The sequence below is a fragment of the Pseudomonas sp. H3_E04 genome, from assembly GCF_054668915.1.
This window is the reverse complement of the sequence record NZ_CP162797.1, coordinates 343,532-399,320: the sequence shown is the minus strand read 5'-3', so window position 1 is coordinate 399,320 and position 55,789 is coordinate 343,532. Positions and strand designations below refer to the sequence as shown.

General features: G+C 58.9%; 57 protein-coding genes, 1 tRNA gene and 2 pseudogenes (2 of these 60 cut by a window edge). 30 read left to right on the top strand and 30 right to left on the bottom strand.

The window, feature by feature from the left end:
* Nucleotides 1–246, top strand: a pseudogene (locus tag AB4N53_RS01895) (site-specific integrase); its annotated part reaches 192 nt to the left of the window's first position; the annotation flags it as partial.
* Here the strand turns inward: AB4N53_RS01895 and AB4N53_RS01890 are convergent.
* From AB4N53_RS01890 to AB4N53_RS01860, 7 genes are all read right to left on the bottom strand, one after another.
* Nucleotides 230–478, bottom strand: a complete 249-nt coding sequence (locus AB4N53_RS01890) for a hypothetical protein (RefSeq protein ID WP_350483614.1) — start codon at nucleotides 476–478, stop codon at nucleotides 230–232. The pseudogene AB4N53_RS01895 and the gene AB4N53_RS01890 overlap by 17 nt on opposite strands.
* Entirely contained in the window at nucleotides 475–834 is a 360-nt protein-coding gene (locus AB4N53_RS01885) for a hypothetical protein (RefSeq protein WP_460117709.1), read from the bottom strand. The genes AB4N53_RS01890 and AB4N53_RS01885 overlap by 4 nt, the downstream gene beginning before the upstream one ends.
* A gap of 275 nt (nucleotides 835–1,109) precedes the next feature.
* Nucleotides 1,110–1,472 carry a hypothetical protein gene (locus AB4N53_RS01880; RefSeq protein WP_141129236.1) on the bottom strand — a complete coding sequence of 121 codons (363 nt, stop codon included), beginning with the start codon at nucleotides 1,470–1,472 and terminating at the stop codon, nucleotides 1,110–1,112.
* A gap of 138 nt (nucleotides 1,473–1,610) precedes the next feature.
* A complete protein-coding gene (locus AB4N53_RS01875; protein ID WP_325720219.1) occupies nucleotides 1,611–1,829 on the bottom strand; it encodes a hypothetical protein in 219 nt (72 codons plus the stop codon).
* 159 nt (nucleotides 1,830–1,988) lie between these two features.
* Complete coding sequence (locus AB4N53_RS01870) at nucleotides 1,989–2,300, bottom strand: hypothetical protein (RefSeq protein ID WP_460117707.1); 312 nt, start codon at nucleotides 2,298–2,300, stop codon at nucleotides 1,989–1,991.
* A 232-nt stretch (nucleotides 2,301–2,532) separates the two neighbouring features.
* Complete coding sequence (locus AB4N53_RS01865) at nucleotides 2,533–2,751, bottom strand: hypothetical protein (protein WP_414916953.1); 219 nt, start codon at nucleotides 2,749–2,751, stop codon at nucleotides 2,533–2,535.
* A 202-nt stretch (nucleotides 2,752–2,953) separates the two neighbouring features.
* Nucleotides 2,954–3,043, bottom strand: a tRNA-Ser gene (locus AB4N53_RS01860).
* A 296-nt stretch (nucleotides 3,044–3,339) separates the two neighbouring features.
* Between AB4N53_RS01860 and AB4N53_RS01855 the strand changes: the two genes are divergently transcribed.
* The 3 genes from AB4N53_RS01855 to AB4N53_RS01845 all read left to right on the top strand — a co-directional run bounded on the left by AB4N53_RS01855 (nucleotide 3,340) and on the right by AB4N53_RS01845 (nucleotide 6,077).
* Nucleotides 3,340–4,029: a crotonase/enoyl-CoA hydratase family protein gene (locus AB4N53_RS01855; RefSeq protein ID WP_076566844.1), complete on the top strand. Its 690-nt coding sequence runs from the start codon at nucleotides 3,340–3,342 to the stop codon at nucleotides 4,027–4,029.
* A gap of 220 nt (nucleotides 4,030–4,249) precedes the next feature.
* Nucleotides 4,250–4,972 (top strand): lysophospholipid acyltransferase family protein, encoded by a 723-nt coding sequence (locus AB4N53_RS01850; protein WP_460117704.1) that lies wholly within the window; start codon nucleotides 4,250–4,252, stop codon nucleotides 4,970–4,972.
* A 133-nt stretch (nucleotides 4,973–5,105) separates the two neighbouring features.
* Nucleotides 5,106–6,077, top strand: a complete 972-nt coding sequence (locus tag AB4N53_RS01845) for a magnesium and cobalt transport protein CorA (RefSeq protein ID WP_071171539.1) — start codon at nucleotides 5,106–5,108, stop codon at nucleotides 6,075–6,077.
* 69 nt (nucleotides 6,078–6,146) lie between these two features.
* On the opposite strand, the gene AB4N53_RS01840 is transcribed toward AB4N53_RS01845, so the two are convergent.
* The 3 genes and pseudogenes from AB4N53_RS01840 to AB4N53_RS01830 form a co-directional block, all read right to left on the bottom strand.
* Entirely contained in the window at nucleotides 6,147–6,875 is a 729-nt protein-coding gene (locus tag AB4N53_RS01840; protein ID WP_460117702.1) for an amidotransferase, read from the bottom strand.
* A gap of 92 nt (nucleotides 6,876–6,967) precedes the next feature.
* Nucleotides 6,968–9,111: pseudogene (locus AB4N53_RS01835) on the bottom strand (3-hydroxyacyl-CoA dehydrogenase NAD-binding domain-containing protein).
* A 24-nt stretch (nucleotides 9,112–9,135) separates the two neighbouring features.
* Complete coding sequence (locus tag AB4N53_RS01830) at nucleotides 9,136–10,341, bottom strand: acetyl-CoA C-acetyltransferase (protein WP_460117700.1); 1,206 nt, start codon at nucleotides 10,339–10,341, stop codon at nucleotides 9,136–9,138.
* A gap of 577 nt (nucleotides 10,342–10,918) precedes the next feature.
* Here AB4N53_RS01830 and AB4N53_RS01825 point away from each other — a divergent pair.
* Entirely contained in the window at nucleotides 10,919–11,740 is an 822-nt protein-coding gene (locus AB4N53_RS01825) for a c-type cytochrome (RefSeq protein ID WP_460125279.1), read from the top strand.
* A 119-nt stretch (nucleotides 11,741–11,859) separates the two neighbouring features.
* Here the strand turns inward: AB4N53_RS01825 and AB4N53_RS01820 are convergent, their stop codons facing one another.
* The 10 genes from AB4N53_RS01820 to AB4N53_RS01775 all read right to left on the bottom strand — a co-directional run bounded on the left by AB4N53_RS01820 (nucleotide 11,860) and on the right by AB4N53_RS01775 (nucleotide 21,001).
* Nucleotides 11,860–12,663: a transglutaminase family protein gene (locus tag AB4N53_RS01820; protein WP_073472583.1), complete on the bottom strand. Its 804-nt coding sequence runs from the start codon at nucleotides 12,661–12,663 to the stop codon at nucleotides 11,860–11,862.
* Entirely contained in the window at nucleotides 12,660–13,610 is a 951-nt protein-coding gene (locus AB4N53_RS01815; protein WP_016773788.1) for an alpha-E domain-containing protein, read from the bottom strand. Before AB4N53_RS01815 ends, AB4N53_RS01820 begins: the two co-directional genes overlap by 4 nt.
* A gap of 12 nt (nucleotides 13,611–13,622) precedes the next feature.
* A complete protein-coding gene (locus AB4N53_RS01810) occupies nucleotides 13,623–15,032 on the bottom strand; it encodes a circularly permuted type 2 ATP-grasp protein (RefSeq protein ID WP_460117697.1) in 1,410 nt (469 codons plus the stop codon).
* A gap of 476 nt (nucleotides 15,033–15,508) precedes the next feature.
* The gene (locus AB4N53_RS01805) at nucleotides 15,509–15,856 is read right to left on the bottom strand and encodes a ribonuclease E inhibitor RraB (protein WP_003223226.1); all 348 of its coding nucleotides are present in this window, start codon (nucleotides 15,854–15,856) and stop codon (nucleotides 15,509–15,511) included.
* 209 nt (nucleotides 15,857–16,065) lie between these two features.
* Complete coding sequence (locus AB4N53_RS01800; RefSeq protein ID WP_186622600.1) at nucleotides 16,066–16,299, bottom strand: hypothetical protein; 234 nt, start codon at nucleotides 16,297–16,299, stop codon at nucleotides 16,066–16,068.
* Between the two features lie 222 nt (nucleotides 16,300–16,521).
* Entirely contained in the window at nucleotides 16,522–17,397 is an 876-nt protein-coding gene (gene speE, locus AB4N53_RS01795) for a polyamine aminopropyltransferase (RefSeq protein WP_460117695.1), read from the bottom strand.
* A 224-nt stretch (nucleotides 17,398–17,621) separates the two neighbouring features.
* On the bottom strand, nucleotides 17,622–17,813 hold the full coding sequence (locus AB4N53_RS01790; RefSeq protein ID WP_039763840.1) for a PLDc N-terminal domain-containing protein: 192 nt from the start codon (nucleotides 17,811–17,813) through the stop codon (nucleotides 17,622–17,624).
* A gap of 71 nt (nucleotides 17,814–17,884) precedes the next feature.
* Nucleotides 17,885–18,415 (bottom strand): hypothetical protein, encoded by a 531-nt coding sequence (locus tag AB4N53_RS01785; RefSeq protein ID WP_460117692.1) that lies wholly within the window; start codon nucleotides 18,413–18,415, stop codon nucleotides 17,885–17,887.
* A gap of 133 nt (nucleotides 18,416–18,548) precedes the next feature.
* A complete protein-coding gene (locus AB4N53_RS01780; RefSeq protein ID WP_039763836.1) occupies nucleotides 18,549–19,067 on the bottom strand; it encodes an ankyrin repeat domain-containing protein in 519 nt (172 codons plus the stop codon).
* Between the two features lie 95 nt (nucleotides 19,068–19,162).
* The gene (locus AB4N53_RS01775; protein WP_460117690.1) at nucleotides 19,163–21,001 is read right to left on the bottom strand and encodes a long-chain-acyl-CoA synthetase; all 1,839 of its coding nucleotides are present in this window, start codon (nucleotides 20,999–21,001) and stop codon (nucleotides 19,163–19,165) included.
* A 385-nt stretch (nucleotides 21,002–21,386) separates the two neighbouring features.
* Here AB4N53_RS01775 and AB4N53_RS01770 point away from each other — a divergent pair, with 385 nt between their 5' ends.
* Nucleotides 21,387–21,665 carry a DUF3509 domain-containing protein gene (locus AB4N53_RS01770; protein ID WP_016773780.1) on the top strand — a complete coding sequence of 93 codons (279 nt, stop codon included), beginning with the start codon at nucleotides 21,387–21,389 and terminating at the stop codon, nucleotides 21,663–21,665.
* Between the two features lie 175 nt (nucleotides 21,666–21,840).
* On the opposite strand, the gene mtnC is transcribed toward AB4N53_RS01770, so the two are convergent.
* From mtnC to aroC, 5 genes are all read right to left on the bottom strand, one after another.
* Nucleotides 21,841–22,524, bottom strand: a complete 684-nt coding sequence (gene mtnC, locus AB4N53_RS01765; protein WP_460117688.1) for an acireductone synthase — start codon at nucleotides 22,522–22,524, stop codon at nucleotides 21,841–21,843.
* 4 nt (nucleotides 22,525–22,528) lie between these two features.
* Nucleotides 22,529–23,074, bottom strand: coding sequence for a 1,2-dihydroxy-3-keto-5-methylthiopentene dioxygenase (locus AB4N53_RS01760; RefSeq protein WP_038861971.1), 546 nt, complete (start codon nucleotides 23,072–23,074; stop codon nucleotides 22,529–22,531).
* 92 nt (nucleotides 23,075–23,166) lie between these two features.
* Entirely contained in the window at nucleotides 23,167–23,793 is a 627-nt protein-coding gene (locus AB4N53_RS01755) for a methylthioribulose 1-phosphate dehydratase (protein WP_460117686.1), read from the bottom strand.
* Nucleotides 23,790–24,935, bottom strand: a complete 1,146-nt coding sequence (locus AB4N53_RS01750) for an MFS transporter (protein WP_024012224.1) — start codon at nucleotides 24,933–24,935, stop codon at nucleotides 23,790–23,792. Before AB4N53_RS01750 ends, AB4N53_RS01755 begins: the two co-directional genes overlap by 4 nt.
* 34 nt (nucleotides 24,936–24,969) lie before the next feature.
* Nucleotides 24,970–26,061: a chorismate synthase gene (aroC, locus tag AB4N53_RS01745; protein WP_460117684.1), complete on the bottom strand. Its 1,092-nt coding sequence runs from the start codon at nucleotides 26,059–26,061 to the stop codon at nucleotides 24,970–24,972.
* A 130-nt stretch (nucleotides 26,062–26,191) separates the two neighbouring features.
* Between aroC and AB4N53_RS01740 the strand changes: the two genes are divergently transcribed.
* Together AB4N53_RS01740 and AB4N53_RS01735 are read left to right on the top strand one after the other, a co-directional pair.
* Nucleotides 26,192–27,145, top strand: coding sequence for an alpha/beta hydrolase (locus AB4N53_RS01740; RefSeq protein WP_460117682.1), 954 nt, complete (start codon nucleotides 26,192–26,194; stop codon nucleotides 27,143–27,145).
* Between the two features lie 99 nt (nucleotides 27,146–27,244).
* Nucleotides 27,245–28,036, top strand: coding sequence for a hypothetical protein (locus AB4N53_RS01735; RefSeq protein WP_460117680.1), 792 nt, complete (start codon nucleotides 27,245–27,247; stop codon nucleotides 28,034–28,036).
* Nucleotides 28,037–28,173: 137 nt separating this feature from the next.
* Here AB4N53_RS01735 and prmB read toward each other — a convergent pair whose 3' ends face one another.
* Entirely contained in the window at nucleotides 28,174–29,082 is a 909-nt protein-coding gene (prmB, locus tag AB4N53_RS01730; RefSeq protein ID WP_434768252.1) for a 50S ribosomal protein L3 N(5)-glutamine methyltransferase, read from the bottom strand.
* Nucleotides 29,083–29,321: 239 nt separating this feature from the next.
* Here prmB and AB4N53_RS01725 point away from each other — a divergent pair, with 239 nt between their 5' ends.
* The 5 genes from AB4N53_RS01725 to AB4N53_RS01705 all read left to right on the top strand — a co-directional run bounded on the left by AB4N53_RS01725 (nucleotide 29,322) and on the right by AB4N53_RS01705 (nucleotide 32,094).
* Complete coding sequence (locus tag AB4N53_RS01725; protein ID WP_016773772.1) at nucleotides 29,322–29,912, top strand: cysteine hydrolase family protein; 591 nt, start codon at nucleotides 29,322–29,324, stop codon at nucleotides 29,910–29,912.
* A gap of 131 nt (nucleotides 29,913–30,043) precedes the next feature.
* Entirely contained in the window at nucleotides 30,044–30,364 is a 321-nt protein-coding gene (locus AB4N53_RS01720) for a hypothetical protein (RefSeq protein WP_016773771.1), read from the top strand.
* 74 nt (nucleotides 30,365–30,438) lie between these two features.
* Nucleotides 30,439–30,996, top strand: coding sequence for a Smr/MutS family protein (locus AB4N53_RS01715; RefSeq protein WP_460117677.1), 558 nt, complete (start codon nucleotides 30,439–30,441; stop codon nucleotides 30,994–30,996).
* Between the two features lie 77 nt (nucleotides 30,997–31,073).
* Entirely contained in the window at nucleotides 31,074–31,619 is a 546-nt protein-coding gene (gene folE, locus AB4N53_RS01710; protein ID WP_016773769.1) for a GTP cyclohydrolase I FolE, read from the top strand.
* A gap of 103 nt (nucleotides 31,620–31,722) precedes the next feature.
* Nucleotides 31,723–32,094 carry a glutathione S-transferase N-terminal domain-containing protein gene (locus AB4N53_RS01705; RefSeq protein ID WP_071171524.1) on the top strand — a complete coding sequence of 124 codons (372 nt, stop codon included), beginning with the start codon at nucleotides 31,723–31,725 and terminating at the stop codon, nucleotides 32,092–32,094.
* A gap of 160 nt (nucleotides 32,095–32,254) precedes the next feature.
* Here the strand turns inward: AB4N53_RS01705 and AB4N53_RS01700 are convergent, their stop codons facing one another.
* A complete protein-coding gene (locus AB4N53_RS01700) occupies nucleotides 32,255–33,421 on the bottom strand; it encodes an aminotransferase-like domain-containing protein (RefSeq protein WP_460117674.1) in 1,167 nt (388 codons plus the stop codon).
* An 81-nt stretch (nucleotides 33,422–33,502) separates the two neighbouring features.
* Here AB4N53_RS01700 and AB4N53_RS01695 point away from each other — a divergent pair, with 81 nt between their 5' ends.
* The 5 genes from AB4N53_RS01695 (at nucleotide 33,503) to AB4N53_RS01675 (ending at nucleotide 41,965) form a co-directional block, all read left to right on the top strand.
* On the top strand, nucleotides 33,503–33,949 hold the full coding sequence (locus AB4N53_RS01695; protein WP_434768249.1) for a MarR family winged helix-turn-helix transcriptional regulator: 447 nt from the start codon (nucleotides 33,503–33,505) through the stop codon (nucleotides 33,947–33,949).
* Between the two features lie 288 nt (nucleotides 33,950–34,237).
* Nucleotides 34,238–35,587, top strand: coding sequence for an NCS2 family permease (locus AB4N53_RS01690; RefSeq protein WP_039763812.1), 1,350 nt, complete (start codon nucleotides 34,238–34,240; stop codon nucleotides 35,585–35,587).
* Between the two features lie 85 nt (nucleotides 35,588–35,672).
* A complete protein-coding gene (locus AB4N53_RS01685) occupies nucleotides 35,673–36,302 on the top strand; it encodes a LysE family translocator (RefSeq protein ID WP_460117671.1) in 630 nt (209 codons plus the stop codon).
* A 194-nt stretch (nucleotides 36,303–36,496) separates the two neighbouring features.
* Nucleotides 36,497–40,021, top strand: a complete 3,525-nt coding sequence (locus AB4N53_RS01680) for a calcium-binding protein (RefSeq protein WP_460117669.1) — start codon at nucleotides 36,497–36,499, stop codon at nucleotides 40,019–40,021.
* A 93-nt stretch (nucleotides 40,022–40,114) separates the two neighbouring features.
* Nucleotides 40,115–41,965 carry a hypothetical protein gene (locus tag AB4N53_RS01675; protein WP_460117667.1) on the top strand — a complete coding sequence of 617 codons (1,851 nt, stop codon included), beginning with the start codon at nucleotides 40,115–40,117 and terminating at the stop codon, nucleotides 41,963–41,965.
* 126 nt (nucleotides 41,966–42,091) lie between these two features.
* Here the strand turns inward: AB4N53_RS01675 and uraH are convergent, their stop codons facing one another.
* On the bottom strand, nucleotides 42,092–42,445 hold the full coding sequence (gene uraH / locus AB4N53_RS01670; protein WP_460117665.1) for a hydroxyisourate hydrolase: 354 nt from the start codon (nucleotides 42,443–42,445) through the stop codon (nucleotides 42,092–42,094).
* 420 nt (nucleotides 42,446–42,865) lie between these two features.
* Here uraH and puuE point away from each other — a divergent pair, with 420 nt between their 5' ends.
* The 8 genes from puuE (at nucleotide 42,866) to AB4N53_RS01630 (ending at nucleotide 50,995) form a co-directional block, all read left to right on the top strand.
* Nucleotides 42,866–43,792 (top strand): allantoinase PuuE, encoded by a 927-nt coding sequence (gene puuE, locus AB4N53_RS01665; RefSeq protein WP_042608504.1) that lies wholly within the window; start codon nucleotides 42,866–42,868, stop codon nucleotides 43,790–43,792.
* Nucleotides 43,789–44,304, top strand: coding sequence for a 2-oxo-4-hydroxy-4-carboxy-5-ureidoimidazoline decarboxylase (gene uraD / locus AB4N53_RS01660; RefSeq protein WP_016773760.1), 516 nt, complete (start codon nucleotides 43,789–43,791; stop codon nucleotides 44,302–44,304). The genes puuE and uraD overlap by 4 nt, the downstream gene beginning before the upstream one ends.
* An 87-nt stretch (nucleotides 44,305–44,391) precedes the next feature.
* Nucleotides 44,392–45,387 carry an allantoicase gene (gene alc, locus AB4N53_RS01655; RefSeq protein WP_071171520.1) on the top strand — a complete coding sequence of 332 codons (996 nt, stop codon included), beginning with the start codon at nucleotides 44,392–44,394 and terminating at the stop codon, nucleotides 45,385–45,387.
* A 119-nt stretch (nucleotides 45,388–45,506) separates the two neighbouring features.
* Nucleotides 45,507–46,010 carry an ureidoglycolate lyase gene (locus AB4N53_RS01650; protein ID WP_460117662.1) on the top strand — a complete coding sequence of 168 codons (504 nt, stop codon included), beginning with the start codon at nucleotides 45,507–45,509 and terminating at the stop codon, nucleotides 46,008–46,010.
* Between the two features lie 51 nt (nucleotides 46,011–46,061).
* Complete coding sequence (locus AB4N53_RS01645; RefSeq protein ID WP_076566791.1) at nucleotides 46,062–47,375, top strand: urate hydroxylase PuuD; 1,314 nt, start codon at nucleotides 46,062–46,064, stop codon at nucleotides 47,373–47,375.
* 161 nt (nucleotides 47,376–47,536) lie between these two features.
* Entirely contained in the window at nucleotides 47,537–48,889 is a 1,353-nt protein-coding gene (locus tag AB4N53_RS01640) for a nucleobase:cation symporter-2 family protein (RefSeq protein WP_137216195.1), read from the top strand.
* A 163-nt stretch (nucleotides 48,890–49,052) separates the two neighbouring features.
* Nucleotides 49,053–49,838, top strand: a complete 786-nt coding sequence (locus AB4N53_RS01635) for an outer membrane protein OmpK (protein WP_125918590.1) — start codon at nucleotides 49,053–49,055, stop codon at nucleotides 49,836–49,838.
* A gap of 371 nt (nucleotides 49,839–50,209) precedes the next feature.
* Nucleotides 50,210–50,995: an outer membrane protein OmpK gene (locus AB4N53_RS01630; RefSeq protein ID WP_056784020.1), complete on the top strand. Its 786-nt coding sequence runs from the start codon at nucleotides 50,210–50,212 to the stop codon at nucleotides 50,993–50,995.
* Nucleotides 50,996–51,086: 91 nt separating this feature from the next.
* On the opposite strand, the gene AB4N53_RS01625 is transcribed toward AB4N53_RS01630, so the two are convergent.
* Both AB4N53_RS01625 and AB4N53_RS01620 read right to left on the bottom strand, forming a co-directional pair.
* Nucleotides 51,087–52,259, bottom strand: coding sequence for a patatin-like phospholipase family protein (locus tag AB4N53_RS01625; RefSeq protein ID WP_460117659.1), 1,173 nt, complete (start codon nucleotides 52,257–52,259; stop codon nucleotides 51,087–51,089).
* A gap of 34 nt (nucleotides 52,260–52,293) precedes the next feature.
* A complete protein-coding gene (locus AB4N53_RS01620; protein WP_041479319.1) occupies nucleotides 52,294–53,226 on the bottom strand; it encodes a lipid A biosynthesis lauroyl acyltransferase in 933 nt (310 codons plus the stop codon).
* A gap of 117 nt (nucleotides 53,227–53,343) precedes the next feature.
* Here AB4N53_RS01620 and minC point away from each other — a divergent pair, with 117 nt between their 5' ends.
* The 4 genes from minC to AB4N53_RS01600 all read left to right on the top strand — a co-directional run.
* The gene (minC, locus tag AB4N53_RS01615; protein WP_041479318.1) at nucleotides 53,344–54,081 is read left to right on the top strand and encodes a septum site-determining protein MinC; all 738 of its coding nucleotides are present in this window, start codon (nucleotides 53,344–53,346) and stop codon (nucleotides 54,079–54,081) included.
* A gap of 169 nt (nucleotides 54,082–54,250) precedes the next feature.
* A complete protein-coding gene (minD, locus tag AB4N53_RS01610) occupies nucleotides 54,251–55,063 on the top strand; it encodes a septum site-determining protein MinD (RefSeq protein ID WP_007913953.1) in 813 nt (270 codons plus the stop codon).
* A complete protein-coding gene (gene minE, locus AB4N53_RS01605; protein WP_460117657.1) occupies nucleotides 55,063–55,317 on the top strand; it encodes a cell division topological specificity factor MinE in 255 nt (84 codons plus the stop codon). Before minD ends, minE begins: the two co-directional genes overlap by 1 nt.
* A gap of 169 nt (nucleotides 55,318–55,486) precedes the next feature.
* Nucleotides 55,487–55,789 carry the 5' portion of an RluA family pseudouridine synthase gene (locus AB4N53_RS01600; protein WP_208938147.1) on the top strand. Its footprint extends 333 nt past the window's final position, so only the first 303 of its 636 coding nucleotides appear in the window; its start codon is at nucleotides 55,487–55,489; its stop codon lies off the right edge, out of view.

Here is a 55,789-nt window from a genome sequence, read left to right as displayed (position 1 = left end):
TTCAAGGCGCACTTGCTGGCGGCTGGTGTTCGTTACCGGGGCCCTGGTCAATGCAGGCACACGTACGCCAGTCAGCTGCTCACCACTGGCGTGGCGTCGATCGACTGGATTGCGGAACAGATGGGGCACACCAACGGCAACATGATCCGTCAGCATTACGGGACGTGGATCAATGAAGACGGGCCGGACGTAGTGGGCATGTTGCAAATGGCGCTGAAGCTGTCGCCGGTCACAGCTCCACACTGAATCCCCGAATACCGATGTTTTCGGCAAAGCGCCCCACCGCGGTCAAGCTGGCCCAAGTGCGCAGTCGCTCACGCCGCGAGCGCACCGGCACCCAGCGTGCGCCACTGCCGCCTAAACGAATCGACAAGCCCCAGTCGGGGCCGCCTTCGATCTTGGCGACCAGGCATTCGCGCACCGCGTGTTGTTCCACCAGGGCGCGCAGCACCTCCTCGTGAATGCCTTCGCCGATCATTCGTCGAGCGCCGCCTGACGCGCTTGTGACGCATCATCGAATACCAGATACAGGGTTTCAATCGCTCCAGGGTTTAGCGCATTTACCGTCTCGATGCCGAGCACGAAGCCCTCGGCCCGGTCGGCGGCGTGCAGCGTATCGGCCACGGTGGTGGCCTGGGCAATATTGCTCAGCAGTTTGACGGCGCGGTAATGAACCGCCTCCGGCAGGTTCAAAGCGGTAAATGGATCATGCAGGGCAGGTTCGTCGTATCCGCTCATGAACGTTTCCTGGCCTCGCGCCGTCAAGGCGGCAACCTGCACTGGGCTCAAGTCGCCCGGTTTCATGGCTTCAGGGTTGATGTTGTCGCGGTTCATGTCGTCCATTCCATAGTAAGCGTGACGGCAGAGCCAGTCTGCCGGTGTCTGGTCGTCCAGTGTAGGTAGGACTGGTCGACGGCCCCAAACAAAAAGGCCCCCACGCCGACGCACGGTGTGGGGGCCAATTGAACATAGGCTGGAATTCAACGTATCAGTCCTCAAAGGCTGCTATCGGCCAGAAGCTGACGTGCGGGAATAACCGCTTTCGACTCAAGCAGACATATTTAATGACCACAATTCGCCGTGTTCAACCACCGGACAGGTGTGCATATTCAAGGCGCTGCTGGATAGAACTCACCATCATCACCCTGAACTCTCGCGTTCAAACTGCGAGCCATCTCTTCGAGTTTGGAGATCGCCTTGTCAGTCGGATTTTTTGTATACAGTTCACCAAGATCTGAGCGATACCAGAGCGGAAATGACTCTCCAGGTATGGAGACCATAAAGTCTTGTGGGCTATTGGCAACATCCCTGATGACCTCTGGGTCGGTTTTCAAATGTTCTTGCCATTCGTCGAAGGTGATTTTGGGACCGAAGTCGTCAGCCCAAAAATCCTTGCGACTGATATGTAGATCGTAACCGGCGACCGCAAAGGTGCTAACACCCATAAGAAGCACTGAAAGGAAATTACGCATATGTCCCTATTTGAGGATGTCTGTGGGATTTATGCTGACGTCCTGAGACTTTCCTTACAAGGGGAACCTGCTACAAAAGTCCGCTCTTGGCCGATTTCTGCCTGTCACGACTCACCGACATCGCCCCAAAGGTACCGGTCAGTGAAAATGAAAAAGGCGCAAAATTAACCTCGAAGCTTTTTTACCTTCAGCCTCGTAGATTTTGCGCAATGAATCTTGATCGTGGAGTTTGTGTAGATTGAAGTGATTATAGAAGGCTTGCCCCAACCGCTGATGCTTGAAGCTTCCTTGGCTCCACAGCCGGATGAACTCGTTATAGGCTGTGCGCTCGATCTGCAGCGACAAATTAGCTTCCATCTTGGGTAGTCATCAATGAAGGTTCTCAAGCTTACGAACCGACCACGAATCCCTCAACCCCCACCGTCGCGCACTGGAGGCGTTTTCGCCCAATAGCATTCATTCATGGACGACTCGATAGACCCGGAGCTGCCTCTCGGAGAGCTAAAACTGAGATTGTCACTCGTCAAACAGAGTCCAACCATGGCAAATGCCGTCAAAGTCTTTTGCCGTAAAAAATAATACAAGTTCCTCTGGGTCAAATTTTGTGTACAGCCAGTGCCCAGGAACAGGGCCTCTCGTTATCACGTATTCCAAGCGGTACTTTTGAACAACTGCAGAACTGAGAGAAGCTGAATTCAACTCAAATCTGTCACCTTGATTGAGCGCCCATAGCTTCCCAATAAGGCTATCATCAAGTACCACCTCTTCAGCTGTCTCCATCAGATGCCGTGTATGCAGTTTTTTTTGAAGCCTAACGCTTCTGGCCATGGATCAACCTACCTATAAACAGTCCGAAGGTCGGCATAATAATACTGGAACGCGGAGATGACTGCCTTGTGGCTACTTCAGCCGATTCCGACAGGCAGCTACTGGCCGCTTTCTGCCTTTCGTGAAGGGTGAGAAGTTTCTCGATGGATGTTTCCAGACCAATAAAACGGTCGAACCGGATATAGCCTTCCATGTTGTGCCAACCCTTCATGGTGCGTAATGGCGCAAGCCCCTAAGACTGCCGTAGTCGGGTAATTGCTTCAGTGATCGCTTTGGCATTTGTGTCGAGGGTTTCGATGGCCACGAGCGCGTTATCGGCAACGTCCCCTACACCATTTTCTGAAAGCCATTTGGTGACCTCCTCGATCGCCGCCGCCAGGGCATGCTGGTTATGTAGAAGCAATGTCAGAGCATCTGCCGCGGCAACGTTGGAATCAGAATCAGATGGCATGAAAGTCGTCCTTGGAGTTCGGTTCGCAAAAGGCTAGCTCATCGTATCGCTGGCGACGGTCAGCTACCATTCGGCGGTTCTACTTTCGCACCAAAATAGCGCACCAGTCCCATCTCAGTCCCATATGGCTTTTTTTCAGACGCCAAAAACCACAAACCCCCGAATTTCTCTAGGAAAATCAGGGGCTTGCGTTTACTGAATGTGGCGGTGAAGGAGAGATTCGAACTCTCGATACAGTTTCCTGTATACACACTTTCCAGGCGTGCTCCTTAAGCCACTCGGACACTTCACCGTATCTCTGCAGACATGTTCTGTCTGTCGAGGCGCGCTAATGTAGTCGAAAGCTTTTCTGATGGCAAACTTTTTTTCAGAATTTTCATGTGCTTAAGAGGGCACGCTGCATTCGGCCGGTGAGCACGATGGCAAACCCGCCAATCTCGGGTGAGCCGCGCGCTTCCTTTATACAAGGCAAGAGGCGCGCCGTGCTGGCCGAAGCGCAAAACGGTGACTGGCAGGTCAGTCACGGCGCTTTACCTGGCTTGCGGCGGTGGGTAACGTCTGCCCATCTTTCTAATAAGGAATAGCGTCATGAGCGAGTTGATTGCCTACCACCTCGAAGACGGTATCGCGACCCTGACCCTGAACAATGGCAAGGTCAACGCCATTTCTCCGGATGTGATTGCGGCGTTTAACGCGGCGCTGGATCAGGCGGTGGCGGATCGCGCCGTGGTGATCATTACCGGGCAGCCGGGGATCCTCTCGGGCGGGTATGACCTGAAGGTCATGACGGCCGGCCCGAAAGAGGCCGTTGCTCTGGTGACGGCCGGTTCGACCTTGGCCCGCCGCCTGCTCTCTCATCCCTTTCCAGTGATCGTTGCTTGCCCGGGGCACGCCGTGGCCAAGGGCGCTTTCCTACTTTTGTCTGCCGATTACCGCATTGGTGTCGACGGCCCGTTCAGCATCGGTCTTAACGAAGTGCAGATCGGCATGACCATGCACCATGCCGGTATCGAGCTGGCGCGTGATCGCTTGCGGCGTTCGGCTTTCCATCGCTCGGTGATCAACGGCGAGATGTTCGATCCGCAAAGCGCCGTTGACGCAGGCTTCCTCGACAAAGTCGTCACTGCCGAAGAATTGCAAGGCGCCGCCCTGGCTGCCGCGCGGCAGCTGAAGAAGATCAACATGCTGGCGCACAAGAACACCAAGCTGAAAGTACGCAAGCAACTGCTGGAAACCCTCGACGATGCCATCCTGCAGGATCAGCAACATCTGGGCTGACTCGTCCAGAATCTGCCGGTAAGAAAAAGCCCGACCTTCGTGTCGGGCTTTTTCTTACGTTCAGCGTTGAAGATTCGCTGAAAGCTCTAGGACGCGCCTGACAGGCAATGCTGAAACATGCGCTTAAACATCGGCTATCTCCGGACTCTATAGCGGCAATTGCCGAAAACAGTGCACATCCGTACACTGCGCCACCTTTTGTCGCGGTGGGCCTGCAAAAATGCTGTTCGTGTTTCGTATGTTGTTGATGGGCCTGCACTTTATTCTGGCGGGCGTGCTCGGCGTGATCCTTGGATTGTGCCGTCCGTTCAACCCGGACAATAGCCGACTGTGCGCCCGCCTCTACGCTTTGCCGGCGATGTGTATCTTGCGTTTGCGGGTCAAGTCCGAGGTCAACGGCTTGATGAACAAGCCCGACAGTTGCGTGATCATCGCCAACCATCAGTCCAACTACGATCTGTTTGTGTTCGGCAACGTCGTCCCGCGCCGCACCGTGTGTATCGGCAAGAAAAGCCTGAAGTGGGTGCCATTGTTCGGCCAACTGTTCTGGCTGGCCGGCAATGTGTTGATCGATCGTGGCAATGCGCACAAGGCGCGGCAGTCGATGCTGACGACGACCCACACCTTGCAGAACGAAGACACCTCGATCTGGGTGTTTCCCGAAGGCACCCGCAACCTCGGTGAAGATTTGTTGCCGTTCAAGAAAGGCGCGTTCCAGATGGCGATTGCCGCCGGCGTGCCGATCGTTCCGGTGTGCGTGAGCAGCTATATCAAGCATATGCGCCTGAATCGCTGGCGCAGCGGCGAGGTTCTCATACGCTCGCTGCCGGCGATTCCGACAGTCGGATTGACCATGGAAGACATGCCTCTGCTGATCGAGCGATGCCGCGAGCAGATGCGCGAGTGCATCGAGTCGATGGATCGGCAACTGCAAGCCGCGTGAAAAACAAACCCGCCCTGTGCGGGTTTTCTTTTGCCGGGTGAACTGTAGAAGTTTCACTGACTCTCAAGCAGCGACACGGCTAAGCTGAAGCCTGGTTTCCCTGCCATCTGCCAAGAAGAAGTGAATCACCACCATGGGTCGAGTTGTTGCTGCTGCGGTGTACAGTGAGGGTAAGAAAGTCACCAATATTTCGCTGGACGAAGGTGCTGCGTGGGCGGCCAAACCCGGCCACTTCGTCTGGATCGGTCTGGAAGAACCGGACGCACAGGAATTATCCAACCTGCAACGCCAGTTCAACCTGCATGAACTGGCCATCGAAGACGCGCTGGAAAAACACAGCCGTCCGAAACTGGAAACCTTTGGTGACGCTCTGTTTATCGTCACCTACTCACCGGTCCGCGAAAACGGCGTTTTGCAATTCATCGAAACGCATATCTTCGCCGGCAGGGGTTACATCATCACCGCACGCAACGGCCATTCCGCGTCGTACGCCTATGTGCGCCAACGCTGTGAGGCGCGTCCGCTGTTGCTCGAGCACGGGGAGGATTTCGTCCTGTATGCGCTGCTCGATTTCGTCATCGAGAACTATCAGCCGGTGGGCGAAGCGATCCACGCCGAGATCGATGAGCTGGAGCGCAACGTGCTGTGCAGCGCCCTCAACGAGCGAGACATCCAGAAGCTGCACGGTCTGCGCCGTGACGTGGTGCGCTTGCGCCGATATGCGGCACCAATGGTGGAAATCGGCGAAGAGCTGCAAAAGCTCAGTTTCCCGTTCATCGACAAGAACATGCGCCCGTACTTTCGCGATGTGCAGATTCACGTGACGCGGCAGATGGAAGACCTGAGCACGCTGGCGGACATTGCCAGCCAGACCATCGAGATCGGCGTGTTGCTCGAGGCATCACGGCAGAGCGTGGTGCAGCGCAAGTTTGCGGCGTGGGCGGCGATTCTGGCGTTCCCGACAGCGGTGGCGGGAATCTATGGGATGAACTTCCAGAACATGCCCGAGTTGACCTGGCACTACGGTTATTTTGCAGTGCTGGGGTTTATCGCGGTGGGGTGTGTGAGTTTGTGGGCGAGCTTCAAGCGGTCCGGGTGGCTGTAGCCGGGACCGCGTTGCCCCGGAGATTCGCGAGCAGGCTCGCTCCCACAGGGATTGTGGGAGCAGGCCCTTTTAGCGTTGAGCCGCTTCTGGCTTGTGCGCCACAAACCGCATCATCCACTCCGCAACCGTAGCGCCATGATGCTCCTGCTCAAGGCTCGCGACACCCTTGGTGTAGATCTGCGAACCCAGCGCTTCCTGGCGCAGATCAAGCAACGCGCGCGAGTAGTCGTGAATGAATTCCGGATGGCCCTGGAAGCACAGCACCTGATCGTTGATGTGATACGCCGCGAACGGGCAGAAATCGCTGGAGGCGATCACCGTGGCATTCTCTGGTAGCTCAGTTACCTGATCCTGGTGGCTGATCAACAGTGTCAGCTCTTCGCGCACCGGACTCATCCACGGCGCCCTGGCCGCCAGCTGGTAGCTGTGAGTGCCGACGCCCCAGCCTTGGGAAGCACGCTCGCTCTTGCCACCAAGCAGCAGCGCCAGCAATTGATGGCCAAAGCACACGCCGAGCAATTTGTCGCCGCGTTCGTAGCGTTTCAGAAGATAGGTCTTGAGGGTCTGGATCCACGGGTCAGTGCCGAACGAATCGGCCTTGCTGCCGGTGACCAGGTACGCATCGAAAGTCTCGTCGTCGCTTGGGTATTCACCCTTCACCACGTTATAGACCGTGAACTCAGCGGCGATCGGTTGTTGCGAGAACAGGCGCTGGAACATCTGCCCATAGCCCTGATACTGGTCAATCAATTCGGGCCGCAGGATGTCGGTTTCGAGAATGCAGATGCGCAACGACATAAAAAATACCTGACACGTGATGGGAATAATGAACACCCCAGAGCCTGCCCTGAAACACCCGGCCAAGGCAAGCCCCGAAATGCTCGCCGGCCCTAGAACATTTCACCTTTCGCCGCTTTGTCCAGCAGCAGCGCTGGCGGGGTAAAACGCTCGCCGTACTGCTCGGCCAGATACTGCGCGCGGGCGATGAAGTCCTTCAGGCCATATTGGTTGATGAACTGCAGCGCACCGCCGGTCCACGCGGCGAAACCGATGCCGAAGACGGAGCCGACGTTGGCATCCGCCGTCGAGGTCAGCACGCCCTCCTCCACACAACGCACGGTTTCGATGGCCTGCACAAACAACAGACGATCACGCACATCCTTCGCAGAAATCTGTCCGTCGGCCTTCTCGAAGCGCGTTTTCAGCTCCGGCCACAAATGCTTTTGGGCACCTGCTGGATAGTCATAAAAACCGCCCCCGGCAGCTTTGCCCGGTCGTTTGAATTCATTGAGCATCAAGTCAATCACGGCAAAGGCCGGATGCTCAATCAGTGGTTTCCCCTCTGCGTGTAAGTCCTTGGCCGTCTGCTGACGGATATGGCTCATCAGGCTGAGGGAAACTTCGTCGGAGATTGCCAGAGGCCCGACCGGCATTCCGGCCTTGCGCGCTTCGGTCTCGATCATCGGTGCACTGACGCCCTCGCCGAGCATGGCAATGCCTTCGTTGGTGAATGTGCCGAAAACCCGTGAGGTGAAGAAGCCGCGACTGTCGTTGACCACAATCGGAGTTTTCTTGATCTGCAGAACGAAATCGAAACCGCGAGCGAGAGTTTCATCGCTGGTCTGCGCGCCCTTGATGATCTCCACCAGTGGCATTTTTTCCACCGGACTGAAGAAATGCAGGCCGATGAATTTGCGTTGATCCGGAATGGCGGTCGCCAGGCCGGTGATCGGCAGCGTCGAGGTATTGGAAGCAATCACCGCTTCGCTTCCGACGACCTGTTGCGCGGCGGCAGACACCCTGGCTTTGAGTTGGCGATCCTCGAACACCGCTTCGATGATCAGATCGCAACCCGCCAGATCGCCATCGCTTTCGCTCGCAACGATTCGCGCCAGCACCGCTTCGCGCTGTTCGGCAGTCATGTGGCCACGGGCAACTTTCTTATCCAGCAGCGCCGCGCAATGCGCTTTGCCCTTTTCGGCAGCGGCGAGGTTGATGTCCTTGAGGACGACCTCGATACCGGCCGAGGCGCTGACAAACGCGATGCCCGCGCCCATCATTCCGGCGCCTAGTACACCGACTCTCTGCGTTTTATAAGGCGCAAAACCTAGCGGTCGTGAACCGCCGGCGTTGATCTCGTTCAGTTGAAACCAGAACGTACCGATCAGATTTTTCGAGATTTGCCCGGTCGTCAGTTCGGTGAAGTAGCGGGTTTCAATCAGGTGCGCCGTGTCGAAATCGACCTGAGCGCCCTCCACCGCTGCGCACAGAATCTTTTCCGGTGCCGGCAGAGTGCCCTGGGTTTTCGCGCGCAGGATCGATGGCGCGATCGCCAGCATCTGCGCCACTTTCGGGTTCGATGGCGTGCCGCCGGGAATCTGGTAACCCTTGACGTCCCAGCGCTGCACTGCCGCCGGATTGGCGATAATCCAGGCGCGCGCCTTGGCCAGCAATTCATCTGGATCTGCTGCCAATTCATCAATCAGCCCGGCCTGCAACGCCTGTTGCGGGCGCACCTTCTTGCCTTCAAGCAAGTACGGCAGCGCTTTTTCGATGCCGAGCATGCGCACCATGCGTACTACTCCGCCGCCGCCCGGCAACAGCCCCAGCGTCACCTCCGGCAAACCCAGTTGCACCGAGGCATCATCCACAGCGATGCGATGGTGGCAGGCCAGACAGATTTCCCAACCACCGCCCAGCGCCGCGCCGTTGATCGCCGCGACCACCGGTTTGCCGAGGGTTTCCAGGCTGCGCAATTGCGCCTTGAGGGTCAGCACCATGTCGTAGAAAGCTTTGGCTTCGGGCTTGCCGACCTTGATCAGTTCATTGAGGTCGCCGCCGGCAAAAAAGTTTTCTTCGCCGAAGTGATGATGACTCCGGCGATGCTGTCTTTCTCGGCCAGCAAACGGGCAACGCAAGCGGCCATGGCCTCGCGGTACACGGCGTTCATGGTGTTGGCGCTCTGGCCCGGCATGTCCATGGTCAGCACGACGATACCGTCCTGGCCTTTTTCGTAACGAATGGCTTCGCTCATAACAGGGTTCCTTGAAGTCGGGGCTCAGAGGCGTTCGATGATGGTGGCAATGCCCATGCCGCCGCCGACACAAAGCGTCGCCAGCCCGTAGCGCAGGTTGCGCGCTTCCAGTTCATCGAGCAGGGTGCCGAGGATCGCGCAACCGGTGGCGCCCAGCGGATGGCCCATGGCGATCGAGCCGCCGTTGACGTTGACCTTGCCTGGATCGACGGCCATGTCCTTGATGAATTTCAATACCACCGAGGCGAACGCTTCGTTGACCTCGAACAGATCGATGTCCTCCACCCGCAGTCCGGCCTTGGCCAGCGCTTTGCGGGTCGCCGGCGCCGGGCCGGTGAGCATGATGGTCGGGTCGGTACTGGTGACGGCTGTAGCAACGATGCGCGCCCGTGGCTGCAGGCCCAGGGCGCGGCCCTTGGCTTCGGAGCCGATGAGCATGAGCGCCGCACCGTCGACAATTCCGGAACTGTTGCCCGGCGTGTGCACATGGCTGATCCGCTCGACATGGCTGTAGACCCGCAACGCCGTGGCGTCAAAGCCCATCTGCCCGATCATTTCGAAACTCGGCTTAAGTTTGCCCAGGCCTTCGAGGGTCGATTCGGCGCGGATGAACTCATCGTGATCAAGCAGGATGATGCCGTTTTGATCCAGCACCGGCACCAGCGACTTGTTGAACGAGCCGTCGGCTCGCGCTCGTGCGGCTTTTTGCTGCGAGTGCAGGGCATAGGCATCGACGTCCTGCCGGCTGAAGCCTTCGAGGGTAGCGATCAGATCGGCGCCGACACCTTGCGGCGTGAAGTGGCTGTGCAGGTTGGTCTGCGGGTCCAGTGCCCAGGCGCCGCCATCGCTGCCCATCGGCACCCGTGACATCGACTCGACGCCGCCGACCACCACCAGATTCTCGAAGCCTGAGCGCACTTTCATCGCGCCAAGATTCACTGCTTCCAGACCTGAAGCGCAGAAACGGTTGATCTGCACACCGGCGACGCTGACGTCCCAGTCGGCCACTTGCACCGCCGTCTTGGCGATGTCCGAACCTTGATCGCCGATCGGCGTGACGCAGCCGAGGACGACATCATCGACCTGACTGGTATCCAGCGCGGTGCGCGCCTGCAAGGCGCTCAGCAAACCGGCCACCAGGTTGACCGGCTTCACGCTGTGCAGCGCGCCATCGGCCTTGCCTTTGCCACGCGGGGTGCGTAACGCATCGAAAATCAAAGCTTCAGTCATGACGTCCTCGAACCTGATTTATTGTCACTTCACTTTCGCCCTGCGCCGACTGGCAAGCAATGACCACATTGCTCAAAGCGCTTGACGCACACGCTCAGACGGACGGTCATCCGGCATCAGGTGAACCGGTTCAGGTCAGCGAGTTGTCTAGCCAGCGGGCGGCAAAGAAGCTGGCAATACGCCTCATGCTTTTTTTAAAGCTTTTTCCAAGCGCTCCATATGAAATGGATCTAAGTCAACGCGGACGTGGGCCCTAAGGTGAAGATGTACGCCATCGTCGTCGGGTTTTGCCGAGACGGGCGTCCTTCAACAGGAAGTGCAACGCGTGCCGTCAGGGATATGCAGTCAGGCATGCATCAGGAAATAACAATAAAGGCGGTCAAGCCATGTTCAAACAACCGAAAGTACGTCAAGCAGGGCTCATTCTTTTCGCCACGACGCTGTTGTTGATCTTGCCGAATCTGACCAAGGTCATCGGCTGATTCAAACGTCGCGTGCTGTATATCGCCACTGAAAATGTGACTGGCCCGCTACCCGGGCCAGCGTGGTTGTGCCAACCTTTGCGCACTTCCACGACATGGACGGCGATCTTTTGAAAACGCTCATTGCGCTCGGTGCCTTGCTGCTGAGCTTGCCCTTGTCTGCCGCACAACTGGATTTGCAGTTGGGCGCAAACAGCCGCACCTGGCAGACCGAAGAGCTGCTCAAGCATCCTCAGCTGCAAACTCTCACGATCAACAATGATGTTTCCTACAAGAAGGACATGACCTATCAGGCTGTGCCTCTGGCCGCATTGCTGAAGGGGATCAAGCCGGAGGATCATTTGCAGGCGGTGGCCCTGGATGGCTTTGCCGCAGAGTTGGCCGCTGCGCCCTTGCTGAACAGGGACGGCGCACGAGCATGGCTGGCAATCGAGGACCCGGCGCGGCCGTGGCCACCGCTGTCTGCCGGCAAGCACAGCGCCGGGCCGTTCTATCTGGTCTGGACCGATCCGCAGACCGGCAATATCAGCCCCGAACAGTGGCCGTTCGAAGTCGCCAGCATCAAGCTGATGGCGCCGGTGGCCCAACGCTTCCCTGCCCTGCTGCCCGATCCTGCCTTGAAGGCCGATGATCCGGTGAACAAGGGGTTTGCCCTGTTTCAGAAAAACTGCCTGGCGTGTCATCGATTGAATGGTGCGGGCGATGCGCAGTTCGGGCCGGATCTGAATATTCCGTATAGCCCGACCGAGTATTTCGGGGCGGATTTCTTGAAGCGCTACATCCGCGATCCGCAGAGTTTGCGTCAGTGGCCGCAGGCGAAGATGCCGGGGTTTTCTGCTGAGGTATTGCCGGATACAGATCTTGAAATGCTGGTGGGCTATCTCAAGCACATGGCCGGCCGCAAAGCCAAGCCCTGATGCAGTCCCCTTGTGGGAGCGAGCCTGCTCGCGAAGGCGGAATGTCAGTCGCTGATTGGCTGGCTGATGGACCGCTTTCGCGAGCAGGCTCGCTCCCACAGGGCTTTGCGTGCGTAGAACTATTGTTGCTGCACGGAAATAACCGGCGTCGGCGAGACGAACACCTTCGCATGCATCTGCTCGCAGCCGCCGCCCCGGCGCATGCCGCGCACCGGGCAGGCATCGAGATAATCCAGGCCCACCGCCAGCTTCAGGTGTCGCTCCGGGCGCGCCAGCTGGTTGGTCACGTCGAAGCTGTACCACGCGTCATCCAGCCACGCTTCTGCCCAGGCATGGCTGGCCAGATGCTCGCAGTCTTCGCTGTACAGATAACCCGAAACGTAACGCGACGGCACGCCGAGGCTGCGCGCGCAGGCGAGAAAGGCATGGGCATGATCCTGACAGACCCCGGCGCGACCGGCGAAAGCTTCGGCGGCGCTGGTGTCGACTTCGGTGGAGCCCGGCGTGTAGGTCATGTGCTGATTCAGACCATGCATCAAGTCGATCAGCGCGGTGCGATCACGCCGTTGCTTGCAGTTCTTCGCGGCAAACTCGCGCAAGGCTTCATCGGCTTCGGTCAGGCGCGTGAAGCGCAGGAACGGCAGCGCCGACTGGCTCTCATGTTCGGCCTCGCGCAATTCATCGATATCAACCTGACCACGGGCGCCAATGATGATCGCTTCGTGCGGCTCGTCCATGGTCAACACATGCAGGATATTGCCGAACGGATCGAGCTGCGCACGCACCGGACGCGGCAGATCGAGCTGCCAACTGAGCACATGCTGACGCTCGCTGTCATGAGGGGTCAGGCGCAGGTACTGGATGCTCGCGCGCACCTGATCTTCGTAGTGATAGGTGGTCTCGTGGCTTATGGAAAGTCTCATGCAGCCTCCAGGTAGGAACTGTGAATGGCGTTGCCCAACTGGCGCACCAGCGGGATGAATTCGGTCAGCCAGGCGTGCAGGCCTTCTTCGAGGATTTCGTTGATGCCGGTGTAGCGCAGGCGCGCGTCCATTTCCGCCGCCAGGCGTTGTGCCGGCCGGCCGTTGGCGCCGGGCAACTGCGCGAGGATCTGGTCGATCTCTTCGGTGCAGGCACGCAGCGAGCGCGGCACATCGGCGCGCAACAGCAGCAGTTCGGCCACATGCCGGGCGCCGGGCGCGTCGCGATAGATTTCGGTGTAGGCCTCGAACGACGACAACGCCCGCAGCAGCGCACTCCACTGGTAATAAGCGTGCGCCGTGCCATCGCTGACGGCTTCGGCCTGATCGCCGGCCATTTCGTAACGCGCATCAAGCAGGCGCAGCGTGTTGTCCGCGCGCTCGATAAACGTGCCCAGACGAATGAAGCGAAACGCGTCGTTGCGCATGATCGTGCCGTATGAGGCGCCACGAAACAGGTGCGAACGCTCCTTGATCCATTCGCAGAAACGGCTCATGCCATAGCGGCTCAGGCCCTGTTCGGCGATGCCGCGAATTTCCAGCCAGGTCGCATTGATGTTTTCCCACATGTCGGCGGTGATTCGCCCGCGTACCGCATGAGCACTGGCCCGCGCCGCGCCAAGGCAGCTGTAGATACTGGCCGGGTTGGCGGCATCCAGTGCGAAGAAATGCAGCAGACGTTCGGCGTGGAGGTCGCCGTGGCGTTCAAGGTAATCGTCAAGGGTGCCGGTAATCAGCAACGGCATGGCGAGTTCGTGCAGACCGTCGCCGCGCCCGTCCTGTGGCATCAGCGACAGTGAATAACTGATGTCGAGCATGCGCGCGAGGTTCTCCGCACGCTCCAGATATCGCGACATCCAGTACAGATCCGAGGCAGTTCTACTTAACATGGCAAGCTTCCTTCAATCCTCGACTACCCAGGTGTCCTTGGTGCCGCCGCCCTGGGAGGAATTCACCACCAGGGAGCCTTCACGCAACGCGACACGGGTCAAACCACCGGGTACGACCCGGGTTTCGCGACCGGACAACACGAACGGACGCAAATCGATATGGCGCGGTGCAATGCCATTTTCGACAAAGGTCGGACAGGTCGACAGCGACAGCGTCGGCTGCGCGATGTAGGCATGCGGTTTGGCTTTGATGCGCTCGCGGAACGCATCGATTTCCGCCGTCGTCGCGGCTGGCCCGACCAGCATCCCGTAACCGCCGGAGCCTTGGGTTTCCTTGACCACCAGATCCGGAAGATTGGCCAGCACGTGGGAAAGTTCAGACGGGTTGCGGCACTGCCAGGTCGGCACGTTTTTCAGAATCGGTTCTTCGTCGAGGTAGAAACGGATCATCTCGGTGACGAACGGGTACACCGATTTATCGTCCGCCACGCCGGTGCCGATGGCGTTGGCCAGCACCACGTTGCCGGAACGATAGGACGACAGCAGCCCCGGCACGCCGAGCATCGAGTCAGGGTTGAACGCCAGCGGATCGAGAAATGCGTCATCGAGGCGACGGTAGATCACGTCAACCGCTTTCGGGCCATCGGTGGTGCGCATGAATACCTTGTCGTCCCGCACGAACAGATCCGCGCCTTCCACCAGTTCAACACCCATTTCCCGCGCCAGAAACGCATGTTCGAAGAACGCGCTGTTGAAGCGCCCTGGCGTAAGTACCACCACACTGGGGTTGTCGATCGGGCTGGAGCTTTTCAGCGTGTCGAGCAGCAGATTGGGATAGTGATCGATCGGCGCGATGCGCTGGGCGGCGAACAGTTCGGGGAACAGGCGCATCATCATCTTGCGGTCTTCGAGCATGTAGCTCACGCCGCTGGGTGTGCGCAGGTTGTCTTCGAGGACGTAATAAGTGCCATCGCCGTCGCGCACCAGATCGACGCCGGAGATGTGCGAGTAGATGTCGCGGTGCAGATCCAGGCCCTGCATCGCCAACTGGTATTGCTCGTTGGCCAGCACCTGTTCGGCGGGAATGATCCCGGCCTTGATGATGCGCTGCTCGTGATAGAGGTCGGCGAGAAACATGTTCAACGCCTTGACCCGCTGAATACAGCCACGCTCGACAATCCGCCATTCACTGGCGGGGATGCTGCGAGGAATCGTATCGAACGGAATCAGTCGCTCGGTGCCTTGCTCGTCGCCATAGAGCGTGAAGGTGATCCCGGCCCGGTGAAACAACAGATCGGCCTCGCGACGGCGCTGCGCGAGCAACTCGTCAGGTGTCTCGGCCAGCCAGCGGGCGAATTCTCGGTAATGCGGGCGGACCAGGCCGCCGGCATCGTACATCTCATCAAAATAGGTGCGGATCATGCCGTACTCCTTGTCACTCCGGACATACAGGCCTTCGCAAGGCCCGTGCCATCGGCATAAACGCTTTTAATTCAATCGGTTGTAGATCTATGCCGCAGACCGCGCACCATTCCTGTGCGGCAAATGCCCCGGCCCGATTGCCCCCGCTTCATTGCGACGCACTGCATCGCCTATCACCAGCATAGTCAGAGTTGATTTCACTGCCCGGCCGCGACTGCGGATAATCCGCGCATTCGCTGCAAAACTTCCCCGGCACGGCGTCGTGAAGTCGCCAGCTCACTGAGCTGAACTGCCTTGGCAGCCCCGTCCCGACAGGACTTTATTGCATACCCGTCTTCCCTTTTAGCCACCCTCTCCGGTGGCTTTTTTTTGCCGGGGATTCTTGTTTCAGGGTTTTGCCACTGCGATGTGCAGAAGCCAGAAACGACAACGGCCGACCCGAAGGTCAGCCGTTGCCCGACAAACAATGCGCAAGATCAATTCAACCGGTAACGATTGCGCACCTCCTGCTTCACGCCCCAACCCTCGATAATGCCGCCCAGCGGTTCGACCACGGCAGAAAAGCCTTGCTCGAAATCGCCAATATCGTCATAGGTCGCATACATCACTTTGCTCAATTCCAGCGACCAGGCGCCGTCGTCGCGCGCACTGACTTGGGCATTGATGGATTCACCGCGAAATTTGCCTGCTGCCCTGCGCGCCCGCTCCTCGTCCGGGAAAATCGCGTAGAACTCGATGGGATGGAACCGGGAAAAATCGAATCCGCCTTCTTTCATGCGGCGCAGAACGTTGCTGCTGATGTCTTCTTGATAGGCTGTGCTCATGAATCGTCCCCCTCGATTGATGGATAGACTTTCCGTATTCCCGCCCCGGGCCTTTTGGCCTAAGTACTACGGCAACGTGGTTGCGCGCGGGAAACAAGCATGTAGCTGACAAGACCAGACCTTAGCGATCCATTCGCTGATCTCGCTTGCAGAGTAGCCCCAAGAGAGCGCCGCTGCCAAGGCCTGGTTTTCGAGATGACAGGAAGTGTTCAGATGGGTGTGATGCTGCGGATTTCGATGCCGTTCTGGGTCTTGAGGTTTTTCACCCCGGCATCGGCGGTGCGCCCTTCCAGATCGTTCAGATCCAGCTTGGCAGCGACCGGAAGAAGCCGCTCCTTGATCAGCCGTGCGGCTTCATCATCGGACGGGCATTCCTCACGTTCGAAGACTTCATCAACAATTTCGCCGTGATCATCCACGAAAGTGACTTTCCACTTTTGCATCAGTGCCTCCTCGATCAACCCGTAAATGGGCTTACCTCTATCTCGACTTTTTTCCGCGATAGTTGGTTCAAAAGGATTACAGCACGTGGCCAGGAAAAACGGATGAGCGTTGTGGTAGCGAGCCTGCTCGCGAAGGCGGCATGCCAGTCGACATTGAGTTGGCTGACACTGCGCTTTCGCGAGCAGGCTCGCTCCCACAAGGAGGTTTTTTGCGGGGAAGTATCAGTCGTTGCTCGGCTTGTTGACCGCTTGCAGCACGTATTGCGGCAAGGCGAACGCGCCAATGTGGATTTCCGGGTTGTAGTAGCGGGTGACGATGCCGCTGCCGATGAAGCGCTGTTGCAGGGTTTCACGGCTGAGCTTGCGGTAGGCCGGGTTGGTCGAGCCCCACGCGAAGGTCATCGAACCACCGATGTAAGTCGGCACGGCGGCCTGATAGAAATGCCAGTCCGGAAACAGGCTGCGCAGGCGACCAGCGGTGGTTTTGACTTCCTCGATCTGCATGAACGGCGTGCCGTTCTGAGTGACGAGGATGCCGCCCTCGTTCAGGCAACGGTGGCAAGCCTGATAGAAATTCTCCGAGAACAGCACTTCACCCGGGCCGATCGGATCGGTTGAGTCGGAGATGATCACGTCGAATTTTTCAGTGGTGGTGGCGACGAAACGCATGCCGTCGTCGATCACCAGATTCAGGCGCGGGTCGTCGTAGGCACCGGCGGAATGGTTCGGCAGAAATTCCTTGCACATGTCGACCACGGTGCCGTCGATTTCGACCATGGTGATGTGCTCCACGCCGGCATGCTTGGTCACTTCGCGCAACATGCCGCCGTCACCGCCACCGATGATCAGCACGCGCTTGGCAGTGCCGTGGGCGAGGATCGGCACGTGGGTGAGCATTTCGTGATAGATGAATTCGTCGGCTTCGGTGGTCTGGATCACGCCGTCCAGCGCCATCACCCGGCCCATGCGCGGGTTCTGGAAGATCACCAGATGCTGGTGTTCGGTGCGCACTTCGTGCAGCAGTTTTTCCATGCGAAAACGCTGGCCGTAGCCTTCGTAGAGGGTTTCCAGGTACTCGCTGGTCTTGGTGACGGTCATGGTCAAGTGCTCCGATAAATGCGCGGGCGCCATCGTGGGGACGATTGCCCGGGAAAGGCGCGCATTCTACGTTGCCGAAGATGACAGGTCGAACCTCACTTGATGGCGTAGACACAATCCTTGTAGGAGCTGCCGAAGGCTGCGATCTTTTGATCCTGGTTTTCAAGTTCAAGATCAAAAGATCGCAGCCTTCGGCAGCTCCTACAAGGGAGATCGCTGTGTTGTCAGATCCGGACATTGCCCCGTGGCCCGGCGATCGCCCAGATGATCAGGCCCAGCACCGGCAGGAGGATGATCAGCAACACCCAGACAATTTTCATCCCGGTGGAGGTACCGCTTTTCAGCACGTTGATGATGGCCCAGATGTCGAGGGCAAGGATGATCAGGCCAATCAGACCGTTGAACGTGGAACCCATGGTGTCGCTCCAGAATAGTGGCATGCACTTTTAGGATAGACGGTCGCGCGCAGGGTTCCCTTTTATTGCGTTCAGACGTGAACGGCGACCTTCAAGGCTTCCAGCGCTGGCGCAGCGGAGATGCCGACCTCGGCGCACAACTCCAGCACGCGGGGCACATCGTTGCCGTAGACCAGGACCATTTGCAGTTCATCGTCGAGCAACTGGCTGAAGTTGACCAGCGTGTAACCGCCGTTTTCCTTGTTCAGGCTGCTCATCTGCACCTGGATGCGGTTGAGTGCGGTCAGCGCTTCGGTCTTGGCCAGTTGCTTGGGCTTGAGATTGAAGTCCACGCCCGGGCCAAACGAGGCAACGATCTGCGCAAACAGATCGACGTAGGTGTCGGCCTGGAACAGTACGGTTTCCGGCAGGCTACCGACCACCACCCACTCACCCAGCGGAATCGGGAAGGTGTCGTCGTAGTTGATGTCAGGATTGGCTGTCAGAAACGCATCGGCATCGGCGTAGGCCTGCGCGGCTTCGTCGGCGACTTTCAGGATCTCGTCCTCGCCCATGCAGCCAGAGCTGATTTTGCTGATGAGTTCGACGAGTGCGGCTTTCATGAGGGCGGATCCTGTAGTGACAGTAGAATTTCGGGCGCGAAGGATAGCGTAGAAAAGCAGAAGATCGCAGCCTTCGGCAGCTCCTACAGATTCTGCGTTTGACTGCGGACAGGCTGCGATCTTTTGACGTTTATCAAGCCAACAACTTTTCCAGCTGCGCGGTGGTATCGACTGCGCCCATGGTCCGCGCCGCGTCCAGCGCCGTCACGCCATTGGCGTCCTTGGCTTTCGGGTCAGCGCCCTGGCCGATCAGGTAATCGACGATTTCAACGCGGTTGAACATCGCCGCCATCATCAGCGCCGTGCGGCCGTCGAACGACGAGCCTTCGATCTCGGCGCCCGCCTCGACCAGCGCTTTGACCACCGCCAGATCGCCTTTGAACGCAGCGCCGGCAATCGGGCTCTGGCCGTTGCCATTGCGCATTTCCGGATCGGCTTTGTGTTTAAGCAGGACCTTCACCGCATCAACATGGCCGTAGTAGCTGGCGAGCATCAACAAGGTGTCACCCTTGCTGTTTTTCAGGTTCACCGGCAGCCCGGCGGTGACCAGGCGATCAAGCATCTCGGCATCACCGTCGCGCGCCTTGTTGAAAACCTGCTCGGTGAATTCGGCAGCTTCTTCAGGGGTCATCTGGCGGCTTTGGTCGGACATGGGGCACTCCATTTCGGTCTATCGGAAAGCCGACAGTTTCCCGAGCGCGACGGTGGCTGTCACTCGGTTTTTTCCGAGCGCCCTGATAGCCACACTCAATATCGATGTTTGCCTTGTTGAATTTCAGCGAGGATTTGCTCACTGACATGCACATACGTTTCGCTGCCGGGCAACCAGGCGAAGATCGGGTCATCGCCCGTGAGCCCGGGGTCAAAGCCTTCCGTTTTCAAACGAGTCTTCTGGTATTTGAAGGTCCCGGTGGTTTCCATTTTCACTTTCACCCGCAAGAACAACGGCACGGCATAGGCCGGCATGCGTTGCCGGGCGAAACTCAGCAGTTCGGCGAAATCCAGCGTGGCCAAGGATTCGGCGGGAGTGATCGCGGCCATGCCTGCACGGCCGTTGGTGTTCGGGATTTCCACGCCGTAGGCCACGGCTTCAGAAATCAGCGGGTGCTGCAGCAACAGGTTCTCGACTTCGGTGGTCGACACGTTTTCGCCCTTCCAGCGGTAAGTGTCGCCGAGGCGATCGACAAACTGCGCATGGCCGAAACCGATGTTGCGCAGGAGGTCGCCGGTGTTGAAAAAGCGATCGCCCTTGTTGAATACATCGTGCAGTACGACGCGCGCGGTTTTTTGCGGATCGGAGTAACCGTCCAGCGGCGCCTTGTCATCGATTCGCGCGAGGAGCAGACCCTGCTCACCCTTGCTGACCTTGCGCATGAAACCATCCTCGCCACGGAGCGGCTCACCACTGTCGTGATCGTAGGCAACCAACTCCCAGGCCATCAGCGAGAACCCGACGGTGTTATCGAAATTGAGGATGTTGGTGAATCCGATGTTGCCGTCGCTCGCCGCGTACAGCTCACAAATGTGCTCGACGGCAAAACGCTTTTTGAACTCGGCCCAGGCACCGGGACGCAAGCCATTGCCGATCATCTTGCGTACATCGTGGCGACTGTCATCGGCGCTCACCGGTTGCTCGACCAGATACCGGCAGAGTTCGCCGACATAGCCGATGGTGGTCGCGCGGTACCGGCGCACATCACTCCAGAACTGACTGGCGCTGAATTTGCGGCGGATGGCGAACCCCGACGCGCCGTTGATCGCCGATCCCCAGCACACGCACAGGCCTGTGGCGTGATACAGCGGCAAAGTGCAGTAGACGACATCATCCGGGCGCATATCGAGGGCGATCATGCCGAAGCTCGCCGAACTGCGCATCCAGCGTCCATGCTTGAAGACCCCGGCCTTGGGCAGGCCGGTGGTGCCGGACGTGTAGATGTAGAAACACGGATCATCGAAGAAAATTTGCGCGCTGCTCGGCGGGTTATCGCTGCTGGCGTCGGCACTGGCGCTGATCAGATTAACGTAACCCTCGGGCGCGATGCCCGGATGGCTGTAAGTGTCCTGATCAGCGACGAACCATGTACGCGGTGCGGCGATGCAAACCTGATCACGCACGCCGGCATAGGCGGCGGTCAACTCTCCGCCGACCACGATGGCTACCGGCGCGACCAGATTGATGCTGTGGATAAGCGTGTCGCGCATCAGCGAAGTATTGAGCAGCGCACTGACCGCGCCGAGCTTGGCCAGCGCCAGGATGGTCACCAGTAATTCCGCACGGTTCTCGATGAACACCGCGATCACATCGCCCTTGCCGATGCCCTGCTCGCTCAGGTAATGCGCGATGCGATTGGCCCATTGGTTGACCTGCGCGTAGGTCAACGCAACGTCGCCCTGCAACATCGCCACACCATCGGGATTGCGCAGTGTCGCCTGCTCGAACGTCCAGCCCAGGCCGCACGTTTGGGTCGGATCCGTGACGTTGGCCACTTTCATGCCCTTGACCACCCGTGGGATGGCCTTGGCAATCATCGGTAGTTTGCGGAGCATCATGCCCCAGGTAATCGTGTCGCTTGGCGCGTGACGCATGAAAGCTCCCCGTTCGGTCTTGACGTGCAGACCGCTGTTCTTGTTATCGGGTAATGAGTGCGACCCACGCGTTTACACCGTGTGTCGAGAAGGAAAGTACGTCAGCGCTCGCGAGGCTGTACACGCGGTTTTTGCAATGATTTGTATCCCGTCTCGCTGATGAAGGAAGAGCGGATTCTGGTACGGACGTTTGGTTCCATTGAACGGAAAAAATCACGCAAAATGCAGGATGCACGATGGCCATTCATGCAGATTGCACGACACCTGCAAAATGAGATGCTTTCAACTGATTGATTTTAAAGACTTTTTATTTGTTTCAATACTGGCACAAACGCTGCAACTACCTCCGCATGCTTGCCATTCAAGTACATACGGAGCTGATGACATGAGCCTGATTCAAGAAAAATTTACATCGCTGTTCTCCAACTACGAAGTCAGCACTGCCCCACGTCCTGACGGTGGCATCCTGCTCACTCTGCGTAGCAGCGACGGCAAAGTCTTCAAACGCGCACTCTCGTATCAGCAATTGCACGCCGGTGATCAACTGTCGTGGGCAATCAGCGCAATCCGCCGCGACCTGGCCGAACAAGCCAGCGAGCTGCCGCAAATTGCAATGCTACAGAGCCAGCAGCGTTTTGCTCTGCCGACGTATCACTCGCTGTAATTTGCTTTAAACAACAACAGGCCGTGGAGCATGCGCTTCACGGCCTGTTTTTATGTGCGCATGATTTTTGTAGGAGCTGCGGCACGCGGCGATCTTTTGATCTTGATTTGATGCCTAAATCGAAAGATCGCAGCCTCGTTTCACTCGACAGCTCCTACAGGGATTTGTGCAATGGTCAGAACGCTTCCGGTTCGATCCCGGTAAAGCTGTCAACCGTCACGTGTCCTGCCAACTCCCCGCCTTCACGCGCCAAGCCACAGGTTTTCATGCCGGCTGACTGAGCAGCGTCGAGCTCTTCGACGATGTCCGACAGGAACAGGATTTCATCTGCTTCAACACCGACCGCCTGCTGAATGTTGCGGTAGGACTGCGCCTCACGCTTCGTCCCCGATGTGGTGTCGAAATAGCCGCTGAACAGCGGTGTCAGATCCCCCGCCTCCGAGCAACCGAAAATCAGTTTCTGCGCCTGGATCGAGCCGGACGAGTAAACAAACAGTTGATAACCGGCAGCATGCCAACGTTGCAGCGCTTCAACGGCATCCGGATAAACATGCCCTTTCAACTGCCCGGCCTGATAGCCCTGCGCCCAGACCATGCCTTGCAATGCCTTGAGCGGCGTGGCCTTGCGGTCTTCGGCGATCCAGCTCAAGAGAATATCAACAACCCGTTCGACATCGGCCTGCGGCTCGTTGCTGTCGCTGCGAACGGCATCGAGCTGTTCGGCGACATCAGCACGCGAAGCGTTCTGGCGCACAAAGTCGGGCAAGTGTTTGGCGGCGAAAGGAAACAGCACGTCGAAGACGAAACTCACCGCGCTGGTGGTGCCTTCGATGTCGGTGAGGATGGCTTTGATCGACACGGTTTCAGTCCTCCAGACGCGGGAAGCGGCCGGCGATGTCTTCGCCGGTGAAATTGGCAACCCAGCCTTCCGGGTTGTTGAACAGACGAATCGCCACGAAATGCGGATGCTCGCCCATGTCGAACCAGTGTTTGGTGCCGGCCGGAACCGAGATCAGGTCGTTCTTCTCGCAGAGCACGGCGTAGACGTAGTCGTCGATGTGCAGGGTAAACAAGCCACGCCCAGCGACGAAAAATCGTACTTCGTCTTCGCCATGGCGGTGTTCTTCGAGAAACTTGGCGCGCAGTTCGGCTTTTTGCGGATGGTCGCTGTTGAGGCTGATCACATCGACGGTGATGTAGCCGCGCTCGGTCATCAGCTTGTCAATCTGCTCTTTATAAGCGCTGATGACCTCTTCCTGACTGGCGCCGGGCTGGATCTTCGCGGCGGCTTGCCAGCGGTCGAAACGCACGCCCTGCTCGGCCAGCGTCGAAGCGATGTCTTCGAAATGGGTCAGCACCTTGTTGGGAATCTCAGGGCTGGAAACGTGATAAACAGACAGGCTGCTCATGGGCAATTCCTCGGTAGCGGCGGCGCCGTCCGGCTCTTCAAGATCGGTCGGGCGCCGCATGGCATCAGGCATACGGGCTGTTTCGGGTGAACTCAGCCTTGGCGGTTCATGACGCTGCGGGTTGTCAGCTCGCATTCAAACAGGAATTCAAAAGCCTCGATCTGCCGCAGCGCGTCGCTCATCTGCGCGCCCCAAGTGTAGAGGCCATGGCCGCGAATCAGATAACCGACGCAATCGGGATGGGCGTCGAGCCAAGGCTGCACCTTGGCGGCGAGGCGTGCAATGTCCTGATCGTTGTCGAAAATTGGCACGCGCACCCGCGATTCGTGGGTGGAAATGCCGCTGAAGGCTTTTTGCAGTTCGTAGTCTTCAAACTCGATGAAGTCTTGCGAAGTGAGGCGCGACAGCACCGTGGCGTTCACCGAGTGGGTGTGCAGCACGGCGCCGATTTCCGCGCGCCAGCTATAGAGCTGGGTGTGCAACAAGGTTTCGGCGGAAGGTTTCTTGCCCGGTTCCAGGCTATTGCCGGACAAATCGGTGGCGAGCACATCATCCACGCTCAACTGGCCTTTGTGCTTACCCGATACGGTCAACAGCGCTTCGCTCGGTGACAGGCGTGTCGAATAGTTGCTGCTGGTGGCTGGCGACCAGCCCCGGCCATATAGAAAACGCCCGGCGTCGACGATCTGCTGGGCGAGCTGTTCACGGCTAAGGCTCATGGCCTGTCCTCTTGCATACATGTGGCAATGATAACGGCAGCGGCAAGCGCTGCGAGACTGGCAATACTAAAGGTCAATGTCGCGCCGAGGGCATTCCAGCTGTAACCGGAATACAGCGCGCCGAGCGCCCCGCCGGTGCCGGCCAGTGCCGCATACAGCGCCTGGCCCTGACCTTGCTGGCGGGCGCCGAAACTACGTTGCACGAACGCGATGGCAGCCGCGTGAAAGCTGCCGAATGTCGCTGCATGCAACACCTGGGCAAACAACAACACCCAGAGAAACTCCGCAAACGAACCGAGCAGCACCCAACGCAACGCCGCCAGCAGGAAGCTCGCCAGCAGCACCCGGCGCAGGGAAAAGCGCGCCAGAATGCGGCTCATGGCCATGAACATCAGCACTTCCGCCACCACACCCACGGCCCAGAGCATGCCGATGACGCCACGGCTGTAACCGAGGCGTTCAAGGTGCAAAGTCAGAAAGGTGTAATACGGCCCGTGGCTGACCTGCATCAGCGCGACGCAAGCATAAAACGCCAGCACGCCGGGATGACGCAATTGCTTGAGAAAGCCCTCACCCGTCGGCCGATTGCCTTGCGCCGGCTGTGCATTCGGCACCCACAGGCTGCTGAGGACGATGCCGGCCATGATCAGCACCAGCGCCGCCGGATAAATGTCCAGACTGAGCCATTCGAACAGCCGCCCCAGCACCACCACGGTGATGATGAAACCGATCGAACCCCACAGGCGAATCTGGCTGTAGCGCGAGGTTTGCCCCTGCAAATGCGCGAGGGTGATGACTTCGAACTGCGGCAGTACCGCATGCCAGAAGAACGCATGCAGGGCCATGACCATCGCCAGCCAGGCGTAGGTCTGGCTGACGAAGATCAGCGAAAAGGTCAGCAACGTGCACACCGCGCCAAAGCGCACGATGGCCAGACGCCTGCCGGTGTAATCGCCGAGCCAGCCCCAGATGTTCGGCGCCACGCAGCGCATCAGCATCGGAATCGCCACCAGCTCGCCGATGCGCGCGGCACTGAAGCCGAGGTGATCGAAGTACAGCGCCAGAAACGGCGCTGTCGAACCGAGCAAGGCGAAATAGAACAGATAGAAACTGGACAGCCGCCAGTAAGGAAGCGCCGCCACGCCGATTATGCCGCGACGGCTTTGAGCGCAGCCATCAGAGCTGGCCCAGCACCGGCGTGCTCACGCGCACGTCGGCGTTCTGCCCACGGTGGCGCAGCAGGTGATCCATCAGCACGATGGCCATCATCGCTTCGGCGATCGGCGTCGCGCGGATGCCGACGCATGGGTCGTGACGACCCTTGGTGATCACATCGACCGGGTTGCCATTCACGTCGATCGAGCGGCCCGGGGTGGTGATGCTCGACGTCGGTTTCAATGCCAGATGCGCAACGATTGGCTGGCCGGACGAGATGCCGCCGAGGATGCCGCCGGCGTTGTTGCTGAGAAAACCCTCCGGCGTCAGTTCATCGCGGTGTTCGGTGCCGCGCTGGGCGACACAGGCGAAACCGGCGCCGATCTCGACACCTTTGACCGCGTTGATGCTCATCAGCGCGTGGGCCAGTTCGGCGTCGAGGCGATCGAAGATCGGCTCGCCAAGACCCGGCATCACGCCTTCGGCGACCACGGTGATCTTCGCCCCGACCGAGTCCTGATCGCGGCGCAACTGGTCCATGTAGGCTTCCAGCTCAGGGACCTTGTCCGGGTCAGGGCTGAAGAAAGCGTTTTCTTCGACCGAATCCCAGGTCTTGAACGGAATTTCGATCGGCCCGAGCTGGCTCATGTAGCCACGAATGACGATGCCCTGACCCGCAAGGTATTTCTTCGCGATCGCCCCGGCCGCCACGCGCATCGCGGTTTCCCGAGCCGAGCTGCGGCCACCGCCGCGATAATCGCGCTCGCCATATTTGTGGTGGTAGGTGTAGTCGGCGTGGGCCGGGCGGAACAGGTCCTTGATCGCCGAGTAGTCCTTGGACTTCTGGTCGGTGTTGCGAATCAACAGGCCGATCGCGCAACCGGTGGTGCGCCCCTCGAACACGCCGGAGAGGATTTCGACTTCATCGGCTTCCTGGCGCTGAGTGGTGTGGCGACTGGTGCCAGGCTTGCGGCGATCGAGGTCGCGCTGCAGATCTTCCAGGGAAATCTCCAGGCCCGGCGGGCAGCCGTCGACAATGGCGACCAACGCCGGACCATGGCTTTCGCCAGCGGTGGTGACAGTGAACAACTTGCCGTAGGTATTGCCGGACATGCAGGACGCTCCGTGAAATCAAACCCGAATTCTTGATGCGCGCCAGTATACGCAGGCTAACCGAGTAGTTCATCCTCGAACCTTAGCGGTGCTGGCGAGTCCAACCGGCACCTTGACCAATGATGGCGTGATGATGCTGCGAGTTTTGATCTTGAGTCTTACCCTCTTTACAGGCTTTGCCCAGGCGACAGTCCTACAACGCCCGGTCACTCTGGACACCGGCAACGGCGAACTTTTCGGCTCGTTGTTGCTGCCCAAGTCCGACAGCCCGGTGCCGATTGTTCTGATCATTTCTGGCTCGGGTCCTACAGATCGCGACGGAAACAACCCCGACGGCGGGCGCAATGACAGTCTCAAGCGCTTGGCCTGGGTACTGGCCAAACACAACATCGCCAGCGTGCGTTACGACAAGCGCGGTGTTGCGGCGAGCCTGGCGGCCGCTCCCGATGAACGTGATCTTTCAGTGGAAGGCTATGCAGCGGACGCGGTGGCGTGGGGGCAGAAGCTCAAGGCCGACCCGCGTTTCGGCAAACTGATCCTGCTCGGCCACAGCGAAGGCGCGCTGATTGCCAGCCTCGCTGCGCCGAAGCTGGACGCAGCGGCGGTGATCTCGCTGTCCGGCAGCGCGCGACCGGTCGATCAGGTGATCCGCGAACAGCTGGCGCGCAGCTTGCCGCCGCCACTGATGCTGCGCAGCAACGAACTGCTCGACAGCCTCAAGGCCGGGCATATCGATGACAACGTGCCGCAACCGTTGCAGGTGATCTTCCGCCCAAGCGTGCAGCCGTACCTGATTTCGCTGTTCCGTCAGGACCCGGCGCAAGCTTTTGCCCAGCTGAAAATGCCGGCACTTATCGTTCAAGGCAGCAACGACATTCAGGTCGGCACCGAGGACGCGAAGCTGCTCAAGGCGGCGAAACCAGACGCGCAACTGACGGTGATCGAAGGCATGAACCATGTGCTGCGCATCGTGCATAACGACATGAAGCGGCAATTGGCCTCCTACAAGGACCCGAATTTGCCCCTGGCCGCCGAACTCGGCGCCGCTGTCATCGAATTTATTGACGGAATTCGTGCAAGTTAACTGCGTTTTACCCTCCAGCCTCACAGAAAACGGCCGATAAGCCTTTGTCGCCAGCGCAACGTCTGGCGGCAAGCAGGGCTTGGACAGGATCTCGCCGTTATGACTGAAACCCAGACTACACCCGACACCAGCGCTGAAAAAGACGCACCGCCAGCGGTCGAATTGCCGTGGGCGGACGTTCAGGCCGAGCACCACAAGATGCTCCGCCTGGCGCCGCTGCAGACCGACCGCAACACCGGCGGCCGGCCGTTGCGCTTTGTCGAATTCGGTTACGCCGAGCGCAACAGCAAAGAGCGCAGCCTCATGCGCATGGCGATCAAACTGCCAAACCAGCGTGTGCGCAAAGAGCAGAATCATCTTGATGTGTGGGTCGACCACGCGAGCAAACGTGTGAGTTTCGGTCCCGACAGCGGCTTGCAGATCGAACCGCTGAATCGCGGTATCGGCCGCTTCATGGCCGCGCAAGGCATCAACTGGGCGAAAAAGCGCTGGCCCGGCTACACCGTCGACGGCATGGACTTGAACAACAAGGACGCGCTCAACGAAGACACTCGCTTGCGCCGCGACCATTTCCTGCGCGTGCACGGTTTCGATGTGGCTTACGCCGATGCCCAGCATTTGAAAGGCAGCATCAAGGCGGTGCAGGTCGGTGATCTGTTGGGTGACTGGAACAGCGAAAAGCTGCAGGTCGTCGAAATTCTTGAAGCCGCACAGATGCTGCAGCAAGCCGAGCAGAATCTGGCTGAACAGGAAGTGAAGCTGAAAAAGCAGGAGGAGAAAGTCAGCAAGTTCAAGCGTGAAGACGCCGGTTTGCGCTTCACCATTACGTGCCTGGTGGCGTTTGCGGTGTTTCAGGCGGGGTTGTTGATCTGGATTGCTACGCACCGGTAGATCAAAAGATCGCAGCCTTCGGCAGCTCCTACACTGGAATGATGGACATCCTGCAGGAGCCGCCGAAGGCTGCGATCCGATCGTTCCCACGCTCTGCGTGGGAATGCAGCCCGGGACGCTCTGCGTCCCTGAAAACGTCAGACGCGTGAGGCGAAAAGTGCCTGATGCGCGCGGCACTGCTCGGCGGTCAGCATGAACACGCCATGCCCGCCGCGCTGGAATTCCAGCCAGGCGAAATCGACTTCCGGGTACAACGCTTCAACGTGCACCTGGCTGTTGCCCACTTCGACAATCAACAAACCCTTCTCGGTCAGATGATCCGCCGCTTCGGCGAGCATGCGCCGGACCAGATTCAGACCATCATCTCCGCAGGCGAGGCCGAGCTCCGGCTCGTGCTGATATTCGTCCGGCATGTCGGCGAAATCTTCCGCGTCGACGTAGGGCGGGTTCGACACGATCAGATCGAAACGCTGACCCGGCAAGCCCTCGAAGCCATCACCCTGCACCGTGTAGACGCGCTCATCGACACCATGACGCTCGATGTTCTGATTGGCCACTTCCAGCGCTTCGAACGACAGGTCCGCGAGCACTACCTCGGCATTCTGAAACTCGTAAGCACAGGCAATACCGATGCAACCCGAGCCGGTGCACAGATCGAGAATTCGCGCCGGTTCGTTGCCGATCCACGGTGCGAAGCGGTTTTCGATCAGCTCACCGATCGGTGAACGCGGGATCAGTACGCGCGGGTCGACAATGAACGACATGCCGCAGAACCACGCTTCACCGAGCAGGTAGGCGGTGGGAACGCGATCTTCGATGCGGCGCTTGAGCAGTCGCTGCAGGTTGACCAGTTCGTCATCTTCCAGCGCGCAATCAAGATAGCTGTCGGCGATTTCCCACGGCAGGTGCAGAGCGCCCAGTACCAATTGACGCGCCTCGTCCCAGGCGTTGTCGGTGCCATGGCCGAAAAACAGATCCTCCCCATGGAAGCGGCTGACGGCCCAACGGATATGGTCGCGCAGGGTACGAAGTCGGGAAGTGATCACGGCGTAGAGCTCCAAAAAAAACGACTGGCGATTCTAACAGCCAAAACGCCCGACGACGACGCAGGAAAAACCGCGCTGCAACGGTAGGAGATTTCTTTTTTTTGCATCAGGCATTGAACGGAACGTGTAACTTGACAAGGCTGCAGGCCAAGAACGACGGCGCCTACGATGGTAGCGATTCACAGAACCGCTCAGCCAGAGGACAATGTCGCAAAAGCCCCACCCCGAGGAGCCCCAGAATGTCCGTTCCAAAAACGATGTTTCAACTCAGCGGTCGCGGTTACGCAGCGGCCACACTGAGCCATGCCACCGTGGTCATCATCGATGCCCAGAAGGAATACCTCAGCGGCCCGCTCGCCCTGAGCGGCATGGACGCGGCCGTCGCGAACATCAAACAAGTGGTTGCCGCAGCCCGTGCCGCCGGTCGGCCGATCGTGCACGTGCGTCATCTCGGCACCGTTGGCGGCCTGTTCGACCCGCAGGGCGAACGGGGCGAATTCATCCCCGGTCTGGAACCGCAAGGCGATGAAACCATTATCGGCAAATTGCTGCCGAGCGCATTCCATGGCACTGAGCTGCTCGAGCGTCTGCAGAATCTCGGCTCGCTGGACCTGATCGTTTGCGGTTTCATGAGTCACTCCAGCGTCAGCACCACCGTGCGCGCGGCGAAAAATCTCGGTTTCCGCTGCACCCTGGTCGAAGACGCCTGCGCGACCCGCGATCTGCCGTTCAAGGGCGGCGTGCTCAGCGCCGAACGCGTGCAGGAAGCGGAAATGGCAATCATGGCTGACAACTTCGCCACACTGGCAAAGACTCAGGACCTGATCTGATCCTGCCCTTGTGAGCGGTGCGTTGGCGCCGCTCATCCGCTATATCCGCTGATTTGCCGCAAATGCCATAGCCTCAGGAACAACCCGGTCAACTCCCGGTCGAAGGGCCGATACCATTGAGGAAGGTCGGAATGAAGTTATCCGATGGATTTGACGCACGCCGTTTGCGGCCCAAAGGCCAAAGCAACTGGCGTTTTCGATTTGGCGCGGCGATCTCGGCCATTCTGGCGACGTTCGGCGTGCTGCTGGCGATGGCCGGCGCCGCCAGCCTGCTCGGCCGCCCGCCGGCGCTGGGTGACCTGAACGCATCACCGCTGGGCTCGGCAATCATGCTCGCCGTCGGTTTGCTGTTTCTGTACTTCGGCGTTGCCCTGTGGCGCCGCTGCCGCCGTCGCGCGCGGCAATCGCGGGAACTGAACATGTCCCCGCATCTGATGAAAAAACACGACTGACCCGATGGCCTGGCTTTTTGCCGGGCCGTTTTCTGTCGACTTGGGTAAACTGGCCGCCCTTCGCGGAGGCTGACATGCAAGACGACGATTTTTCTCTGTTCAAAAGTGCGATCCAAGGCGTCAAGCCGATCAAGCACGACCGCGCCGACACCGGCAAACCCAAGGCTGACCGCGCGCAGATCGCCAAGCTGCGTCAGTCCGCTACCGTACGCAGCGACACCACCATCATTGACGGCCTGTCCGACCAGTTCGTGATAGATGTCGGCCCGGAAGACGAGCTGATGTGGTCCCGCGATGGCGTGCAGGAAAGCCAGATGCGCAAGCTCAAGGTCGGGCAGATCCCGTTTGAAGGCAGCCTCGACTTGCACGGCATGAGCGTGGAACAGGCCCGGGAGACGCTTTGGGCCTTTCTCGCCGAAGCGACCAAATTCGAAATCCGCTGCGTGCGCGTGACACACGGCAAGGCTGTGCGCCTGGATGGCAAGCGCCCAATGATCAAAAGCCACGTCAACACCTGGCTGCGCCAGCACGCACAAGTGCTCGGATTCTGCTCCTGCCAGGCCCGCCACGGCGGCGCCGGCGCGGTTTATGTGATGCTGAAACGGACGATGATGGAAGGTCGCGACGAATAAAGCCGTCACACCGAACTTGCAGGGTTGTGTCCGCCACCGTACCCTTGCCCTTTGCGAAAATCCCCACAGGTAGTTTCATGTCCCTGGAACAGAATTACACCGCGATTCTCGGCCAATTGGGCGAGGACGTGTCCCGCGAGGGCCTGCTCGACACGCCAAAGCGTGCCGCCAAAGCCATGCAGTACCTCTGCCGCGGTTATGCACAGACGCTCGAAGAGGTCACCAACGGTGCCCTGTTCAGCTCCGACAACAGCGAAATGGTGCTGGTCAAGGACATCGAGCTGTATTCGTTGTGCGAACACCACCTGCTGCCGTTCATTGGCAAGGCGCATGTCGCCTATATCCCGAGCGGTAAGGTGCTCGGCTTGTCGAAAGTGGCGCGGATCGTCGATATGTACGCCCGTCGCCTGCAGATCCAGGAAAACCTCAGCCGCCAGATCGCCGATGCAGTGATGCAAGTCACCGGCGCGCTGGGCGTAGCCGTGGTGATCGAAGCCAAGCACATGTGCATGATGATGCGCGGTGTCGAAAAGCAGAACTCTTCGATGATCACTTCGGTGATGCTCGGTGAGTTCCGCGAAAACGCGGCAACCCGTAGCGAATTCCTCAGCCTCATCAAGTAATTCGCAACAGAAAACAGCCGGCGTTGATCGCCGGTTTTTTTTCGCCCGTGAAAAATCGGGTAAGCTGCGCGCCTTTCTTCATTCGTACCGTGAGGCTTTCAACGTGTTCGTCAAAGCGCTTCGTGTCGGCCTCGGCCAACTGGTTATCTTCATCGACTTCATCACTCGTCCGGGCAAGAAGAAACGCCCCGCCGCTGCTCAGGCGCAAGTCGACGCTGCCGCAAAAGATCTGACGCTGTATCAATTCCACGCCTGCCCGTTCTGCGTGAAAACCCGCCGCGCCCTGCATCGCCTGAATGTGCCGGTGGCGCTGAAAGACGCGAAGAATAATGAGCAGGATCGCCAGACGTTGCTGGAACAGGGCGGCCGGATCAAAGTGCCTTGCCTGCGTATCGAAGAGAATGGCCAGACAACCTGGATGTATGAGTCCAAGGTGATTATTGATTATCTGGATAAGCGATTTGCGGCGGTCTGATGGTTATGTGGTGAGTTGATTGACGCCTTCGCGAGCAGGCTCGCTCCCACCCTTTGGAATGCATTTGCGCTGTGGGAGCAAGCCTGCTCGCGAAGGGGCCCTCTCAGCCACCGCAAATCCCAGACAAAAATAAACCGGCCCTCGAGCCGGTTTATTGTTTTCAGGCCGCTTTCTCTAGCTGCGCCTGGCGCACCACCGCCGCCAATCGCTTGAGCCCTTCATCCAGGCGCGCTGGATCAATGTGGCTGAAGTTCAAGCGCAAATGCCCGTGATGCTTGTCCGGCTCAGGGAAAAACGGCTCACCCGGCATGAACGCCACATCATTGGCCAACGCCTCGTTGAGCAAAGTCCGCGTATCCAGCGGCTGCTTCAACGTCAGCCAGAAGAACAGCCCGCCCTGGGGCATGTTCCACTCAGCCAGATCGGCAAAGTGGCTTTCCAGCGCCAACTGAAATGCATCGCGCCGCTGCCGATAGAACTCACGCAGATCGCTTAAATGCTGTTGATACCTCTGCGAGCCGATCCATTGCAGCGCCTGCCACTGGCCGATGCGATTGGTGTGCAGATCGGCCGATTGCTTGAGTTTGAGCAGATGCGCGAAGAGGTCCGGGCTAGCGATCAAGTAACCGACGCGTAAACCGGGCAACAAGGTTTTCGAGACGGTGCCGGTGTAGATCCAGCTCGCCTTCTGCAGACGCCCGGCAATCGGCTTGGCGCTGCCGCCATCGAAGGTCAGCTCGCGGTACGGCTCGTCTTCGATCAGGGTGACGCCGAATTCATCAAGCAACGCGGCGACCGCTGCGCGCTTGGCCTCGCTATAGCGCACGGCGGATGGATTCTGGAATGTCGGAATGAGATAGATAAACGCCGGGCGGTGCTGTTCCAGACGGTTGCGCAGTTGCGCCAGGTTGGGGCCGTCGGCTTCCTGCGGCACGGTCAGGCAATCGGCGCCGAACAGCTGGAAGATTTGCAGCGCAGCCAGATAGGTTGGCGCTTCAAGCAAAATTTCCGTGCCCTTGTCGATGTACAGCTTGGCCGCCAGATCCAGGGTTTGCTGGGAACCGCTGACCACCAGCACCTGACTCGCCTCGCATTCCAGGCCAAGCGCCCTCGCCTCTGCCGCCAAGGCTTCGCGCAAGGCCGGCTCGCCTTCGCTCATTCCGTACTGGCCCAGGGACAGCGGCATTTCGGCCCACTCCACTTTTGGCAACATCGCCTCAGCGGGCAAGCCGCCGGCGAACGACATCACCTCCGGACGCTGGGCCGCAGCGAGGATTTCTCGGATCAAAGAACTTTTCAGGCGCGAGACACGTTCGGAAAAAGCCATGGAGGTCACCGTAGCGAGGGAGGCGAAAAATGAGTCAAACTGGTTGACTGAAACTACGACAGCTTGAGCGAGTACGTCAACATGCTTGACCTTAAAAACCCCTCCAGTCAGCAACAGGCCATGGAAGCGTTTTTCTTCGGCTACCAGGCGTTCACGGCCAAGGCTGATGAAATGCTTGAGCGTCGCGGCCTGTCGCGGGTGCACCAGCGCATCGTGTTTTTCATCGCGCGCTATCCGAACCTCAGCGTGAAAGAGTTGCTGGCCCTGCTTGGCGTGAGCAAACAGGCGCTGAACATGCCGCTGCGCCAGTTGCAGGAGATGCATCTGGTCGACAGCGTCGCTTCGCAGACCGACAAGCGTAAGCGCTTGCTGGAGCTGACGGCGGAAGGTGCGAAGTTTGAGCAAGCGTTGCGCCGCGAGCAGGTGAAATTGCTTGAGCGGGTGTTTGCCGAGGCCGGGGAAGCGGCGGTGAATGGCTGGCTGGCGGTGAACCTGGCCTTGGGTGGCAGTCTGACAATTCTTGAGTGAATCAACAGGCACTTTCGCGAGCAGGCTCGCTCCCACATGGGAACGCATTACAAAGGTGGGAGCGAGCCTGCTCGCGAATGGCTTGATAGCCATATATCCCTATCAGCAAAAAAATCGCCGACAAAACAAAAAACAATATTTGCTTTATTTGTACACAAAAGCATAATCCACTGCGTGCGAGTTCCTGACTACACGGTCAACAAATTCGCGTATGCCTCAAAGGGCCGCTGCCACCCCTCATGGGTCCGGCCCTGGAAATAACAATAAAACTCTTGAGGAGTACTCGCTGTGGAAAGCCGCAAATCCGAAGCACCGCCGCTCGAGCTCACGCCGCCATTACGCAATGGCCTGCTGGAGCGTCTGTTCAAACTCAGCTTGCATGGCACCACGGTGAAGACCGAGCTGATTGCCGGTCTGACAACCTTCATCACCATGGCTTACATCATCTTCGTCAACCCTAACATCATGGCCGATGCCGGCATCGATCACGGTGCAGCCTTCGTTGCCACCTGTATCGCCGCCGCATTGGGCTGCCTGTTGATGGGGCTGTACGCCAACTGGCCGGTCGGCCTGGCACCGGGTATGGGCCTCAACGCCTTCTTCACCTACACCGTGGTCGGCACCATGGGCTACAACTGGGAAACCGCGCTCGGCGCGGTGTTTGTCTCGGGTGTGCTGTTCATGTTCCTGACCTTTTCGCGGATTCGCGAGTGGCTGCTCAACAGCATTCCGGTCAGCCTGCGTTTTGCGATGGGCGCCGGTGTTGGTCTGTTCCTCGGCCTGATCGGTCTGAAGACGGCAGGCATCGTTGTCGACAGCCCGGCAACGCTGATCAAGCTCGGTTCCCTTCGCGAACCCGGCCCGCTGCTCGCAGCGATCTGCTTTCTGATGATTGCCATCCTCAGTTACCACCGCGTGTTCGGTGCAATCCTCATCAGCATCATCACCGTCACTCTCGCCGGCTGGGGCCTGGACCTGGTGCACTACGAGGGCATCATGTCCGCGCCGCCGAGCCTGGCGCCGACCTGGATGGCAATGAACGTCGCTGGCGTGTTCAACGTCAGCATGATCAGCGTGGTGCTGGCCTTCCTGTTCGTGCACATGTTCGACACGGCCGGCACACTGATGGGCGTCGCCCAGCGCGCCAACCTCGTGGCGGCTGACGGGCGCATCGAAAACCTTTCCCGAGCAATGAAGGCTGACAGCGCATCCAGCGTATTCGGTGCCGTGGTCGGCGTGCCACCGGTTACCAGCTACGTGGAAAGTGCCGCTGGCGTGGCCGCTGGTGGTCGGACTGGTCTTACCGCCGTCACCGTGGGTGTGCTATTTATAGCGGCGATGTTTTTCGCCCCACTGGCTGGCATGATTCCCGCTTATGCCACGGCTGGCGCACTAATCTACGTAGCGATGCTGATGATGGGCGGCATGGCCCACATCGAATGGGACGAAGCGACCGATGCGATTCCGGCAATTGTCACGGCGATCATGATGCCGCTGACCTTCTCCGTCGCCGACGGCATCGCGCTGGGCTTCATCACCTATGTGGCGCTGAAGGCCGGCACCGGCAAGTACAAGGAAATCTCCGTCAGCCTGTGGGTGCTCTGCGCGATCTTTATCGCCAAGTTCATCTTCCTGTAAACGCTGCGCGGTTCATGCTTCACCCCAGCCTCACCCTCACCGGTGGGGCTTTTGTGCATTTCGATAACAACAAAGGAGCAAAGCGATGAGTCTGGAAACCTGGCTGCTGTTCAGTGGCGCTGCATTGGTGGTGATCCTGATCCCGGGGCCGCTGTCGTTGCTGATGATCAGCAACAGTCTCAATTACGGTTTGCGCCGCTCGTACCCGGCGTTCCTCGGTGGGGTGATCGCCTCGGTCTGCCTGCTCAGCGCTTCGGCACTCGGGCTTGGCGCCTTGCTGTTGGCATCGGAGCAGTTATTCAGCGCATTGAAAATCGTCGGCGCACTGTACCTGTTCTATCTCGCCTGGCAGAGCTGGCAGCAATCGCGCCAGCCATCGACGGGCGCCGAAGTCCCTGAAGCCGCACCGGTGCCGCGCTTTCGCACATTGTTCGGGCGTGCCTTCGTTCTGGGTGCAAGCAACCCGAAGGACATCCTGTTCTTTGCCGCATTTCTGCCGCAGTTCCTCAGCGCTAACCAACCTTTTCTGCCGCAACTGCTGATCATGATCGCGACCTGGGTGGTGCTCGACCTGTGCTGCAAGCTGGCCTACGGCCTGGGCGCTCATGGCGCAGCGCGGTATCTGCGCAGCGGCAAAGGCCAGAGCTGGTTCAACCGGATCAGTGCCGGGCTGTTTGGCGGTGCCGGCGCGGCCTCACTGCTCAGCAGTCACTGAATATTGATGTGCATAACCCTCCTGACTGAACGGATTCAAGTCAGGAGGGTGCTGTTTACAATTAACCATCTCGCGCCCACCCCCGTAATCATTGACAAGCAATACACGGCAACAACCACTTTATGTACAGCGTTCGAAAGAGCGCCTTAATATCCGCTCCAATTCGAAACAATAGCCAGAACAAGGAAGTTCTCATGGCCACTCTGATACAACAGGCATCCACTCAAACCGATCCTGCAATAGACCCAAACAATCAAAACGTTACAGACACGGTTGTTATTACGGATATGCGCTTCGAAAGCAACGAGCGCAAGCCTGCAACTATTGATGCGCCTGAAAGCTCATCCAAGTCGAACCAGTTGAACTTTGCCGACGAAATATTCGGACCTTTGCAAATAGGCGATATATCAATAACACGAGTCGCTCTTGACCACTTGGGAGCGACCGTCAACGGCAAACCCTTGAATGGTCGTAATACTTTTAGCCGCGTACTCAAACGTTCTTTTATCGATGCCCTGCAATTCGACCTTAACAAAGTCGAACACGCGATAAAGACCACCACTGGCAGCGACACTTACTTGTTGCCGACCTTGTTGTTTGAAATGGCCAGTCACCGTCCTCTGACCGCACCGCCGCTGTTCAGCGAGCGCGTCAGCGATGACAGTGGTCCGGGTAGCTACCACCGCAAACTGATGAAACTCGCCAATGCCGCGCAGGCGCTCGACCTGCAGCATGTGCACCTGCCCAAACACCATCCGCGCTGGAAAACCCTGAGTAAAAGCTACGCAGCACTCGGCTCCAGCGTCGGCATCCAGGGCTTCGGGATTTTCATGGGCCTGCGCGGAGTCGTCGATGCGATCAAGGCCGACAACACCACGGAAATCGCGATAAACAGCCTGGGTATTGCATCCGAACTGGGCTCGATCGCTGTCGACGTAACCGTCAGTAAAATTGCCACCCAGATGCTCACCGCCGGACAACACGCCTACCGTGACTTCGCCAGGACGCGTATGGCAATCAGACTCGGGCGTTCGGGAGGCCTGCTCGGCGGCGCGCTGACGTTGCCTTTCGATATCTACACCGCCGTGCGGTCCATGAACGCTGCCGAGAACGCCACGGGCAAGGATGCGATGGATCACTACGTCAGTGCCGGCCTGAGTATTACCAGCGCAGCGATGACGGTGATCCTCGGCGCCGCAGCGATGGCCGGTTTTTCCCTGGCCGGTCCGGTGGGACTGGCTGCCGGTGCCATTCTCGCCATCGGATCGCAGGTCTACGGGGCGGTGCGCATCGTCGATGACATTGACGATTACATCGAACTTACCCTGGAGGAACGGTGGCGCACTGGCTGGTTTGCGTTCTGCATGAAGGATATCGATCAGGACGTTCAAGACCGCTATGTCAAAGCCAAGACTTTGTTGCAGCACTCGGTCAAGTTGCAGGCAGCGGCAAGGACACTGCTCGACGGCCCTCTCAAGGACACCACCGAAGCCATCGTCAATGGCCAATTCGAAGTTCGTCTGCGACCGACCCGGGTCTGGAAGCGCAACTGGTGGACCAAGCAGGATGCCTGGGAGTCGGCAAATGTCCCTGAGATAGTCGGCCTCGACGACAGCATCGATGCGCGCGAAGGCGTCACCCAACAAACCCCCGGCGCGGAACTGGGCACAGCCGCTGACAACAAGAGCGTTCTGTGGCTGCTGACCGAGGGTCGGGACTCAGTCAAGGGCGTCGAGAAAAAACCGAATGTCTTTCATTACAAATCGGGAAAGAAAGAGCTGACCGGGGGCGAGAAAGATGATCGGTTCGTATTCGACAACGCGGCGGCCCTCCTCAAGCAAGGCGCGAATGTTGGTGAACACTCGGTACTGCGCGGCGGTGCAGGCAATGACACTCTGGTGCTCAGCGGCGTCCACTCGGGTTACCGCACTGATAAGACCGGCTATGACGTCGATCTGCCGGGCGGCACCCTTAAGGTCATCTCGCCCGATCAGTCTGCGGATAATGGCAGGAAACACACGCTGCACAGTTTGCTGGACAGTATCGAGAATATTGAAACCGTTGACAGCGCCGTCAGCGTAGTGACTGGCACAGCGCAAAACAACATTATCAAGGCGCGCGGTAGCGACGTGATCGAAGCCGGCGCCGGAGACGATCAGATCCACTTGTTGCACAAAGACGCCAAAGCATCCGGAGAAGCAGGCATCGATCAATATTTTATCGCCCATGTGGCCGGTCGCTTCTCGATCATCGAGGATGGCAAACAGCCAAGTTACATCCTCCTGAAATGGAAAAAAGACCTGATTGATTCCTGCAAGATCGAGGAAAACGACCTGCTCGTCATTTCCGGATTTGAATTCAATGACAGGTTGAAAAACATATTAACCATACATGACGTCTATGAAAAACAAGCCAACGAACGAATATTGATCAACAACAACCTTACTTTCATCACCAGCGACGGTTTCTACTTCAGACTTGATCTACCCGAGAAAATCGCGGAAGGCGAGACAGCGGATCTCGCGGAAATAATCATCAAATTGGGTCAACCGCAACGACCGGTCATTGTCTACGCAGAGGAATGCTGGATCAGACATCATCAGGACGCAAGTTACTACCTGCCGCGTGCCAGTAACATGACCACTTTTTACTCGGTAACACGCTACGAGACAGTCAGCCGAATTTATCTTGACTACAGTAGTGACGAATTGACCAGGGCTGAAGCACACTTCTTCAGTTTCAAACCCAAGTCAAACCGACTGACTGCGGGTTGCCATCTCATCTATCACTTGGGCGACAAGCGGATCAAGTTGAATTATTTCTCCTGCGCCCGTAATGAGGATGATCACGACAACCTGACGAAAATCCTGCGGACCATGGCAGTTCGGCCCTTTTACCGTTATGTACTGATCTTCAAGGACGGTATTGCCATCAATGCCGGTCTCACGGATGAAACCGAAGCCCTTCCTGCTTTCACTGATTACGCTGTGCAAAGGGACTGGATTGTCGAGATGCCTTTGCCGCTCGCCTTTCGCTCGCGACGCTTCAGCTATGCCTTGCCGGAGAACAAGTCGCACGAAATGGGCAATCGCAACTGCTGCGCCACGCTCACCGCCCTGACCGTGCAAACCGCCATGGAAACCCTTATCGGAGAAAGCGCCACGTATCTGATTCATCTCGTGGCCGACATGACCATCAAACTATCCACACCGGGTGCACTCGCGAGCTCGCCTGTGCGTCTGGCGAACTCTTCCACCTGGGAGCTCGATGCGACAAAACTCGGATCCGTTGCGATCAAACTCTCGAATAATCAATTATCCATTGGCACCTGCACTGTTTATCTGCCGGTGTATGAAAGCGAAGACTTGATCGATCAGATCCGGGTAATCACGGCGAACGGCATTGTTCATACGGTCGATCTGGTGTTTGACCGGGTCTATCAAGACGGCCTGGATGCGCGATTCTTTGAAGCCCCCGACGTGGCCGGAGCAATGCCTTCAGCACTCGCTCCGCTGGCCACCGATGTGGTGAAAGTCAGCAACGTGAACTGGATCTTCGATGAGCGAGCCGCACTGAGTTACAGCTTCGCCGCATTCGGCTGGGTATTGAGCGCCGATAACTCACGCGTTGAAGCGTCCGAGCTGCGAGTGGCGAATCGTTGCAGTCACCAATCCGGGATCTTTGCCCCCCCGCCACGGCTTAACGTCCCGCTGGCGTAACGCCGAAATCTTTTATCGATAGCGCCCTTGGCCACATTGCGTTTGGCCAGGCGCCTGCGCGCGCCTGCGCATTCACTTCATGAGTATCAGAAAATGGCTAAACCACCGAAAAAAGTATCTGTCACGACAAAAACCGATCTGCCTGAGGCTCCAGGTTCCAGTTCGCCGACGCCGCGCAACACTGTCGGTCTGCACATGCCGGACGCCCTTCTGCTGGGCATTGAGCCGACGCCAGGCCGGGCCACAGAAGCCTCGGCAGGGGTTGATCAAATGCCTGCGGTGGTCATTCACCAATTGCCACCGACAGCGAATGCTTCCGGCACGACTCGCCAGGCGACCGCTTGGCCGCAAGACCGCGCAGACGAGTTGGTACCCTTGCCAGACCAGCGAGGTCTGTTCACTGGCCCGGATCAGCGAACGTACGCACAGATTGCTGACGAAGGACGGTTCGTGGTCGAACAGGATTCGCACGGTAATTACCATTTGCCGCTGACCTTCGCACCCGGCGTAGCGGGCCTCGCCCTGGTTCGCAACGAAGGCCAGCCGAGCTGGAACATCCAGCGCCCTGACCGGCAATCGATCCGGCCCGCGACATCTACCGCAGATACCCCCACCTACCTGTCTCCATCGGACGTCAGCACGCTGACCAAACCCGAGCTGGCCACTGATGGCATTCGCTACAACAAGCTCAAGCAGACCTTTGTCACTACGCTGGACGGTACGGTCATGGTGCGCAAAAACAAGGATGGCGAATATCAGCAGGCGTTTGCGACAAGCCGTGATGCACCGGAGATTTTCTTCGAGCAGATCGCAGGAACCGTGTTCTGGCGGCAAAAAGCCTCTGGTCCCCAGCAGGCAGAACCCTCGTCATCCAGCCGGCAGCCGATCGTTCAGGCCGAAGAGCCCATCGCCGGCCCGAGCAAACGACCACGGCTGGACGAGGCAATCGATGCGTCAACACAACCAACAGCCAGCGTACAGGACCAGCAGTCTGCGTATTCCTGGTTGCCCTGGGGCTATTTGAACAAGCCTGCGGGGATCGAATCGGTGCAGCTTGGCTGGCTGCATTATCCCATTGTGCCGGTTGGCTCAAACCCGGCGCCCAGAGTATTTTTCGTGGTTCATCCTGAGTTCAGGCCGACGCACTTTGAAGCGTTCGAGACCATGCTGACCCATGCCCCTGCCCTGCAACCTGTGGCAACGTTTCGGATCGGCAGCGATCCGGGCGAAATACACCCGGGAAAACGCTTTTTCGACGCGCCGATCACCCAGTCGGTGGCGCGTGCCTTCCCCGACTTTTCTGACGCCACCGCGCGCGCCGTGGCCAGACGGCTATTTGAACTGGCCGATCACTCACCGACGATCACCGGCACCGGGCTGGTCAACATTCAGGCTGCACTGCATCAATGGCAGCAACGGACAGTTCCCACGACGCCGACGCTGACCATGGCCGACCCGATGAACATGCTGGCGGTGGCACCGGACATTGACCTCGGTGGCAAGCGACTGATTCCGATGCCTTCCCGGGTCGACAGCGAGTTGCAACGCCTGAGCTTCGACCCCCAGCGTTTTCCACTGGCCTGGAATCACTACTCAACCTATCCCTCGGACCTCAACCTGAGGCGACTGATAGGTTCGTTGCTGGTTAACAGCGGCTACGAATTATTCCCGCTGACGTACGAACATCGCATGCCGACGCTGGTGTTCAGACGAGCCCACCACGATCAGATTTTCTTCCTCAAACTGGGAGCGGTCGACCAGGCAGGTCTGACGCATGTGCCCGGCAATGAGCTGACCGAACCGAGCGCGCCGGCCCGAATTGGCCAGGCCGCCTTCAAAGCGCTGACCGAGGCCGCCGCGCAAAACAGAGTGGTGTGGCTGATCGGCGGAGTGTTGAGGGTTGCCGGCAAGCCCGACTCGGTATTCATCATCCGCGAGCGCTGAGCATGGCGCTCGGTCGCCGGTTTCGAGGCATCTTGCGAGCATAAAAAAAGCCCGCAGTGTGAGCGGGCGAAAGACCAAAGAAGCTATATGCGCAGTCGCTTCCCGGTGGGGGCAGCTGCTTGGGGGTCAGCTGCCCCGATACGTGGAATAGCTGTAAGGCGAAATCAGCAGAGGCACGTGATAGTGGTCCTGCTCGGCAGAGATGCCGAAACGCAAGACCACCACGTCGAGAAATGCCGGCTCGGGCAATTGCACACCGCGGGCGCGGTAGTAATCGCCGGCGTGGAACTGCACCTGATACACGCCGGTGCGATACTCGTCGCCTTGCAGCAACGGTGCATCGACCCGGCCATCGCTGTTGGTTGTCGCACTGGCGACCAATTCCAGGTGCGATCCTTCAACGCGGTACAGCTCGACCTTGATCGAGCTGCCCGGGCAACCGTGTGCAGCGTCCAAAACGTGTGTTGTCAAACGTCCCATTGATTCTGCGCGCCTGGCCGCTACAAGCAGTCAGACTTCGCGCCTCCCGAAGTCAGTTGAAAAGGAGACCGCACCGTTTCAGAGCACGAAACGCTGCGGCGAGCGACTGATTAAGACACTTTTCAAAAAAATTGTACACAATAAAAACGACATTTTTCGCTTCACCCACGCCATCCGGGCCTTTATCGCCAATCCGCAGGCAAAGCGCCTGATCATTGCGCCTTCTATTCATTAGCTGACTGGTCAGGCAGGTTTCTTGCAGGCTGCAACCGTTAACAGTAAAAGATGACGGCCGGTGAAAAATGCGAAAATTCAGGCTTACAAAATGTAAATAAAGTTGTATACAATCAGCCCATCGCTGTGACGCCAGCCTGCCAGGCCGCCACACCAATCTGTCAACGTACAAGAAGGAAGACTGCAGTGAGCGCTGACTACCCACGCGACCTGATCGGTTACGGCAGTAACCCTCCTCACCCACACTGGCCGGGCAATGCCCGGATCGCCCTGTCCTTCGTACTCAATTACGAAGAAGGTGGCGAGCGCAATATTCTGCACGGCGACAAGGAATCCGAAGCCTTCCTGTCCGAAATGGTCGCCGCTCAGCCGCTGCAAGGCGCGCGCAACATGAGCATGGAATCGCTTTACGAGTATGGCAGCCGTGCCGGCGTCTGGCGGATTCTGAAGCTGTTCAAGGAATTCGATATTCCGCTGACCATCTTCGCCGTGGCCATGGCCGCCCAGCGTCACCCGGATGTGATCCGGGCGATGGTCGAAGCCGGCCACGAGATCTGCAGCCACGGCTACCGCTGGATCGACTATCAGTACATGGATGAAGCGCAGGAACGCGAGCACATGCTCGAAGCGATCCGCATCCTCACCGAACTGACCGGCGAACGTCCGCTGGGCTGGTACACCGGTCGCACCGGGCCGAACACCCGTCGACTGGTGATGGAAGAAGGCGGTTTCCTCTACGACTGCGACACCTACGACGACGACCTGCCCTACTGGGAACCGAACAACCCGACCGGCAAGCCGCATCTGGTGATCCCCTACACCCTCGACACCAACGACATGCGCTTCACGCAAGTGCAGGGTTTCAACAAGGGTGACGATTTCTTCGAATACCTCAAAGACGCGTTCGACGTGCTTTACGCCGAAGGTGCCGAAGCGCCGAAGATGCTGTCGATCGGTCTGCACTGCCGCCTGATCGGCCGCCCTGGTCGCCTCGCTTCGCTCAAGCGCTTTATCGAATACGCCAAAAGTCATGAACAGGTGTGGTTCAGCCGTCGCGTCGACATCGCGCGCCACTGGCAGCAAACCCACCCGTACCAAGGGACTGCAAAATGAGCCGTTTTCAAACCCTGCAACCGTCGACCCTGAGCCGCGACGCTTTCGTCAAAGCCTTCGCCGACATCTACGAACATTCGCCATGGGTGGCCGAAAAGGCCTACGACCTCGGTGCGGACGCTTCGATCGACGAGATCGAAACCCTGCACCAGCGCATGAGCGATATCCTGTTGAGCGCCGATCATGCCAGCCAGCTGGCCCTGATCAACGCTCACCCGGACCTGGCCGGCAAAGCTGCCGTCCAGGGCCAACTGACCGAAGCCAGCACCAATGAACAGGCTGGCGCCGGTATTCACCAATGCACGGCCGAAGAGTTCCAGCGCTTCACCGAGCTGAACGACGCCTACAAGGCCAAGTTCAAGTTTCCCTTCATCATGGCGGTAAAAGGCAGCAACCGGCATCAGATCCTCGCGGCGTTCGAAACGCGCATCAACAATTCGGTGGAAGCCGAATTCAAATGCGCGCTGGCGGAGATCAACAAGATTGCCCTGTTCCGTTTACTGACTCTTTAGCAAGCTTGGCCCGAGCGTGAATGAACGCGCAAACGCCCAGGGCCCTGCAAGCATCCCCAGCCAACTTATCAAAGGCAGACAAGAAGAATGAAAGCTTACGCCGTACCTTTCGAAAAATACGTCAACCTGGCCGACGCCCGTCTGGGCACCAAAATCATCTCGGTCACCGATGACTGGTTCGCAGACGCCAATCGTCTGTTCCAACCGACCCCGGCCGTATGGAAGGAGGGCGTGTTCGATGACAACGGCAAGTGGATGGACGGCTGGGAGTCGCGCCGCAAGCGCTTCGAAGGTTACGACAGCGCGGTGATCCGTCTGGGTGTACCGGGCTCGATCAAAGGCGTGGACATCGACACTTCATTCTTCACCGGCAACTATCCGCCCTCGGCCTCGCTGGAAGCGTGCTTCCTGGCCTCGGGCGAGCCGGATGAAAACACCCAGTGGACCGAAGTGCTGTCGGCCGTAGAGCTGCAGGGCAACAGCCACCACTACCACGAAATCAGCAACGACAAAGCGTTCAGCCACCTGCGCTTCAATATCTACCCGGACGGCGGTGTGGCTCGTCTGCGCGTGTACGGTATTCCATTCCGCGACTGGTCCGCGGTTGGCGACAACGAGCAGGTCGATCTGGCTGCAGCCCTCAACGGTGGCCGCGCCCTCGCCTGCTCCGACGAACACTTTGGCCGCATGAGCAACATCCTCAACCCAGGCCGTGGCATCAACATGGGCGACGGCTGGGAAACCGCGCGTCGTCGCACGCCGGGCAATGACTGGGTAATCGTCGCCCTGGGTCATCCGGGCGAGATCGAGAAGATCGTCGTCGACACCCTGCACTTCAAAGGCAACTACCCGGACACCTGCTCGATCCAGGGCGCGTTCGTGAAAGGCGGGACTGACAGCCAGATCGAAACCCAGTCGCTGTTCTGGCGCGAACTGCTGCCAAGCCAGAAGCTGGAAATGCACGCCGAGCACACTTTTGTCGAGCAGATCAAGGCACTCGGCCCGATCACCCACATCCGCCTGAACGTGTTCCCGGATGGTGGCGTGAGTCGCCTGCGTGTACTCGGTAAGGTCGCTAAATAAGGTTGAACCCATTCGCGAGCAGGCTCGCTCCCACAGGGGATAGCATTCCAAAGGTGGGAGCGAGCCTGCTCGCGAAAGCGTCAGAACCAACAAAACAGAATTCGGACAAGAAGAACAGCATGCGCACACTACAGATTGAACCGCTGACCAAAGAAGCCTTCGCCCCTTTCGGTGACGTGATCGAAACCGACGGCAGCGATCACTTCATGATCAACAACGGTTCGACCATGCGCTTCCACAAACTGGCGACGGTCGAAACCGCTACGCCTGAGGACAACGCAATCATCAGCATTTTCCGCGCCGACGCGCAGGACATGCCGCTGACCGTTTGCATGCTGGAACGCCATCCGCTGGGCAGCCAGGCTTTCATTCCGCTGCTCGGCAACCCCTTTCTGATCGTGGTCGCGCCAGTTGGCGATGCACCTGTATCAGGCTTGGTCCGCGCCTTCGTCACCAACGGCAGGCAGGGCATCAATTACCATCGCGGCGTCTGGCACCACCCGGTGCTGACGATCGAAAAGCGGGATGACTTCCTGGTGGTTGATCGCAGTGGCACAGGCAATAACTGCGATGAGCATTTTTTCAAAGAGGATGAGCGGTTGATCCTCGCCCCCCACCAATAAGAGAAGGTCTGATCACTCGACAACAAGAGTGACAGGCGAGAGGTAAAGACTGTGGAAGCACATCTGTTGGAATGGCTGAACCTGAGCGTGCGCTGGGTTCACATGATCACTGGCGTGGCCTGGATCGGCGCGTCGTTCTACTTCGTCTGGCTGGAGAACAACCTCAACCGCGTCAACCCGAAAACCGGTCTGGCCGGTGATTTGTGGGCGATCCACGGCGGCGGCATCTACCACCTGGAAAAATACAAACTGGCCCCACCGTCCATGCCGGACAACCTGCACTGGTTCAAATGGGAAGCCTACTTCACCTGGATGTCGGGGATCGCGCTGCTGTGCGTGGTGTTCTACTCCAATCCGGTGCTCTACCTCGTGGCACCCGGCAGCGGCCTCAGCGGTCCCGAAGGCGTGGCCATCGGTATCGGCTCGCTGATCGTCGGCTGGTTCGTCTACGACTTCCTCTGCGATTCGGCCCTGGGCAAGAAACCCGCCCTGCTCGGCTTCATCCTGTTCGTGCTGATCATTGCCGCCGCCTATGGCTTCAGCAAAGTGTTCAGCGGGCGTGGTGCGTACCTGCACGTCGGCGCGATCATCGGCACCATCATGGTCGGCAACGTGTTCCGCATCATCATGCCGGCGCAACGGGCACTGGTCGCGGCGATCGCCGAAAACCGCACGCCTGATCCGGCCCTGCCGGCCAAGGGTCTGCTGCGGTCGCGTCACAACAACTACTTCACCCTGCCGGTGCTGTTCATCATGATCAGCAACCACTTTCCGAGCACTTACGGCAGCCAGTACAACTGGTTGATCCTGGCCGGGATCGCGGTATTGGCGGTGTTGGTGCGTCACTACTTCAACACCCGTCACGACAGCCACAAGTTTGCCTGGACCCTGCCGGTGGCAGCGGTGGGCATGATCTGCCTGGCCTATGTCACTGGCCCGGCGCCGATGTCGAACGCACCTGAAGTGGCGAAAGCACCGGCGAAAATCGAGTACCAACCGCTGCCGGAAACGGCACTGGGCGGTGGCGCGAAACCGGCCGAAGCGGCGCAACCTGCGGCACCCGCAGCCCCTGCGGCGGCACCCGCGCAAGCCTCGAATGCCGGTCCAGGTTTCGACAAAGTGCACAACGTGATTCAAGAGCGTTGCACGGTGTGCCATTCGTCCAAGCCGACCAGTCCGTTGTTCAGCGCAGCCCCGGCCGGTGTGATGTTCGACACCCCCGAGCAGATCCGCCAGAACGCCGCGCGCATTCAGGCGCAAGCCATCACCACGCAGATCATGCCACTGGGCAACATCACCCAGATGACCCAGCAGGAACGTGACCTGATCGGTGCCTGGATTGCCCAGGGAGCGCAGACCAACTAATCGTTAAAAGCATCGCGAGCAGGCTCACGCCTACAGAGATCCTGTGGGAGCGAGCCTGCTCGCGAATAGCCGCCGCAACGCGGTCCCCCTGATGCAAAGAAACAGCTGCAAGCAACCCGGCAGCTGTTAATCACAAGAATAAAAAAGATCCGAGGTGTTGCATGTCCGAGCTGTCCAAAGCGCGCATCCCCGACGCACCCGCCATTCAGCGTTTGCCCCTTTTGCAACTGATCCTGGTCGGTCTGCAACATGTTCTGCTGATGTACGGTGGCGCCATCGCGGTGCCGCTGATCATCGGACAGGCCGCTGGCCTGAGTCGTGAAGAAATCGCCTTCCTGATCAACGCCGACCTGCTCGTCGCCGGCATCGCCACTATCGTGCAGTCGCTCGGCATCGGCCCGATGGGCATTCGCATGCCGGTGATGATGGGCGCCAGTTTCGCCGCAGTCGGCAGCATGGTGGCCATGGCCGGCATGCCCGGCATCGGCCTGCAAGGCATCTTCGGTGCGACGATCGCCGCCGGGTTCTTCGGCATGCTGATCGCGCCGTTCATGTCCAAGGTCGTGCGCTTCTTCCCGCCGCTGGTGACCGGCACGGTCATCACCTCGATCGGTTTATCGTTGTTTCCCGTAGCCGTGAACTGGGCTGGTGGCGGGGTCGACGCCGCGCAATTCGGTTCACCGATCTATCTGGCCATCGCTGCGCTGGTGCTGGCGACCATTCTGTTGGTGCACCGTTTCATGCGCGGTTTCTGGGTGAACATTTCGGTGTTGATCGGCATGTGCCTGGGCTACGTGCTGTGCGGCGTGATCGGCATGGTCGACCTCAGCGGCATGGCCAGCGCACCGTGGGTTCAGTTCGTCACCCCGCTGCATTTCGGCATGCCGAAATTCGAATTGGCACCGATTCTGTCGATGTGTCTGGTGGTGGTGATCATCTTCGTCGAGTCCACCGGGATGTTCCTCGCGCTGGGCAAGATCACCGGCCAGGAAGTCTGCCCGCGCATGCTCCGTCGCGGCTTGCTGTGCGATGCCGGCGCGTCGTTCTTCGCCGGCTTCTTCAACACCTTCACTCACTCCTCGTTCGCGCAGAACATCGGTCTGGTGCAGATGACCGGCGTGCGCTGCCGTTCGGTGACCATCGTTGCCGGCGGTCTGCTGATCGTCCTCAGCCTGTTGCCGAAAGCGGCATTTCTGGTGGCGTCGATTCCACCGGCGGTGCTGGGCGGCGCGGCGATTGCGATGTTCGGCATGGTCGCCGCGACTGGCATCAAGATCCTCCAAGAGGCGGACATCGGTGACCGCCGCAATCAGTTGCTGGTCGCGGTGAGCATCGGCATGGGCCTGATCCCGGTGGTGCGTCCGGAGTTCTTCGCCCACCTGCCGCTGTGGATGAGCCCGATCACCCACAGCGGCATCGCCATGGCCACCCTCAGCGCGCTGACCCTGAACCTGCTGTTCAACATCCTCGGCGGCAAGGAGCGTGCGGCGATCAACGATTGCCATGCTCACTGATTGAAACCACCACACCACCTGTGGGAGCGAGCCTGCTCGCGAAAGCGCTGTGTCATTCAACATTGATGGCGACTGACACAACCGCTTTCGCGAGCAGGCTCGCTCCCACAGGGACTACGCAACTGCTTGTGCCTCAGACAATAAAAACAAGAGGAAGCAACAGATGATCCGCACGCAAAGCAACGTTCTGTTGAGTGGCGGCCTGCTGGCCGCGAGTCAGGCCATGGCCGGCGATCTGCTGCTGTGGCAGAGCAACAGCCTCAGCTATCTGTACGGCAAGAACTTCGCGATCAACCCGTCATATCAGCAGACGGTGACCTTCGAGCACGCCGACAAGTGGAAGTACGGCGACAACTTTCTGTTCGTCGACAAGATCTTCTACAACGGCAAGGAAGACCCGAACAAAGGCCCGCACACCTTCTACGGCGAATTCACCCCGCGCCTGTCCTTCGGCAAGATTCTTGATCGCAAGATCGAGTTCGGCCCGATCAAGGACGTCCTGCTGGCGATGACCTACGAGTACGGCGAAGGCGAAAGCGAGGCCTACCTGATCGGCCCCGGCTTCGATCTGAAAGTGCCCGGTTTCAATTACGTCACCCTGAACATTTTCCGCCGCCAGACCGAAGGCCCGCGTCCAGGCGATGGTGTCTGGCAAATCACCCCCGCGTGGTCCTACAGCTTCCCGCTGGGCAATTCCGATGTGCTGATCGACGGCTACCTCGACTGGGTCGTCGACAACGACGAAAACTCACGCGGCACCTACCACGCCAACCTGCACATCAATCCGCAGATCAAGTACGACCTCGGCAAAGCCTTGGGCTGGAGCCAGAAGCAGGTGTACGTCGGCACCGAGTACAGCTACTGGAAGAACAAATACGGCATCGAAAACAGCCACTCGTTCGACACCAACCAGAACACCGCCAGCCTGCTGCTGAAGGTGCACTTCTGAGATGGCCCGCAACCGTGCGCCATGCCTGCCGTCGGTGCTCTGTTGCGGGGCACTTGAGCCTTGGCCGAGGAGTCAGTATTCTCCGCGGCCTTCCGAATTCGCTCTAAAAAAAAGCCCGAATTCAATTTCTGACCGAAAAGCCAACTTATCCCGGCTGCGGTCAGTCCTGAGGCATTCCGAAAACACGCTCGTCGACTGTTTTTCAGCAGCCGAACGGGCGTTTTTTGGTTTTTCGAAAGCCTTGGCGCAGCTTTTGCTACCAGCATTGAAAGCTGACCGATCGGATGAAATTTGCGGTACGAAAAAAGGCGCCACATCAGAGCGCCGATCTTAAAAAAATAACGTGGAACACCTACTTTGGGAGCAACCGAATGAAACGTATGTGCACCAGCCTGATGCTGGCCGGATCGATGTTCGCCGGCGGCCAGGCGATGGCCGAAGGCCTGCTGCAGTGGCAGAACAACAGCCTGACCTACCTGTATGGCAAGGACTTCCAGGTCAACCCGCGCATTCAGCAGACCGTGACCTTCGAGCACGCCGATGCCTGGAAGTATGGGGACAACTTCCTGTTTATCGACAAGATCTTCTACAACGGCAAGGATGATGGCGGCGTCGGCTCCAACACCTACTATGGCGAGCTCAGCCCGCGCCTGTCGTTCGGCAAGATCTTCGATCAGAAACTGGCCTTCGGCCCGGTGACCGACGTGTTGCTGGCCATGACCTACGAGTTCGGTGAAGGCGATACCGAGTCGTACCTGATCGGTCCGGGCTTCGACCTGGCCATTCCGGGCTTCGACTACTTCCAGCTGAACTTCTACCAGCGTCACACCCAGGGCGCGCGCGCCGGTGACAATGTCTGGCAGATCACCCCGGTGTGGTCCTACACCATCCCGGTGGGCAAATCGAACATCCTCATCGATGGTTTCATGGACTGGGTGGTCGACAACGACTCCAACTCCAAAGGCGATTACCACGCCAACCTGCACTTCAACCCGCAGGTCAAATACGACCTGGGCAAGGCGCTGAATTTCGGCGAGAAGCAGTTGTATGTCGGTGTGGAGTACGACTACTGGTCGGACAAGTACGGCATCAAGGACAGCCAGTACTTCAAGACCGATCAGAGCACCACAAGCTTCCTGGTCAAGTTCCACTTCTGACCCTAAAAGCTTCGCGAGCAGGCTCGCTCCCACATTTAGACCGAGTTCAAATGTGGGAGCGAGCCTGCTCGCGAAGGCCTCACCGCAGATTTCAGGCAGGAGCCACCGCTTCAGATAGCCGCAAAAACCGGCACAGCTCCTCGCGCTTGGCCAGCGCATCCCGCCGCCCCAACTCGATCAACTCGCTGCAATACCCCGCCTCGAACAGCAGATAACTGAGCACCCCCGCCCCACTCGTCTTCGTCGCACCCGGCCCACGCAGAAACAGGCGCAACGCCGCCGGTAACTCCTGACGATGGCGCGCGGCGATTTCGTCGATCGGCTGGCTTGGCGCAATCACCAGCACTTCAACCGGCGCCACACCCAGCGCGCGGGTCGGCGTGCCGGCCGGGAGCAAATGGCTGAACTGATTCAGACGCTGCAGCAACTCGATATCGCTCTCCAGACTGTCGATGAACGTGCTGTTGAGCATGTGCCCGCCGATCTGCGCCAGCGTCGGTTGCTGGCCGCTGTAGGCGCGCTCAAGCGGCTGCTGCGGATCGACGCCGCGCGGGTTGCCGCTGACGCCTACCACGAGCACGCGACTGGCACCCAGATGCAGCGCCGGGCTGATCGGTGCCGACTGACGCACCGCGCCGTCACCGAAATATTCCTCAGCGATTTTCACCGGCGCGAACAACAGCGGAATCGCCGAACTGGCCAGCAAGTGATCGATCGACAATTGCGTCGGCACGCCAATGCGGCGGTGCCGCAGCCAGGGGTCGATGGTGCCGCCGCCCTGATAGAACGTCACCGCTTGCCCCGACTCGTAGCCGAATGCGGTCACCGCCACCGCATGCAATTGCTTGCGCGCGATGGATTCGGCGATGCCAGGCAGGTGCAGTTTTTCCTCGAGCAGCTCGCGCAGCGGCGAACTGTTGAGCAGTGCCACCGGCATCTGCCGACCGAGGCCGAGCAGGCTGTGGCTGACGAAACGACTGGCCTGATGGATCACGCCCGGCCAGTCGCTACGCAGCACGCGGTGGCTGCGAAAGCCCTGCCAGAACTGGGTCAGGCGTTCGATGGCAGCACGAAAGTCGGTGGCGCCACTGGCCAGGCTGACCGCATTGATCGCCCCGGCCGAGGTGCCGACGATCACCGGAAACGGATTGTCCGCGCCCACCGGCAGCAACTCGGCAATCGCCGCCAGCACCCCGACCTGATAAGCCGCCCGAGCCCCGCCGCCGGAAAGAATCAAACCTGTAACCGGTTCAGCAGGACTCATCGCCACACTCCAGGGTGCTTGTCAGATCGGGTAATCAACGACGCTTGGGATAAAGCTTCGGCTCACCGGGCGGGCGACTCTTGAAGCGCCGATGCGCCCACAGATATTGCTCGGGACAGGCACGCAAAGCGCTCTCGACCCACTGATTGATGCGGATGCAATCGGCCTCTTCGCTCTCGCCGGGGAAGTCTTCCAGCGGCGGATGGATCACCAGGCGATAACCACTGCCGTCCGCCAGACGTTCCTGAGTGAACGGCACCACCAACGCTTTGCCCAGCCGTGCAAACTTGGTCGTCGCAGTGACGGTGGCGGCCTGAATGCCGAACAGCGGCACGAAAATGCTCTGCTTGGCGCCGTAATCCTGATCCGGCGCATACCAGATCGCCCGTCCCGAGCGCAGCAGTTTGAGCATGCCGCGCACGTCATCGCGCTCCACCGCCAGCGAATCGAGATTGTGCCGCTCGCGGCCACGGCGCTGGACGAAGTCGAACAAGGGATTTTTGTGTTCGCGGTACATGCCGTCGATGGTGTGCTGCTGGCCGAGCAGCGCCGCGCCGATTTCCAGGGTAGTGAAATGCGCGGCCATGAGGATCACGCCTTTGCCTTCACGCTGGGCCTTCTGCAGATGTTCAAGGCCTTCGACGTGGGCCAGTTTCGCCAGACGCTCGCGCGACCACCACCAGCTCATCGCCATTTCAAAAAAGGCAATGCCGGTGGAGGCGAAGTTTTCTTTGAGCAGGCGTTTGCGCTCGGCGGCGGATTTTTCCGGGAAGCACAATTCCAGATTGCGCCGGGCGATGGTTCGCCGGTCGCTGGCGACGCGATACATCAACGCGCCCAAAACTCGACCGATGGTCAGCAGCGCCGGATACGGCAACTGCACGATCAGCCACAAAAGCCCCAGGCCGCACCAGAGCGGCCAGAAGCGCGGAGCAAGATATGCTTTTCGAAAACGCGGGCGATCCATTAAAGCTTCCGTAAATACAGTGGCCGCGCATTCTACATCGTTCGACCCGGCTTGCGGCTCGCGGGCGTTCTCGTTATAAGTCTCGGCACTTTTAGTGACAAGCCGTTGTATGCCGACATGAGCCAAACCGACCCGTTAGACCAAGATCCCGTATTCCAGCTCAAGGGCAGCATGCTGGCCATCACTGTGCTGGAACTGGCCCGTAACGACCTCGAAAGCCTCGATCGGCAATTGGCCGCCAAAGTCGCCCAGGCGCCGAATTTTTTCAGCAATGCACCGCTGGTTCTGGCGCTGGACAAACTGCCGCCGAACCAGGGCGCGGTTGACCTGCCGGGGCTGATGCGCGTCTGCCGCCAACACGGCCTGCGTACCCTGGCCATTCGCGCCAGCCGCATCGAAGACATCGCCGCTGCCATTGCCATCGACATCCCCGTGCTACCGCCCTCCGGTGCCCGCGAGCGTCCGCTCGAAACACCGGAAGCCGAAGTCAAAAAGAAGCCGGAAAAACCCCCTGAGCCGACCGTCAAACCGACCCGCGTTATCACCACGCCAGTACGTGGTGGCCAACAGATATATGCCCAGGGTGGCGATCTGGTCGTGGTCTCATCGGTCAGTCCGGGGGCGGAACTTCTCGCCGATGGCAACATCCATGTATACGGCCCGATGCGCGGCCGTGCGCTGGCCGGCGTCAAAGGTGACACCAAGGCACGGATTTTCTGTCAGCAATTGAGCGCTGAACTGATCTCCATCGCCGGTCACTACAAGGTCTCCGAGGATTTGCGTCGCGATCCGATGTGGGGCTCGGGCGTCCAGGTCAGCCTGTCAGGCGACGTGTTGAACATCATTCGGCTTTAACGGATACTGCCGCATTTTCCAAGCATCTCTAAAACGTAGCGAAAACGGCTCAAACGAAGTAGGAAAAAGGCCCAAAGCCAAATTCCAGCCAAGGCTGTCCGACTGCAGTAGTTTTCAAGAGATGTTTTTCAGGGGCTGAACAGTCCTTCTTCCTTAGGGGTGAAACACCTTGGCCAAGATTCTCGTGGTTACATCCGGCAAGGGTGGTGTGGGTAAGACCACCACCAGCGCCGCTATCGGTACCGGTCTCGCTCTGCGCGGCCACAAAACAGTAATCGTCGACTTCGACGTGGGCTTGCGTAACCTCGACCTGATCATGGGTTGCGAGCGCCGCGTGGTGTATGACTTCGTCAACGTGGTAAACGGCGAAGCCAACCTGCAACAGGCACTGATCAAAGACAAGCGCCTGGAAAACCTCTACGTACTGGCGGCCAGCCAGACCCGCGACAAAGACGCGCTGACCGTCGAAGGCGTGGAAAAAGTCCTGATGGAGCTCAAGGAACAATTCGAGTTCGTCGTCTGCGATTCCCCGGCGGGCATCGAGAAAGGTGCGCACCTGGCCATGTACTTCGCTGACGAAGCGATCGTCGTGACCAACCCGGAAGTCTCCTCGGTACGTGACTCGGACCGCATGCTCGGCCTGCTGGCAAGCAAATCGCGCCGCGCCGAACGTGGCGAAGACCCGATCAAGGAACACCTGCTGATCACCCGCTACCACCCGGAGCGTGTTGAGAAGGGCGAGATGCTCGGCGTTGAAGACGTCAAGGAAATCCTTTCGGTGACCCTCCTCGGCGTCATCCCGGAATCCCAGGCGGTGCTCAAGGCTTCCAACCAGGGCGTGCCAGTGATTCTCGACGACCAGAGCGATGCCGGTCAGGCTTACAGCGATACCGTCGACCGCCTGCTGGGCAAAGAAAAAGCCCACCGATTCCTCGATGTCGAGAAGAAGGGATTCTTCGAGCGCCTGTTTGGAGGTAGGTAATGAACCTTTTTGACTTCTTTCGTGCCACCAAAAAGCCAAGTACCGCCTCGGTAGCGAAAGAGCGTCTACAGATCATCGTGGCGCATGAGCGCGGCCAGCGCAGCACGCCGGATTACCTGCCAGCCTTGCAGAAGGAACTGGTCGACGTGATCCGCAAGTACGTCAATATCGGCAACGACGACGTACATGTTGCACTGGAAAGCCAGGGCAGTTGCTCGATTCTGGAACTCAACATCACCCTGCCCGATCGCTGAGTCGATTTGGCAGTCGCTACGGCGGCTCGGACCGTTGATGCTCGTGTAGGAGCTGCCGAAGGCTGCGATCTTTTGATCTTCAAAGTCAAAAGATCGCAGCCTTCGGCAGCTCCTACAGGGTTATCAGCAGCTCCGAGCCGCCGTTGGCATTTGTTACGAGGCTGTTTTAATGCCGCTGTCCAACATCCGCATCATCCATCAGGACGCCGCCGTACTGGTGGTCGACAAACCGACCCTGCTGCTCTCGGTGCCCGGCCGCGCTGACGACAACAAGGATTGCCTGATTACCCGCCTGCAGGAAAACGGCTACCCGGAAGCGCGCATCGTCCATCGCCTGGACTGGGAAACCTCCGGCATCATCCTGCTGGCCCGGGATGCCGATACTCACCGTGAACTGTCGCGGCAGTTTCATGACCGCGAAACCGAAAAGGCCTACACCGCTTTGGCCTGGGGTCAGCCGGAGCTGGACAGC

Coding starts and splice junctions, on each gene's coding strand:
- AB4N53_RS01845 (WP_071171539.1), top strand. CDS start 5,106: ATGGGTCGAGTTGTTGCTGCTGCGGTGTACAGTGAGGGTAAGAAAGTC.
- AB4N53_RS01735 (WP_460117680.1), top strand. CDS start 27,245: ATGACTGAAACCCAGACTACACCCGACACCAGCGCTGAAAAAGACGCA.
- uraH (WP_460117665.1), bottom strand. CDS start 42,445: ATGGGACGTTTGACAACACACGTTTTGGACGCTGCACACGGTTGCCCG.
- AB4N53_RS01775 (WP_460117690.1), bottom strand. CDS start 21,001: ATGCGTCACGCGCCAAGCGACACGATTACCTGGGGCATGATGCTCCGC.
- AB4N53_RS01785 (WP_460117692.1), bottom strand. CDS start 18,415: ATGAAAGCCGCACTCGTCGAACTCATCAGCAAAATCAGCTCTGGCTGC.
- AB4N53_RS01820 (WP_073472583.1), bottom strand. CDS start 12,663: ATGAGACTTTCCATAAGCCACGAGACCACCTATCACTACGAAGATCAG.
- AB4N53_RS01630 (WP_056784020.1), top strand. CDS start 50,210: ATGAAACGTATGTGCACCAGCCTGATGCTGGCCGGATCGATGTTCGCC.
- AB4N53_RS01830 (WP_460117700.1), bottom strand. CDS start 10,341: ATGACTGAAGCTTTGATTTTCGATGCGTTACGCACCCCGCGTGGCAAA.
- AB4N53_RS01720 (WP_016773771.1), top strand. CDS start 30,044: ATGAAGTTATCCGATGGATTTGACGCACGCCGTTTGCGGCCCAAAGGC.
- AB4N53_RS01825 (WP_460125279.1), top strand. CDS start 10,919: ATGGACGGCGATCTTTTGAAAACGCTCATTGCGCTCGGTGCCTTGCTG.
- alc (WP_071171520.1), top strand. CDS start 44,392: ATGAAAGCTTACGCCGTACCTTTCGAAAAATACGTCAACCTGGCCGAC.
- aroC (WP_460117684.1), bottom strand. CDS start 26,061: ATGTCCGGCAATACCTACGGCAAGTTGTTCACTGTCACCACCGCTGGC.
- AB4N53_RS01815 (WP_016773788.1), bottom strand. CDS start 13,610: ATGTTAAGTAGAACTGCCTCGGATCTGTACTGGATGTCGCGATATCTG.
- AB4N53_RS01725 (WP_016773772.1), top strand. CDS start 29,322: ATGTCCGTTCCAAAAACGATGTTTCAACTCAGCGGTCGCGGTTACGCA.
- AB4N53_RS01780 (WP_039763836.1), bottom strand. CDS start 19,067: ATGTCCGACCAAAGCCGCCAGATGACCCCTGAAGAAGCTGCCGAATTC.
- AB4N53_RS01760 (WP_038861971.1), bottom strand. CDS start 23,074: ATGAGCAGCCTGTCTGTTTATCACGTTTCCAGCCCTGAGATTCCCAAC.
- AB4N53_RS01810 (WP_460117697.1), bottom strand. CDS start 15,032: ATGATCCGCACCTATTTTGATGAGATGTACGATGCCGGCGGCCTGGTC.
- speE (WP_460117695.1), bottom strand. CDS start 17,397: ATGACCGTCACCAAGACCAGCGAGTACCTGGAAACCCTCTACGAAGGC.
- AB4N53_RS01635 (WP_125918590.1), top strand. CDS start 49,053: ATGATCCGCACGCAAAGCAACGTTCTGTTGAGTGGCGGCCTGCTGGCC.
- AB4N53_RS01850 (WP_460117704.1), top strand. CDS start 4,250: ATGCTGTTCGTGTTTCGTATGTTGTTGATGGGCCTGCACTTTATTCTG.
- AB4N53_RS01640 (WP_137216195.1), top strand. CDS start 47,537: ATGTCCGAGCTGTCCAAAGCGCGCATCCCCGACGCACCCGCCATTCAG.
- uraD (WP_016773760.1), top strand. CDS start 43,789: ATGAGCCGTTTTCAAACCCTGCAACCGTCGACCCTGAGCCGCGACGCT.
- AB4N53_RS01790 (WP_039763840.1), bottom strand. CDS start 17,813: ATGGGTTCCACGTTCAACGGTCTGATTGGCCTGATCATCCTTGCCCTC.
- AB4N53_RS01805 (WP_003223226.1), bottom strand. CDS start 15,856: ATGAGCACAGCCTATCAAGAAGACATCAGCAGCAACGTTCTGCGCCGC.
- AB4N53_RS01840 (WP_460117702.1), bottom strand. CDS start 6,875: ATGTCGTTGCGCATCTGCATTCTCGAAACCGACATCCTGCGGCCCGAA.
- AB4N53_RS01700 (WP_460117674.1), bottom strand. CDS start 33,421: ATGGCTTTTTCCGAACGTGTCTCGCGCCTGAAAAGTTCTTTGATCCGA.
- AB4N53_RS01680 (WP_460117669.1), top strand. CDS start 36,497: ATGGCCACTCTGATACAACAGGCATCCACTCAAACCGATCCTGCAATA.
- AB4N53_RS01800 (WP_186622600.1), bottom strand. CDS start 16,299: ATGCAAAAGTGGAAAGTCACTTTCGTGGATGATCACGGCGAAATTGTT.
- AB4N53_RS01870 (WP_460117707.1), bottom strand. CDS start 2,300: ATGGCCAGAAGCGTTAGGCTTCAAAAAAAACTGCATACACGGCATCTG.
- AB4N53_RS01620 (WP_041479319.1), bottom strand. CDS start 53,226: ATGGATCGCCCGCGTTTTCGAAAAGCATATCTTGCTCCGCGCTTCTGG.
- AB4N53_RS01740 (WP_460117682.1), top strand. CDS start 26,192: ATGATGCTGCGAGTTTTGATCTTGAGTCTTACCCTCTTTACAGGCTTT.
- AB4N53_RS01875 (WP_325720219.1), bottom strand. CDS start 1,829: ATGGAAGCTAATTTGTCGCTGCAGATCGAGCGCACAGCCTATAACGAG.
- AB4N53_RS01855 (WP_076566844.1), top strand. CDS start 3,340: ATGAGCGAGTTGATTGCCTACCACCTCGAAGACGGTATCGCGACCCTG.
- AB4N53_RS01890 (WP_350483614.1), bottom strand. CDS start 478: ATGATCGGCGAAGGCATTCACGAGGAGGTGCTGCGCGCCCTGGTGGAA.
- minC (WP_041479318.1), top strand. CDS start 53,344: ATGAGCCAAACCGACCCGTTAGACCAAGATCCCGTATTCCAGCTCAAG.
- AB4N53_RS01755 (WP_460117686.1), bottom strand. CDS start 23,793: ATGAGCCTTAGCCGTGAACAGCTCGCCCAGCAGATCGTCGACGCCGGG.
- AB4N53_RS01695 (WP_434768249.1), top strand. CDS start 33,503: ATGCTTGACCTTAAAAACCCCTCCAGTCAGCAACAGGCCATGGAAGCG.
- AB4N53_RS01675 (WP_460117667.1), top strand. CDS start 40,115: ATGGCTAAACCACCGAAAAAAGTATCTGTCACGACAAAAACCGATCTG.
- AB4N53_RS01625 (WP_460117659.1), bottom strand. CDS start 52,259: ATGAGTCCTGCTGAACCGGTTACAGGTTTGATTCTTTCCGGCGGCGGG.
- AB4N53_RS01880 (WP_141129236.1), bottom strand. CDS start 1,472: ATGCGTAATTTCCTTTCAGTGCTTCTTATGGGTGTTAGCACCTTTGCG.
- folE (WP_016773769.1), top strand. CDS start 31,074: ATGTCCCTGGAACAGAATTACACCGCGATTCTCGGCCAATTGGGCGAG.
- minE (WP_460117657.1), top strand. CDS start 55,063: ATGAACCTTTTTGACTTCTTTCGTGCCACCAAAAAGCCAAGTACCGCC.
- AB4N53_RS01685 (WP_460117671.1), top strand. CDS start 35,673: ATGAGTCTGGAAACCTGGCTGCTGTTCAGTGGCGCTGCATTGGTGGTG.
- AB4N53_RS01650 (WP_460117662.1), top strand. CDS start 45,507: ATGCGCACACTACAGATTGAACCGCTGACCAAAGAAGCCTTCGCCCCT.
- AB4N53_RS01865 (WP_414916953.1), bottom strand. CDS start 2,751: ATGCCATCTGATTCTGATTCCAACGTTGCCGCGGCAGATGCTCTGACA.
- AB4N53_RS01885 (WP_460117709.1), bottom strand. CDS start 834: ATGAACCGCGACAACATCAACCCTGAAGCCATGAAACCGGGCGACTTG.
- AB4N53_RS01715 (WP_460117677.1), top strand. CDS start 30,439: ATGCAAGACGACGATTTTTCTCTGTTCAAAAGTGCGATCCAAGGCGTC.
- AB4N53_RS01770 (WP_016773780.1), top strand. CDS start 21,387: ATGAGCCTGATTCAAGAAAAATTTACATCGCTGTTCTCCAACTACGAA.